This is a genomic window from Pseudomonas sp. 3MAES_34.3B, from assembly GCF_058145875.1.
Map to the genome: position 1 here is coordinate 4,829,244 of NZ_CM176960.1, position 56,063 is coordinate 4,885,306.

Genomic DNA, 56,063 nt, shown 5'->3' on the forward strand with positions numbered 1-56,063 from the left:
TACGAAGTTGGCCGTGCTCAGCTGGCCTTGGAAATCGCCCGCCAGGCGCACCTCGAAGAAATTGCCGTTGGCGTCCTTGTCCAGCGACCGCACGTAGGTAATGTCCGTGGCAGCGTCATAGCTGACGTCCAGATCGCCATTATGGCCGTTACCGATCCGCTCCAGACCAAGGGCCGTCAGGTCGAATACGTCGTATGCAGCGAAATCCGTAACCAGGTCGGAGTGAGAGCCTTGGGCATTGGTATAACTGTCGGTGAGCGACGTGAACACGAATTTCACTGGGTATCCGTCGGCTGCGCCGCCTGTGAGGGTATCGACCCCGGCACCACCTACCAATGTGTCGCTGCCGCCCTGGCCATTCAGGGTGTCGTTCCCGGCGCCGCCGATCAAATGATCAGGCCGCAAATTACCGGTAATTACATCATCGCCCGACGTGCCGGTGTAGGTACTCCAATAAAGTCCATTGCGAACGGTGACTTGCTCATCGAGCGCGGCTTGCAGGGCAGTTTTGGAAGCTTTAGGCACAGTATTTATCCTGAGTAGGTTGAATTGCTCGCTTTCGGGTCGGCAATTCACGCAGTAGCCCATCGGGCTAGACCAACACGACAGTTGCTGTCATGTACTAGACGAATTGCATAGGCTCGTCAACGCGCTTCATCTCCCCCAGACAGCTCATCAGCGCGGCCGATCACTAGGTCTGGCACCTTGGACGGTCAATGGCCGCTTCGGATCGGTAGCTGCCTACCGCGGCTGTTAGCAACCGACCCGTAGCGGCCCTTCGGAGGGGGGCAGCAGTCGGCCGACAGCCGCCCTCTTGTGACTGTCCGCTTCGGGTCAACGCCGGCCAATCGTGACCGTTTGCGTTTTTCGGCCCGGTAGACGGCTATAATGCGCCGAGCTTCAGTTTTTAGACAAAGCCAGACCTAACAAGGGAATGAATAATGCACATTGGTTTAATTGGCGGTATCGGACCTGCGTCGACTGAATTCTATTACCGTGCCCTAGTAAGGCTTTACGCAAAAGCGAACCGAAGGTTGGATCTGACCATTGCCAATGCAGACGCCAAGGAATTGGTGAATAACCTAGAAGCGGGCAATCAACAAGCTCAGGCTGTTGTTTTCGCCAAGTACATCGATCAGCTCAAAGGCGCTGGATGCGAAGCTGTTGCAGTGACATCAATGGGTGGGCATTTCTGTATGGACGCATTAGAACCTATGTCGAGCCTTCCGCTTATCAGCGCTATGTCCGCCCTCCAGGCTCATTTCCTCGCAGAAAAGATAACGAAAGTCGGGGTCTTGGGTACACGCGCCGTGATGGAGTCCAAAATATACGGTCTTGGAGGGGTAGACGTGCTTACGGTTCCAGAGGAAGAATTGGAGAGAGCACACCACAACTACGTATCCATGGGCATTAGCGGTAAAGCAACTGACGCGCAGCGAGTGTACTTTGAAGACGCGGCATCGCGACTCGTCAGTGAACAAGGCGCGCACGCAATTGTATTGGGCGGTACCGATCTGTTTCTTGCGTTCAATAAGCCTACCTACCCTTTTCCTGTCGTAGATTGTGCCTTGGTGCACGCAGCAGAAATTGCACGATTAGGTATGAGCTAAAGGCCCGGCGCTTTATTGCGGTTTTCTAGAACGGACAAGATTAACGTGCTACCTGCGCTGTTACGTCCAGCTGGGGCCGGATGCGGCCATTGCTCAGAGGCACTTTTGACACAATATGGCCACTGGGCAATAGCAGAGGGCGGCTGATGGCTGCCGATTCTGACAAGCCGTATTGGGTCGGTTGCAGCCGCAGGAGGATGGCCCCTTTCGACCCATAGCGGCCTGTCAGCGGCTAGCAGGTGGAATCCGCTGATAGGTAGCTAGAGAAGATCCGTGATCGGGCTATTTTCAATATGCCTCGCCTTCATCACCTTCAACACTGGCTCCGAGTGCTCTCGCAATTTCCTTGGCCTTTACGATTGCGGCATCACTGTAGACGAAGGAAATCATCCCCCTCCGATAATCAAAAAGATACTGTTGCTGTGTTAGTGGAGACGTCCACGCTGCTGAATTTTTCCCACTGGAAACAATGGTTTCACCTGTAAAGGAGTTTCGACCAGCCAACTCGTTTTCTAGTTTCAGTGACGGATCACTTGCGCAAAGTAATTGCCACTCTTCAAGAGCTATTCCCATCGATCTGACAATGTGGATTTCGTAGGCCATAGGTGTCCGTTTCCTGACTTTTGGATGTACGTGAGAAACCTGAATGTCGGTGACGGCCGAGGCTAGCTACTGACGGCAGAGGTGTCCAGTGACTACTTTTGGCCGGTTGCTGCCCGTCGGAACAGTCGCAATCGCCTATCTTGACCGGTAAAAACGACTCCAAGGAGATACTATCGTTGGGCCCATTCGGTCAAACACGACAGGCTGTTGGCCAATCAGTCACGGGGCGGGAGGTTTACAATTACGTAAACAGCGCAGTCGTGATATGCGCTGCTATGCAAGGGATTTCCGTTAAGTGAGAAAAGGGGGCGATGCCCCTAATGGATAGGAATGGGGCGTGTCCACACCAAGGAGCCAAATATTCGAAGGACCTAAGGGCAAGCCTAGAGATTGGTCGTATCGCGTCCCTGTAACGCTCTGGAACACTTGTCATTTGTGTGTGCTACGCTCCTTTGTGAAAGATCTGGTTAGAAGGAATTTAATATGGACTGGAAAGAGCATCCGGTTATCATCAGCGCGGCGTCATTTGCAGCGGCAACTGTTTTCTTTTATAGCGTTATTTTACCGCCTTACACTAAAGATCTTGATAACGAGATCAAAACATTAACAGAGGAGTCAGCCAAAAATTTGGTACGAACAGAGGATGCAGCTGATGAAATTCAATTTTACAAATCCATAATCGCTCCGTATAAAATGAAGTCTATATTCGCTAATACCTTTCCATATCCCGAAAATTTCGATCAAGTAAAAATAGGTGATCCTGCCTCAAAGATCTCAAAAGTCCATGCAATCAAATGGATATCAGAGGAGCCTAATGGCAAAATAGAGGTGGCTCTATTACGCAGCGTGATTTTTGACAAGGTAATCTATTCAGTTTCCGCCGATAGCACAGTTGAGAGCATTTCCTTTGTATTTACTAATGATGTCATAGGGGGAGTTGATACGATCCGGGATGATGTGGATTTCGCCCTGTCCGCCGCTATAAAGATTCATGAGTTGGAGAAAAAAGCAGGCTTCGATGAAAGTGCTCACAGATACCAAAGCATTGTAATACCGTATCCAAAAATCAAGTTGAGCCTTGGTCAGAACCATTACACTATACAAGCCGCTCAATGACTGCTTTTCATAGAATGTGAACAATTTTTTAATTTTTGAAATTTGACAAAATGATTGGGGTGCGCCGCCCCCATATTTCTATTGTCTGCTCTTGGCCGATTGCGGCCCTTCGTGAATGGCTGCTTAGGGTCGGTTGCGGCCGGTGGGAACTCTAGGTGAGTCCCCGTCCGCTTACGGTGTATTCGCCATTTGCGTAAACCACTTTAACTGATCGCTAATTTCCGGCGAATGGGAGCAAGGTAGTACCGCTGGCTCACCTACGTTCGGCGGGTCCCAGGTTTAAGCCCCGCTGCGGGAAGTCTCCCCTATTAGCACCTAACAGAACGCATGGTGAGACTGGTTCGACACGGAGATCTGGCTTGATGTGAAGCATTCTGGCGAGGGGCTGAAGCAAACACTACCCAAGTTATAGGCACCTTGCCAAAGCCGCACACCACAACATACATCGCCCTGATGGGATGCTTAATCTCGCAGGCGTGACTGTGAGCAGGTTGATTATTGCAGCCAAGACTCCACTGTCTCAGCGCCGTGCTCAGCCTTCCAGGCTTTCAAAGTCTTGTGATTGCCGCCTTTGGTCTCAACAACCTCACCGCTCTCCGGGTGTTTGTAGCGTTTTACCTGGCGAGCCCTGCGGGTGTTTTTTTCCGGAGCATGCCCCGCGCCACGGCCGGAACGTTGGGTAGGCTGGGCGCCCTGTGGATCAAGGATTGCAATGATGTGCTTAAGGCTAAAATTGTATTCACTCAGCAATCCTCGCAGTTTTTCCTCGAACTCGACTTCGCGCTTGAGACCCTCATCGTTTTTCATTGTTTCTAGCTCAGCGAGCTGTTCAGCTAGTTTCTGCTCAAGGGCACGGAACTCGGCAAGACGGGACATCGATAAATCTCCTAGGGGCTTTGGATGCTAAAGGTCTGACAGTATCACGAGCTTCAAGGTTGCAAGTACTGAAAATACGTTTGCACCCTTTACGACTATTCTCCGTAGACGTTCAAAGCGGAGGTGTAAGACAATGAATGAAGCATCCATGGCCGCTTGGTGCACACACTGGGAAATCCACGAAGGCTACCTGACCTGTAAGCATTGTGGAGCACACCAGCTTATTCAGAGCGCAAGACGTCCTTTCAAACATGATTCTGGCTGCAACAAGGGCCTGTTCGCGGTCGAAATGCCTTGGGTGGCGCTCGCCGCATCGTTGCGACGACTTCAGCAAAGCTCAGAGCACGTTGGGTAATGGCGTCCAGGTATGGCGTATATAATCCGGTCGGGGTGTTGCGCTGGGGCTGCGAGCGTACACGCGCTGGTAAACGGAGGCAGAATACATTGAGTGAGGGTGACCCCTAGGGCAAGCGCACCTTCAGCTGTTCATTCAACGCTTCCTGTCCCAGGCCACTCGCACTATGCGCAGGCTCAAAGGAGCACTGATCGATTTGTCGTCAATCGCTGTATGCCCAAGGCGAGCGAACCATGAGGTGGTGTTAACAGGCGCCGGCGCATCAGCTGAGAAGGAAATTCCCTCGTTTGGGATGCTCCAAATGCGCGTACGGGGGCGTTTCGGTGCGTTCAGCTCGCCACGTCATCCTGGCAGACAGACAGGTTAAGATTGGCCACGCAGGTAGCAAAGCTTTTATCAGACAATAGGACGTCAGATTCCCGTGTTCAAACCCCTCATTTGCCTCATGCTCGCCTACGCGTCGCCTTTGCTCGCTAACACTGCCGAACTGGCGGGTGTCTGGAAAGGCACCTTGGGTAGCTCCTCTGTCACGGCCTGTTTTAACGGGCCTACAGGCGAGCATGGCAGTTATTACTATCAGGACACCCTCATCCCTATCTGGCTGACCCAAGCCAGCGAAAACGCACCATGGGTAGAAGAAGGGAATACTGGTTTTTGGACACTGAACACCCCGCAGGACGATGTACTGTCAGGAGCCTGGTGCAAAACCGGGGCCGGTAAATCTTTGCCAATCACCTTACACCGTGTCGGCTTGCCAACCGACAACTGCGGGAGCGACGTCTATAACGCGCCCATGGAAGTAGAGCCTTTACCGTCGAAGATCGAAAAGAAAACCTTCGGCGATCATTCCTATGCACTCAAGATCCAAGGTGCCCAAGTCACGCTCAAGCTGGAAGGCGACAGTTCGGCGATTCAAAAGATTAACCGGCAGCTCGCCGCTCTTGCGGTGGACGACAATGATCAGGCCGATTACTTCCGCGAACGACGCGAAGACCTTGGTCAGAACGGTTCGGCCCACACCACCGAAATCACCGTCGAGCCGACGTATTGGTCGTCCCAATTTATCACGGTCAGTTTTTACCGCTGGTTTGCGGGCACTGGTAGAAAGGGTATCAGTTGGGGCCTGCATTCCTGGAACCTACAGACCGGTGAAAATGTCGATCCTTGGACGTGGGTCGGCGGGCATCAAGAGTGGTATGACGCTTACTCCGGTGAAGTGACGCTCCCAGTCAGATTCAGCACATGGCTGGCCAAGCAAACCACTGCCGACGAGGGTTGCCCGGTTATTACTAGCTACAGCGAGTTCGACTTGGAATTCAACACTCATGGTCTCCATCTCTCAACGCCGGCCTATGGGGACGGCTGCGAAAACGATTTGAATTTCACATGGGAGCAGTTGGAGCCGGTACTGACAGCGCAAGGAAAAGCCGCACTGCCCAGCTTGAGGTTGCCCTGAATGCTAGCTGGGCCAGTGCTGTAAATCTTCTGGACTTGCCCGCTGACCAATCGGGTTTACCTACAGTCAGCTCTGTACTCAGTCGTCGGGCGCGTTGAGAATGTATACGCCGCTGCGCGCAGCCCATCTGCGCGCCGCGTCCTCCAACTGCGGCGAGCTAGAGTAGAAATAGTATGTGCTATCCCAGTATTCCTGGAATATGCACCCATACTCTGGAAGAGCGACTTGAAAATGTCGATGCCGAAAGCCGTAGCGTCGAGGGTGCCCGAATAACGTACTGCCGCCCGGCCTACAATATCTCAACAGCATATCCTTCGATTTGAAACTGCGAAAGACTGGCCTGCACCTCCCATGCCTTCGCATAGCAAAAGATAAAACTTCGGTGTTCGCGATCATCTCCCCACAAAAACCTTCCAGAAGCATGTTGCGCCGGGACTCCTCTTCCGGAGGAATATCTTCTAATAGCGCATTCGCATCCTCCCGCGAGAGCCAATGGTCGAAGACGGAAACCCACAGCACTTGGGAACGATCAAACTCCTCCCCCTGAATGACGGCAGCCAACCATGAAAACCGCCCCTCTAAGTGCGACTGACGGGATTTCGAGACGTTTTCCAAACGGCGAAGTGACATGACTACTCCTGTTATCGATGAGCACAGGCGTCATGGTACAACTAGCGCTTAAGCGTTGCCCAGCATTTCCCCGTAGTTCTTGTTTGCGAAGGCAGTTAAACGGCCGGAAGCGGTCACTCCTTGGGGGAGGGTCTGAAAGACGCTAATGACATCGCACTGCTTTTGCAGCGTCTCGCCTTGCGGGTCAGTTACCGTGGCATGAAGCTCCATTAGCGTTGGAACGTGTTTGCATTGGGGCTGTGGGTGATTGCGATAGGCTGAAAGAACGCGCTGACCGTCATTCCCGCTTCATGTTGAAGAGTCCCAAGCCAGGCGGCATCCACGAAGAACATCACATACGACCAAGCCTCATCCGTTATCGGATTGCAGGCATGCACCTCGCCTAGGTTCATGACGACTACCGTACCTGCATCGACTCTGTGAGTGCTTTTACCATGAAGGTAATGACAAGCCCTAGCTATGATGACCCCGACCGAAAACGTCTCGTGGAAGTGCGGGGCGTAACAGACCTTGCGACCGTCGGCGATAGTCCGCGCTTCGATAAACGGCAGGACAGAATCCCGCCAGAAGATGGGCGTGTCGATCTTGGCTAATCTAGGCATCGAAAAATGTCCTGGCACTCCCATACGTGGATAGACCGAGGGTAGTGGCCAGTCTCAGAAGCCGCTAGATCCCAGCAGCGTCCAACGGAAAGCAGCTTGGTACGGCAGCCCGCTTACAGCCCATAGCGGACCTTCGCAAAGGGCTCATATCGGCCCATAGCGGCCATTGTGTGTCTACAAAATTAGGAGCGGTTCAGCGCTAATCACTCAAAAAATTCGATATTAGCGTTCGGGCGCTAGTAGCGGATTGAAGTTTACGGACTTGCTTAAAAAGTGTCTGTGGCGGCGTTCTAATACCCCAGGTCCTTCAACCCCTTTCTTACTTCTGGTGAAATGGTTACCCTGGAGTAAAGCAACCCTACAATAAATAATGCTACTATCACCGCTATCAGATAAGTACTGATCGGAGCAACAATTCTTGCGGCATCTCCAAACATTAAAAGCGCGCGGTAGTCAGTTTCGGCGTTGATGACGGCAAATAGCAAATACAATAACAGCAGGATGGCAGCGCACCCAAAAAAACAGCTCCACGCTCGCCCCTTTTTTACGCCTGCTGCTCGGGATTCATCATGTATTTCTGTGAACTCAAAATCGGTTACCTTTAAAACCACTCCTGATGTGACACAATTTGAATCCTGCCATTCAAGATCTCCCACCTGAGTAGTTATATACTGCCCAAGAAGCAGCTTCGCCCCCCAAATATTTGAAAGTGGGTGAAGAGTGAATTTTTCAAGGGCTTTGTCTGTAAAAATAATTGCGCTTTTCGCACGTATTCTCTTCGTGGACAATCTTAAAAAGCTATTATTTCTCATTCCGTAAACCCGTCCCTGGGTGACGACCTTAAATTTTTTCTCATTAAATCCTGAGATGTCACTCTCAGAATAATGAATAACTGCTGATTTTTTGTTAAGGCCTCTCACGCGGAATTCCTTTATACCTAAAATTATGTTGAAGCAGAGGCACTAGGTTAAAAAAAATTACCTGCATACCTATGTAGCCGCCGATATGCAAGCATGATAAATCTTTTTGCGAGGCATTGCCAGATTAGCATGTGTGCCCAATGCTGTAGTGTTGCCCGGCCATTAAAGATAACTGCAAGCGTCCATCACCCACCTAGGTAGCCTTGTGCTGGACTGGTCGGCAAAACTTAACCTTCTGGTCGATACAGGAAATCCATTGAGCTTGACTAGGCACACAGCCAGCTCTCCGAGGTGTTAACGCAAAACTTGCAGCTCGTGGAGCGTGTTAAAGACTTGAAGGAGTGGTTAGCTAAAAAGAGGGTAAAGGGATAGTGGTAAAACTATGATCAGGCCGCTGCGTTGCGGTTGGTTAGCCATGCTGGGAACAGAGCCGCTGCGGGAGTTGGCCAGCGGTTCTGCGTGCCATCGCCGAGTGATACGAGGGGAGAAAGGTTACACCCTCGGATCGCATGACTGCTACTCGTCCGAGCCATCTGTCTCGGGGAACAAGAATTTTCCGATGTACCAAACAGACCGCCCAACGTTGTGGATAAGCTGTTCTCCTTGCCGTAAGGGCGAGTTGTCTTCATCGATGCCCGCCAGCTTGATCGCGTCGGTGACCTTTGAGCCAGTCGGGTGTGCATCTCCGACTCGCATATCATAAGCACCGGCAATCTCAGCAAACACTCGCTTGGCTTTGGCGTCTCCAATTTTCTCCGCTAAAATACTTTGGAGTAACTTGTTTGAGCCGAGCTTGGCTTTTTCTTCGTGTGTAGAAAGCTTGCGTAGCTCGGTTATGTTGAGCCTGTCCGAGAATACGCGAATGATGTCCTTGGCTAGCCTGAGCAGGGACGCTCTGTCTTTGCTGGCAAACCTGGATATTTGCTGACCTGCTTCGAAGTCATCAATTTCGTGACTGAACAGAGATACATTATATTTATCTCTAAAGCTGTCTTCCAGAAGTCTCATGCTTCCAAAAAGCATTTCTTCAACAGCATGTGTAGATGCTGGTTGCGCTTTCATCTGTGCTTCAAGCAACTCACTTGATACTTTACCTTCAGGAGCTACATTATGCGCTGCCCAAACATGCTGTTCCCATGAGGCGAGGCGAGCGATGTCATAAGCATATACGGTGATCAAATCAGAGCTGTTGATTCCAAAATGAGTTTTATATCCTGACGTGGAATGAATAGCTCCAGTTTCAGCTGTGTACCATGCCAGCTTGAATCCTCGATTGTTCAGAAGCTCGGTAACAACGCTGGACCGAAACCACAGCCAGCGACCCACGTCCTCGTTATCAAGCTCTGCTGACCTCATTCGCGTTCCATCGGTTTCCACGATGAATTGCGGTAGATTTGAATCCGCATCTCCACGAACGCGCTGACTTTTGGATTGGTGGTCTATCCATTCCTCACGCCAAAACTCCCCCTCTACCCGTACACCTTCATAGCCTCCACGGTGCCCCTTTGAACTTTCATGGTCAGTATTCGAGTCATTCTCAGGCCCCATCACAGGGGCGTCTTCATCTTCATCTACGTCCGTTCGCCAGGCTCGAAACATCGCCCAGCTCCCCCCAAAGACGTCATCAAGCTTGCGAATGATTAGGGTAAATTTTCCATTATCTCTTTCCTCATCGTGAGGCTGAAGATTCGAATATGCGCTGTTTTCGAATACTGGGACGTTTTCTACCCTCTGTCGATAGTATGCAAGGCGAAGCGAAAGGTTCCTGGCTGCTAGATAATCAAGTAGAAACTCTCTTTTGATTTCTATCTGACGGTGTTCGCCATCTTCACTTACGGTCTCGCGGACCACTACAACGAAATTTTCTTCAGGTCTAACCCAATTGTCGCCTTCCTTGATCAGGCGCAGTGCAACGACTAGGTCAGGGCTCAAAATCCATTTACTACCGCCGACAACATGTTGCGGGTGCTCATAAATTAAGTTAATACCTATTGGTTCTTTATTGTTGTATTGATACTGATCTATGGACGCATAATACCCATCTTCGTATGCATATGGCGCGACAGTGTGCCCAATGCCTATGTCGCTCCATCCAAGACGTTCTTCAACCAGCTGGCGATGCTCTGGCGGGAATGCAACGGAGCCGCAGCCGAAATATTCACTGACATGACCTACGTCTTTTACATCCCTTTTTTTGCTCTCAACTGACGCTCTCAAAGGAACCCACGCCGCGTTAGAAAAGGTCCTACGAGTTTCTTTGGTTTGCAGAATCCACTTTTCACTCATGGTTGAATCTCCGTTTTTAGTGATAGCACATTGTGAGTAAAAAGCTGCCTTCGCGTTGGCCTCACGACAGGATGGTCTGCGCAGCCCCTCGCTCGCTTATCTTGGCTCGGTTTACCGACCGCTTTGAGTGGTTTTTCGAATGTCGCGAACGTCAGCTTTGGGTCGGTAGCGGCCCGTCGCAACCGGTAGCTTCCGACCCAAAGCGGCCCTTTATGAAGGGCAGGAACCAGCCAAAAGCATACATCGATAAGGGTGTGGATCAACTGCTGTAAGTTGTCGGTCACCAATGAGAAAATCGCAACCAATACTGGATTTGACCGCAGAGTCCCCTAAACCTTGTAGCGGAGAGCATTGACCATCAGTGCAAAGGCTGGCAAAGACTGCCTCCGGCTCGGGTAGTAAAGGTGATATCCGGGAAAAGTTGGCGACCAGTCTTCAAGAACACGGATCAACCGACCATCCTCGACATATGCCTGGACAAGATCCTCCGGTGCATATGCCAACCCGTATCCTTGCAGAGCGGCGGCCATTATTTGGGGTGAGTTGCTAAAGATCATCTGGCCAGACACCTGAACATGTAGCGCCTTGCCGGCCTTGGAAAACTCCCAGGCATACAAACCACCATGAGTCGGCAAACGCAGGTTCGCACAGTTATGAGTAGTCAGATCTTGGGGGATCTGTGGTTTTGCACGATGAGCAAAGTAACTCGGCGCTCCCACCACAGCCATTCGAAAGTCAGGGGAAATCCTGACTGCGATCATGTCCTTTGCCACTTGATCGCCTATACGCACTCCGGCGTCGAAGCGTTCAGCCACGATATCGATTAACCTGTAGCCGATGTTGATTTCTAGAGTCAGATCGGGATACTCCGGGAGCAACCTAGAGAGTTTCGGCCAGAGAATGGTAGATGCCGCATGGTCGGGCGAGGTGATCCGGATAGTTCCGGCCGGCTTGTCACGCAGCTCTCCTAACGCGGCAATTTCGGCTTCTATCCCCTCGTAGTAGGGCACAAGGCTCACAAGCAATCGCTCGCCGGCTTCGGTCGGCGACGCGCCGCGTGTGGTGCGGGCCAGCAAGCGGATACCAAGACGTTCCTCAAGACTGCGGATGCTATGGCTAATAGCGGATTGGGACACCCCCAAATGGGCCGCAGCCTTGGTGAAACTGCGCTCGCGCGCAACGGTGATGAACACCGCAAGGCTGTTGAAATCGCTCTGCGCTATCATGAATTAACCTCATACCGGTTATCGCAGTATGCCACTTCTTGAATGGGTGAGATGTTTATAAAGTCGCTGCATCCCCAATAACCAAACAATTTGTGGGTTGGTTTCCAACACCCACAGAGGAGATGGATGATGCATAAGCGCAAAATCGGCAGCAACGGCCTCGAAGTTTCAGCCATTGGCCTAGGCTGCATGGGCCTGACATTCGGCTATGGCACCGCCACTAACAAAGCGGACGCAATCAAACTCATCCGGGCGGCCTTTGAGCGTGGCGTCACCCACTTCGATTCGGCAGAAGCCTATGGGCAAGTCAACGAAGAAATGGTTGGCGAAGCCGTTCAACCATTTCGCGAGCAGATCATCATCGCGACGAAATTCGGTTTTAAGGACGGTAGTCCCGCCGCAGGGCTGGACAGTCGACCTGAGCGCATCCGCCAGGTGGCGGAAGAATCACTCAAGCGCCTGAAGACCGACTGCATTGACCTGTTTTACCAACATCGCGTCGATCCCAATGTTCCTATGGAAGATGTTGCCGGGGCCGTGCGCGACCTCATCACCGAAGGCAAGGTCAAATACTTTGGCATGTGTGAAGCCGGCGTAGACGCTATCCGTCGCGCCCATGCGGTGCAGCCGCTGTCGGCACTTCAAAGTGAGTATTCGATGTTCACCCGTGAGCCTGAACAGGAAATTATTCCAACCCTCGAAGCGCTCGGGATCGGCTTCATTCCCTTCAGTCCATTGGGCAAGGGTTTTTTGACCGGGAAAATCGATGCCGGCACGACCTTCTCCAACGGTGATGTCCGGAACAATCTGCCTCGTTTTGCTGACGGTGCCCGCGAGGCCAACCACCATCTCGTCACCCTGATCGGTGAAATCGCCCAACGCAAGCAAGCCACCCCCGCCCAGATTGCACTGGCCTGGCTGCTGGCACAAAAGCCGTGGATTGCGCCTATTCCAGGTACAACTAGGCTGCATCGCCTTGAAGAGAACGTAGGCGGAGCAACCCTGGAATTGACCGTAGAAGACCTTCGTGAACTCGGCGAGGTTCTGGCCAAGGTGCCTGTACAAGGTGAGCGTTACAACGCACAGATGATGAAAACCATCAACCGTTAAGCGTTCTTCAGCACCTGACGGTGTTTCTTCAGGGGCACCGTCACGCACTCGTTTCCCACGATTCACCAGCACGGGCCGAACGGCCGCTTTGGGTCGGATAGCGACAGCCGTACCTCCACTGTCGCTAGCGTGTCAGACCTCCGTCTGCTCTGCCATCTCCAAAGCATCATCGACCTCAATGCCTAGGTATCGCACGGTACTCTCAAGCTTCGTATGCCCGAGCAGGAGCTGAACCGCTCTCAGGTTCTTCGTCCTCCGATAGATCAACGATGCCTTCGTGCGTCTCATCGTGTGAGTACCATACAGGGCTGGATCAAGGCCAATAGCCTTTATCCACGCCTTGACGATCCTAGCGTATTGCCGGGTGGAGAGATGCTGGGAGGCGTGTAGCCGGCTTGGAAAAAGGCAGTCCTCTCTGTGGAGATAGGCTTGATGTATCCATGCCTCCAGAGCAATCCGTGTTTGCTCCGTAATCTCAAACCGCACAGGTCGCTGGGTTTTCTGCTGCATCACTATTGCCCGCGATGACACATGCTGCCCATGAACCACGTCTCGTACACGAAGCTTGGTCAGATCGCAGGCTCGTAGCTTGCTGTCGATGGCTAGATTGAAAAGAGCCAAACCACGAGCTTCCTCCGCGATTTGGAGCCTTACGCGAATGGCCCAGATATCTTTGAGTCGCAGCGGGGCTTTCTGGCCGACCAATTTTCCTTTGTTCCAAGGTTCCTGGACGTGGGTCGTAATCGTTTTCATAGCTTGTCCTCCTCTTTGGGAAGACAAGGATGGTCATCGCGAGCCATGGGCGCTAACCGACCCAAAGCTGCCATTGGTAATAGCAGCTTTGGGGGGCAGTAGAAGAAAGCAGCCTCCACCTAAGCGGCGTGAATATCACTAGGCGCAACCCCTACTAATTCAATAGGCGCATCAAGAGCGTGCTCGGCTGTTGAAACAGTGTTCGCAACGACCAGGTTATCTGCGGAGAATGTCCTGGTGTAGCCGCCTTCCAAAGCGATCTCGAAGCGCTGACCCTCGGCATTCAGGTCGTAGTCCTTAAGATAGGTGCGGTGCAGGTCTGTGTCGTAGACCAGCTTCAACGTACCGTTGGTGCCATCGCCCAGGCCCGTATAGCCGAGGGCCGCCACGTCGATCTTGTCCTGGGTCACATCGAAGTCTGTGATCAGGTCAGCGGCACCATGAACGCTGTCGCTGCTGTCCAGATAGCGGAAGGTATCTACCCCAGTACTACCCGTCAGCGCATCGCTGGCACTGCCGCCAATTAGAATACCCCCGTCATATCCCGTATGAAGTTCATCCCAAGTCGGCTTCCCGGTGAGGGTCTGCTCGGCATCGTTATGGTTGTTATCCCCGGCGAAGATAAAACCATCGGCATCTTGGTAAGCAATGCCACTGTGGCGGTAGTCCTGGTCGATATACACTTCGAAGCGGTTGCCCTGGGCGTCGGCGTCGAACGACTGCGCCACAAAATGTCCTACGGTTTTGTCATAGGTATAATTCAGCGTGCCGTTATAGCCATCGCCCAGGCCAGTGAAGCCCAGCGCGGAAACGTCCAACACGTCGCCGCCGAACAGGTTGAAATTGTTGATAAGGTCAACGCTGGACACACCCGAGGCGTCGTTGACGAAACTGTCGCTGAGCTGGTGATAGAAAAAAGTGTCGTCGCCGCTATTGCCGATCAGGTGATCAGCACCCGAGCCGCCATCCAGTACGTTGGCTTTTTTCCCGCCGGTCAGCGTATCGTCGCCGTCCAGCCCATTGAGCACGTACTGCTTGGTGCTGAAGCTGTAGTCCAGGGTATCGTTGCCGGCTGTGCCGTCGTGGAGCAGTACGAAGTTGGCCGTGCTTAGCTTGCCTTGGTAATCGCCCGCCAGGCGCACCTCGAAGAAATTGCCGCTGGCGTCTTTGTCCAGCGACCGTAAGTAGGTGATATCTGTGGCGGCATCATAGCTTACAGCCAGATCGCCATTGTGGCCGTTACCGATCCGCTCTAGGCCAAGGGCGGTCAGGTCTAATACGTCAAAGGGGGCGAAATTGGTAATCAAGTCGGAATGAGAGCCCTCGGCATCACCGTAACTGTCGGTGAGCGACGTGAACACGGATTTCACCCCGTATCCGTAGACGTCGCCGCCTGTGAGGGTATCGACTCCAGCACCGCCTACCAATGTGTCGCTGCCGCTCTTGCCATCCAGGGTGTCGTTCCCGGCGCCGCCGAATAAATGATCAGCCAACCAGGTACCGTTTATTACGTCATCGCCCGCCGTCCCGGTAGACGTATTGAAAGAAGGCCTAGTGTGAACGGTGACTTGCTCATCTATCGTGGCCAGCGGAGCGGTTTTAGAACCTGTAGGCATGCTATGGATCCTGGTTGGGTTGATCGCTGGGTTAGGGCAATTCAGGCAGTGGTCACCCGCTAGCCCGACGTGACTGACGCTTCAATGGACTAGGTAGATCGAAAAAGTTCGTCCACACGCTGTGCACCCTGCATGCGATAAACCTCCAGCGTAGCTGCATTACCGCAGCCAATGCCTGAACAGCGAATGACCGCAATGGGTCGGGTCTCGCCGGTCGCTACAGACGGCAGTCGCCCCATAGCGGCCCTTGAAAGCAAATCTGGTTTACCGCTCCGTAGAAATAGGTAGACAAGTCTACCCATTCCGGAGGTTGCCACTTGCCATCTTTAAAAACGAAGGCCGCAAAGCGCGCCTGCTTGAGGCCGCAGCGACGCTTTTTTACAACGACGGCATTACCGCGACGGGCATCGACGCCATTACCGCCAAAGCTGGCGTGGCGAAGATGAGTCTGTACAACAATTTCAAATCGAAGGCTGACCTGGTGGCGGCCTTTATCGAAGCACGGCATGCCGAGTGGCTCGCACTGTATGAAACCCGCTTGGCTGAAGCCGGCACGCCTAAGGAACGCGTTCTGGCCATTTTTGATGCCTACGCCGACCATGCAAACTCTGCCTATGAACGCGGGTTCAGAGGTTGTGGTTTGCTAAATGCAGCTGCTGAATTGCCCGCAGGCGACGTAGGACGTGAGGCAGTTCGACGCCATAAAGAGCATGTTGAACAGCTCTTGGTGCAACACCTGGCCGAGTTATCGCCGCTTAGTCCTGAAGCCGCTAATCAAACAGCAACGCATCTATCCTTTCTTCTGGAGGGTTCAATGTCCCGCGCAGGCCTGGAGGGCAACGATGCACGGGTACAGCAAGCTCGGCTTATCGCGGCCTCGCTATTGGAGGCAGTAGCATGAGCACAGGGACCTTACCTGTTAGCCGCGGTTTCGGCGTGTTCTGCGTTTTGGCTGCCTCTGTACTGTGGGGAACCACAGGCACCGCTGCGACCTTCGCTCCTGACGTAAGTCCATTAGCCATTGGCGCCGCTGCTATGGGAATTGGCGGGCTGTTGCAGATGCTTTTGGCGTTTCGACAGATCAAAGGGAACAGAAGCCTTCTGCACAGTCACTGGGCCTTCGTGCTGATCGGGGCTATCGCAGTCGCCATTTACCCTTTGGCGTTCTACACCTCAATGCACCTGGCTGGAGTCACCATCGGTACGGTAGTTACCATAGGCTCAGCTCCACTCTTAAGCGCGGTCATCGAACGGGTGTTCGATGGCAAACAGCTCACCGCAAAGTGGCTTGTCGGCGCATGCATCGGGCTACTCGGAACGGTGCTGCTGTGCATTGCCAAAGCTCAAGGACATGCTAGTTCAGCTGTTCACGTGTCACTGTCAGCAAGCGTCTTCGGCGTTGTGCTTGGCCTGCTTGCAGGCGCTACGTATGCCCTATATTCCTGGACGGCCCATCGACTCATGAGAAAAGGTGTGTCTTCCAGCGCCGCCATGGGTGCTACGTTCGGACTGGGCGGCCTCATGCTTCTTCCGGTTTTGTTATTGACGGGAGCCAGCTTGGTGGAGAGCTGGAGCAATGCGGCAGTAGGGCTCTACATGATCCTGGTACCAATGTTTCTGGGATACATCCTGTTCGGCCTTGGGCTTTCGAAGGTCGCGGCAAGCACTGCGACTACGCTATCGCTGATTGAGCCCGTGGTAGCTGCGGTATTGGCAGTCATCATCGTAGGCGAGCGCCTCCCTTTCCTTGGTTGGGTTGGTGCAGCTCTGATTGTGGGATGTTTGTATGTTTTGGTAGCTCAGTCGGAGGTGCAGCACGAAGGTACTCAAGCGCAGCGGGTGTAACACTTCATAAGGGTTGCAACCTGAGACGAAGGGCAGCTATGGGTCGAAGCGGCCATTCAGCAGAGTTGAAGAACCTCAGGGTCAAGCCCGAAGCTCCTTCACCGCCTACTTCATAAAGGCTGCGCAATGGAGCATGGCGGCGAGACTGATCGAGGCGCGCAGCCCCTGAGCTAGAGCCCTTGCGGTCCGGATATTATTTCGAGAGGACCCTATCCAAAAGCGAATACCCCGTGCGCTCTCGTTCAGCAGTCGCCCTCTGAACCTTGGCATTAGCCGAGTTGGCTAAGTTGGCTTCAGTAACACACATGTCATCCTCCAGACTCGATTTATAGCTAGCTAAATCAAGATAAGCAGGTTACAGAATCTGGCGGATCATCACCAACTGCGACCCTGGAGATCGGGTCGCTCAGCGGAATAGTCCTAGACACGCAAAATTAATGTCAATGAGGCGCTGCTTAGCTAATTTAAGTCGTATTCATCTCCGTCAGACGGCAGTTCAGCATCAGCCATCAAATCTCTTCTGTCCTATGAAGTGCACACTGGGGTGTCAACGTCATCACGATAGTCGAGGTATACCGTAAGCGTCTGCCGCACACATCTTGCACCAGCCCGTCTGAGTGCGGAGTAAGCATACGAGCGAAGGTTAATGCGCTGTGAACCAGCTGGGGTGTAGCACAGGAAAATGTTCCTTCAGCCAATCCACAAATGCGTCGACCTGAGGCGCAAGATGCGTTCTGCTTGGATAAAGCACGGATACCAGACGAGGCTTTGGACGAAATGCGCTGAGCACTTCAACCAGTTCTCCGCCTGCGAGGAATGTCTCAACGGCAATTCCAGGAGCTTGAACAATGCCGAAGCCTGCAACACCGCACTGAACGTAGGCATTCGACTCATTAACAGTGATTCCACCATGAGGCGTGTGTGGACGATCTTCGCCGTCTACCGAGAAGTGCCAAGGCAGCGGTCTGTTATTTTGACCGGAAAGGAAGCTTACACATTGGTGGTCTGCTAGATCTTGTAGGGTTATGAGTGCGCTGCGGGCTTGGAGATAACTTGGAGACGCACAGGTCACCATGGTGGCGGTGCCAATTTCTCTGGCCACCATGCTTGAATCCGGGAGGTCACCAATTCGCAATACACAGTCGATGCCCTCGGCGACGAGATCTACCGTACGGTCGGTCACGCCTAGCGCAAGCTCGATTTCGGGAAATGCCTCTGTAAATCTCCTAAGGTTTTCCATGAAGCTGCGCTGGGAAAATGCAGTGGGGATGTCAATGCGAAGCCGGCCTCGCAGCGTCGATCCACTACGGTCGAACATGGAAGTGGTTTCTGCGATGGTTGCTAAAATCTCTTTGACGCGTTCATAAAACCGCTCGCCCTCAGCCGTCAGTTTTACTTTACGCGTAGTACGCTGGAACAGACGGACACCCAGCGAGGCTTCCAAATCCTGAATGGTGCGTGTGACGTGCGGGCGTCCGGCCTGCATTGCCTCTGCGACTTTGGTGAAGCTCCCCAACTCCGCTAGCTTGGCGAATACTTGCATCGACTGTAGAAGCTCCATAAGTCTCTTCTCGGGAACCTGTTAACTGGGTGATTGTTGCTGATCAGGATAACAATCCTGTTCGTTTCTGCACATTTATCTATAGCCGGGAAATCTCAACAATGTCCTCAGCGTAAGGGAGGAGCTTTCCTCGCCTGCACATTCAAAATTGTTGGAGACAAAAAATGAAAGCGTGGCTTCTGAAAGATTTCGGCTTGGATAATCTGGTACAGGGCGAAACGGAAACCCCCGTGCCCCAAGCTGGTGAACTGCTGGTTAAAGTAGGCGCTGTATCACTCAATTTCCGGGACAAGGCCATCGTTGACGGCATCTATGAACCTCACATGGTGCCCAAGCCACTGATCCCCGTCAGCGATGCGGCGGGGACTGTCGTGGCAGTTGGCGATGGTGTCAGCCGCTTCGCTATCGGAGACCGGGTCAACTCACACCTCTACTCACGTTGGTTGGACGGCATGCCTGGGCCAGATGAGCCTAACTACTGCTTTGGATCGCCATTGCCTGGTGGTCTGGCGGAATACATGATCATCCATGAAGACAGCGCGGTAGGTGCCCCCGACAACATGTCAGATGAGGAAGCAGCGACCCTTCCAATTGCTGCTCTGACGGCGTGGTATGCGCTCGTCGATTATGGCCAGATCGAGACCGGCCAAACCGTTTTGGTTCAGGGATCTGGAGGTGTTTCTGTTTTTGCAGCACAGATTGCTACGGCTTTGGGAGCCAAGGTTATCGTCACGTCCAGCCGTGATGACAATCTGGAAGCTGTAAAAAAACTGGGCGCTGTTGCAGGTGTGAATTATCGCACCACCCCTGAATGGGCAGAGGAAGTTCTGAAGCTCACTGACGGTAAGGGAGTAGATCTTCTGCTGGATGTGGCAGGCGGTGACGGCATCAATCAATCGATTGCTGCAACAAAGGTAGGTGGACGTATCGCACAGATCGGCTTTCTGACAGGCCAAGCCTCTACCCTGAACCTGATGCCTATGATTTTCCGACAAACAACGATTCGCGGCATAGCCGTTGCTCCACGCTCGTCATTTGACCGAATGAACGAATTCTTGAATGAGCACAAGATTCGCCCGGTAATCGATCACGTGTATCCATTCGATCAAGCACGCGAAGCGTACGAACATTTGGCCAGAGGCGCCTTTGGTAAGGTAGTAATCAAAATCGCGTAGGATTAGGCTACTTGGAGTTACGCCGCAAATTTCCGCATGGAAATATGCGCGGTCAGATGGCCACCCAATTATGTGGCAGCAGATCGGCAATCTCACTCGCCCGCTGCGACGGCAGGCGCGTGAGCACGTCCTTCAAATAAGCGTACGGATCATGCCCGTTGAGCCGCGCCGATTGGATCAAACTCATGATCGCCGCCGCACGTTTACCGCTACGTAGCGAGCCAGCGAACAGCCAGTTCGAGCGCCCAAGAGCCCACGGTCGGATTTGATTCTCGCACCAGTTGTTATCAATGGGTACAGCACCGTCATCGAGATAGCGCGTCAGCGCTATCCAGCGTTTTAAGCTGTAATCCAACGCCTTGGCGATGGCCGATCCCTCTGGCACAAGCTGCCTCTGGGCGATCATCCAGGTATGAAGTGCGTCGATGAGCGGCGCTGCCTTTTCCTGGCGTATTCGCTGCCGGACACTCGGTTCCAGCTCGCGTGCCTCTCGTTCAACTTCATACAAGGCCGCGATGTAGTGCAGCGCTTTTTCGGCGATCTGGCTCTTGTTGGTCGCGTGCAAGTCGAAGAACTTTCGGCGTGCATGGGCCAGGCAGCCGATTTCTGTAACGCCCAGTTCAAAGCCTGCCTTGTAGCCAGCGAAGTCATCACAGACCAGCTTCCCGTTCCAGGGGCCGAGGAAATTTCGAGCATGTTCGCCGGCACGGCTCGGGCTGAAGTCGGTATACCAAGCTAGGGTTTCGGCCAGCCTCATCTAGCGAACGAGGCTTCTAGGCGGCAACCGTCCATCCGTCGAGCCAACCGCCTGAAGCTGTAAGTGCTGGGCGATCAAACGTAGATAACCACTGTAGTTTATCGTTATCGACGGCCAATTACCGCTCTGCTGTAAAAGGTCAACATGGCCGACTTCCGCGCAGCGGGTCGTTTTGCTCAAGCCGCTTCGCGAGAGACCGCCAGCGGTTCAGTGCTCAGCCTTCCCCCAAGGGGATCCGGGACTACCGAATTTGAAGGGTTGTAAATCTGAACAAGACCGCTGGCTCAATTCTGCGTCGCCAGTCCAATCTCTTGCCGATACGCGGAACGAGCCCTGCGGAGTACCCCAATACAACAGAGTCATAGACTCGGGCTTGCACTCGCAGCAGTCAGGCGCCAAAGCCCTCAACGACCAAAAAATTAGCTTTAGCAGCCTCTAGGGCTGCACCTGGTGTCAATCTACTACTGGTCATGATCATCCCTCGGCTTCGACTAGTCCCATCACGATCTGCCTTCCAAATAGCCCCTACTAATTCTCTGATCACGCCCGGCCCGACAGGCCGATGAAGAGACCAACATTTACACTGTACGACCCAGGACTGGCCGTCCTGATCCGCTGCAAAGAGGTCAACTCCGCCATCACCATCGCGGCTTGCAGACTGATGAATTACTGACTTCCCTTGCTCCTGTAGATATCGAGCACAGGCCTTCTCGAAATCGAACCACACTGGTCTGCTACCAACGGGGGCGGTACTCATCTCATCAAAGATCATCCGCGACGCAGACCGACTTCTGTAGACCTTTAACCGCTCGGCCAGGCCGCCAACACCCCGCTCATGTGGCCGAACAAATGTGAATCCTTCTGGCAGCGACAAACCATAACGTTGAGCCAAAAACCGTTGAGTCGCCGATGCGTTGTCTGCACGCCGGATGTGTGAGCTGACTTTATGCTTTCCTCTGGTTTGTATCGGCTCGCTATCAACCGGTGGCATATCACTTCTCAGACGGCCATAACGCACTCTGGGTAGGTAAATGATTGTCCGTTCCTTCCTTTGTTTTCCAGATGACCGCGTGCGATATGCTTTTGCGCGAAATAAGCTTTCGCGGTCCTCAACCACCAAAAAGTCGCGAACAATAGCCGCTGCGATGAGCTGCAAGCTGACCTCCGCATCGTCATTCCATTCGGCCTCATCGCCGGAATGACGTATCAATTGTATGTCGCTGATACGCGGAACGTCGTGACCCAACCCAATCGCAACGTGAAAATATCGGTCATTGCTATCGAGGAAATGACACGAGAATTCACCGTCCTTTTCGAAAACTCGAAGGGCAACGAAAGGTCCGAATTGGATTTCTACCCTAGCTCCCCACGGAATCGACCACTGGCGCGCTTCCTGAGCTTCATGCAGAAGCTGTAGGGCTCTCTGATAGGCTTCCTCAACCGATCCCTCGACGCGAACCGACTCTAGCGCTTGATTCACGACACTCAGAGGTGCAGGCATGTCAGTGGGTCCATACCATTCTCCAGCATCCAACAGATCTACAAACTCCAATCCGCTTTGCCAGAGATTCTCTAGATCTTCTCTTGGACACGACACATCCAGCGTGATGGTCCGCAGGCCCAATTCAGAATTTCCTAGATTCTTTAGCCACGGTCTCTTTGTTCCTAGATCTGTGATCTTGGGGTCTAAAAACGCGGCTTCCAAACTGTGCTGCAACGCTGCGGCTATGAGCAAATCATTAGTCTTGTGCAGATACCCTATAAGCTTTGCGGTGAATGCGAAAATATCTGCTGGGGTATTCAGCAGAGTGACAGCAGCCTCGTGCGCCAGCCTCGCATCGAAGCCAGAGCCCAACACTGCATGAAGCCAGGACGTTAGTGACGGATGCTGTTGGAGCAACACACTAATAGCGTTATCGACAACACCGCCATAGCTCCATGCGCCCTGGGTATTAAAAACACAGGGCTGCTCACCAGCTTCCGCACGCTGTCGGATCGCGAGGACAAACCCTGCTGCGCGAGAACGTTTATGATGAAAACTTTCTGCCCAATCAGCAGTTTTCCTATCAGCTTCCTCTAGGTCACTGGTCCAAGGGCCGTTGCCTTGAAGCGTCGCCCATGCATCACTGATCGAGTCAGCCCACAATGGCACCTCGTTGTCCCAGTCACGTTCTTTCCTCTCCATAGGGTCGAATCGAGCGCCTAATCTCGAATAGGGTATTCCAGGGATAGGGAATGTCCATTGGCGCCGAAGCGCTTGCGTAGACGGAATGCGAGGACCTTTGGGCTCTCCCACTGAAAAAACTGCATCAAACCAACCGCTGTAGGTGCCGGTTGGGTGTGCCATACACACTCTGAATCGCCCACTTGTTCTGAAAGCGCGAACTACGACGTCTTCGGAGGGAGCCATCCAGCGAACATGAGGAGTAGGTTCCTTCAAGCCCATGGCCGTAAGGCTGAAAATGCAAGATGGGGACGTATTCCATCTCCAGCCCAGCAAGCCTATGCGACCAGCCTGGCGGTAAAGACCCGGTCTTTTTATGTCACGTGTGACCAGCACGATCCAAGGTACGCCATCATCGGAGACTCCGGATGGCCCGAAGTAAAGCTTACCGATGGACGCATGAAGGAAAGGAGCAACCGCCTTGAGAAGCGATTCTCTTGAAATGGGCTGATTAGGTGTAGGGCTACCAAAAGCGACTGGCAGCTCTTTCTTAAGATCTTCATCATTTTCCATGCGCATACCATGCAAACTGTTGCAACCGGCCCGGGTGTACCTTCAAGTCCACAAGTGCTCTTACGACCCTGCCGAGCTTGCTGGGCGCGGCGGTAAGCAAGCGGCCTACTACCAATCAGCGAAATCCAGAACATTTGGTTCTCGAACGAGATCGAAGTGCTCGGTACGCAGGACCGCCTGCCAGAAGCGCTCACGTGCAGCTTGAGTACCAGCACCGTCCCACTCCACCACCCTAATTGCAGCGGTTCTGGCATAGGCAGCCAGCACCTCATTCAGGTGGGTGTCACCTCCGGAATATCCAAACACGATAATCTCTTCGGCTTCGTGGCAGCAGAGTTGAAGATACTCCCAGTAAGTGGAAAGCACATCTGATGCGTCAATCACGGACCGCTTGTGGGCCACATGCGTCAGGACGATATGATTAGAGATTTCATTTGAATTCATGGTGAGCATTGCCCGAGTCATCTTGCGGGCTGCGCCCCACCTGTCGTCATAAAAAAGCGGCGAGCCATGCAGGTGCAGGTAGTAGCCAAAGCTATTGCCATAACGACGCACCAAAGTGTCGGCGCCAAAACCACCATCTGTCATTCCATCAACAAGATCACCCCGATAACCGTTCATGAAACCATTGTCGATAAACGCCCCGTACAACAACCGGTCATAGTTCAATGTGGCAATGTTGGATCTGGTTTCACGAACGAAATCAAACAGCGGAGTTAGAAATGCCTGAGGTAAAGGCTCGTCATACAGATGTAAATCTGAAGCGACTCTATGGATATATTTGGCCACAGCAGCAGGGAATTCCTGCCCCTCATCTGATAGCCAATGGACTTCTTCGTCGCCAATTTTGTTGAGCATGTTGCATGCCGCGACCACGACGTGAAGCGTGTCTAGCTGATGTTCGCCATGAGGAGCTTGGCCTTCATCCCCCACACAACGAGCGACCAAATCCCTCTGCTCGCCTGGAAGGTGACGAGGGTTATCCCACACATCACCGAGGGCACGATCCAACGAGAAGTGTCGGGGGTCCAGCGCCATTCCTAGGCCGTTCCCAAAAATCAGTGTTTTCCTTGGCATGCTATCTCCCTGATCTCAGCATTTGCTGTTTCAAGGATCCTAAATCAAAACGCCATCATTGCACAGGTCACCGGATACCACAGCGTCTGCTCAGATCTCTAGAACGGGCCATGCCCTGCAAATGCAACCGGGATCGCAAGAAGGCCGGTCGTTCGGTAACACCGCCACCAAAAGCGGCTACGCCGAAATACTCCAAAGGAACATGGCCTACGGCTGCGGACCCAACGCCCTATACACCGTCGAACGATGAACCTGAAAAGACCAGCGACGTGGCTGACGCTCTGTCCTTGATTCAACAACTCTCTCGCATGTGCAATCTGGCCTGCGGTGACCGACGGCTTTGGTCCGAATCGGATTCCCTTTGCTTTGGCTGCTATACGCCCGGCACTGGTCCGTTCATTGATGAGCGCTCTCGAAATCAGCGACGCCCGCAAACACAGTCAGGACCATGCGTCCCGCTGACGTGGTTGTATCGGCCCACGGCTCAGCCAATGAACGTAAACCTGCATCAAGCGCCTTGATCCTCTCAGCGATTTGCAGCAAGTCACCGGTCGACCTCGCCAGGCGATCTAATCGAGTAATTACGACGACATCGCCAGCCCGGAGATGATCAAGGAGGCAATGGAGTTGCGGGCGCTCTCGATTCGCTCCACTCATCTTCTCTTCGAAAATGCGCTGGCAGCCAAGGGAGGAAAGACGGTCTATTTGCTGGTCGAGACTCTCGACCGTGAGTTGATACGCGCGCATGGCAAATCAGGTGAGGTTCAGTCATAACATTCCTTGTTGCAGGTTATGTCTTAAGCATAGCACAACTTGCAACAGACTTATGCGACAGCAGAGCCCCTTAGATTCCCCGAAATATTCACATGTTGCATATCATAGAAAATTTACGACAAAGACTTATCAGACATGGCACGGCTACCCCTATCGAGCATGCACGAACAGCAGACTACTTTTTTTAGGGGTGTATCTCGCATTGTAGGGAGCTGCGAAAAATGGGAAACAACGCTATCCAAGCCCGAGCCAATTTGACCACAGCTCGGCCGGAAAGCATCCATTTGAGTATATAATTTCAAACAACCTAATAGGTGACGGAGGGTGGGCGCTTTACAATCACTACTAATCCTAGATGGTCACAGCTGGAGTTAGGCATGCCATCGGGGAAAAACTTTGTAAAGCTGCCTACCTTAATGTTCCCCGTTTCAGCCAGTCACTGCGGTTAATTCCATGCAGAACCACTACACATAGGTGTAAAGCAACTATTCGATTTTTGTCATTACCCCGTTGATGACATTCCAAAACCGTGCATAAGATCAGTCATCGAGTTCACGACTGATCACATCAATGAACGTGGCAATGGTAATGCACCCATGCGGTCAAAAAATTCCTCTGGTGCTGGACGAGCATGGCCTTCCCGTCAGTATGGCAAGTGAGTTTTTGTTGACCCTTCACGGGCTTGCAGACTTGACCAAGCAGAGAAACGCACAAGAACTTACCTGCATATTTCATTGGGCGAAAGGTCTGGGTATAGATCTCTACGCCATGACCCGCTGCGCACCTCAAGTTCCGCTCAGAATCCTCAAAAGCTCACTCATACCCCACCTGCGAAAAAAGAAGAAACCACCACAGGACAAAGTCGGAAACTTGCTTTACATCAGCAAGCGCGATGAACGGATAGTCGCTGTAAGCGATGCCGTGTTCAACAACCGGCTTGACACCACTTCAAAATTTTTCAGGCATTGGTTTGATGATGCTCTTAATGCCAGCGACCCAGTTAGTGCTCGATACAAAGCTATTACTGAATACAAGGAGACTGTCATGGCATACCTTGCTTCGAAAAGAGTAACCGTGCGATCTAATAAACGGCAGAGCAAAGCACTGTGTGAGATCGAGATGCAGTCACTGGCCGAAATTGTGAGTGCAGGCCCCACATCGGCAAGTTCGGAATTCGTCAGATTGAGGAATAAGGTCGTCGTGGGCTTGCAAACGGTTACCCCAGCACGGGCTGGTGAGGTACTCTCATTGCATGTCGACGACATTTTATTCGGTCATATCTCACAAGTTAATTTTGTTCGGCGCTCACCCGACCCAGACGACGTTCGGAATCCTCGCCCTGCACTCAAGACGAATGGGCGTCCGGTAGAGATCAGTAGTGCCGGGCTGCTCAAGGATCTGGATGATTACCTCATGATGCGTGAAACCGTCATGGAGACGGCAGATTTAGACCATCCGTACCTGATTATCGCTGCGCACGGACAACCGTTGTCGTACTGGTCACTGCGCAAAATCTACTCAGATATCCGCGCCAAGCACCCTCACTTGTTCAGGGCACAACTGAACGCGAAAGCCCTGCGCCATACCTTCACGACCAACCTGGAAAACGCACTACGTGAATTAGGCATTGGCGAAGAGCGTCGGCGCAAACACCTCGCGGCCATCAGAGGCGATAGCAGCCGCTCCTCACAGGATGCATACCTGGATGCTGCGTTCGATCAGGAATATCGCAAGGCGATGAGCAAAGTCCAGGATGCCTACTCGGACTGCCTGCCATGATTCAGCCCGACTTCGCGCTAGACGACGGCCTGGCCCCAGTGCCCGAATCCGTCATTGGAATGCAAGGGTTCGAAATTCGTACCAGTGGGCTCAAGTGGTATATCCCTGACGCGGGCACCCATAGCGCGACCATCGACTTCACCATCGTCGCCAACGTCGCGGCACGACGCATTGCCATGGCCTACTTTGCGGACCGCCTTGAGTCTGTCTCGGGCCGGACGGTCTTGTCGGATGCAGCGGAAATCCTGCCTTTGCTGCGGATAGCACGTTGGCAAGTCATCGGTGACGAACTGCGCGCGGATCTGAAGACGATTTTTTCTAAACGCATCTGCCATCTGAGAGATAACCAGAAGTTGTATCGAGCGGTCAGGGCTCGCGACTTTTATGTCTGGGGTTCGGCTTTCTTTCCGGACAGTTTCGATACCGAATGGGGATACCACCTTGAAAATCTCACCATTCCTGGGGGGCCTAAGGGAGAGGCCGTCCGTTCCGAATCCCCAACTGAAGGCCCGCTGCATCCCGTACTCGAAGTTAGACCGTTACTGCAATCGCTTGAAGCCGATACCGGGATGCTCATGGAGCATTACCAACAGCGTGCCGCACTGGCTATATCGATTCATTTTGGCCTGAATCCACGCTGCCTGGTTTACATGAACAGGGATGACCTGATTGATCTGACGCCTGAAGCGCCAGAAAGAACTTACATTGTCCGTCTTCCCCGGATGAAGAAGGGGCTGCGGCATCCTCGTGATGACATGCGGACCGAGCCGTGTCCGGACCACGTTGCGAAGCATATTTTGGCCTTGACCAATCAGCCAACGCGACGAGGGCTCACTTGGACTCACAAGGGCACCACCTACCTTTTAGAGCCTCGGTTGTTCACGAGCGTCGAACCGAATCCGTCAGCGGTAAACAGTGGGCTTGGAACCGAGGCATACAGCATGACCGCGCTTGGCATTTTGCACTCATTCCGTGCCTTCGTTCGCCGAAAGAGATTGATGTCCAAGGTCACACATGAACTGCTTAACATCACGCCCAGACGACTTCGTTATACCTTTGCCACAGCACTCGTGCGCCAAGGGCTCAGCAAGCGAGCATTGGCACGCGCGCTGGACCATACCGACACCCAACACGTCCAAGTCTACTTCGAACTTGGAGAAAGCATGGTCGACGAATTGGACAAGGCCATGGATGGGGGCTATGCAAGCCTGACTGACTATTTCCACGGCGAAATCATAGCCACTGAATCAGATTGGTACGGGTCCGAACACGCCAACAAAATAGATCTGAATGATTTAGGCCACTCAGTGGATCTCGGTTGCTGTGGAAGTCGAAAGCTTTGTCACCTGCATCCTCCGTTCAGCTGTTACCTCTGTCCGAAATTTAGGCCCTACAAATATGCCCAACACCAGGCGATCCTCAATCATTTCCGCACACTCAAAGCCGACGATAAAAAACGGTACGGAGGAAATCCGGCTCAATACGACGAAATAATCATCGCTATCCAAGAAGTCATCTACAAGTGCAAGGCCGCCTGATATGAAGAGAAAGCGAAAGCTGCTGCTCAGAAAGCAACTCTCCGCATCCCGCAAAGAAAATTACGACGCCTTCTTCACCGGAGTTAATGCCTCGCTAACTGAAGGTATGTCGTGGGTAACATGGGGAGCAGATGAATGGATGGTGACCAACGGCTCTCTTACTCAGAGTTCGTCCAAACGAATCGGTGATGCCAAAATCAATTTCAATCATGTGATCGACGATACAATTGCTGTTCCACTTGAATGGAAAATACTCATTCAGTCCTTCATGGTCAATCGCTACCTGATGGGTAAGCAGGCGATGAGCAATCAACGTGCTTACGTGCATTCAGCCTGCGCGGTAGCGGTTGAAGCAGCATCCAAAGGGCTTAACGTATTGAACGTTACAGCCGCTTGTGCCAACGCGGCGTGCATGAATATTACAGCGCATTACTCAGAAACCTCCGCCTATGGTCGGCACAAATTTGTCATGGAGTTCTTGAACCAAGGTGCAGCCCGAGGCATATTTCCAACTGTGCTGAACCACTATTATTATTCTGCACTGCGCCGCCCACCCACCGTCTCAGGAGTCGGCTATGAACGGTTAGACGAACAAAGCGACGACTACTTTTCCGAAAAGATCGTCGACCCTGAAACCATCGCACTTATAGGGGCGCTTTATCGTCAGGTCCCGAAGGACCACAGAAATCGCATTTACATTATTATGCTGGCCTTGATGGCCTTACTAGGTCGACGTTTCAACGAACTTGCGTTACTGCCTCTTCAAAGGGTGCACATCAGAGAATCCGGGCGAGCTTCACTATACTACTTTCCAAAAAAACAGTCCAAAGGTCGAAACCATACCCCTCGAAAAAAAATCTGGCTGCCAAGTAAAATTTTAGCGACGATACAAGACATCATGGAAGAGCTTATCGATCTAACCAATACAGCAAGGGTAGTCGCCGAGCACATGCATATCAACCACTGCGCCGACACACGAAATGTCGAAAATTACCAATTCGACCACCTTTATGCAAAGGACTTGGAAGCACTCGACATACCAGCCTCCATATTACAGAGCAAGAAATTTCTCGACCAGAAGGGTATGGTACATAGAGATAGAAAAACGCTTGCGAACGGACGACCGCTGAATTATGTCTATAAAAAAGACTTGATTTGGTTTTGCAATCAGTCACCCCACCCGGGCTCTTTCGATAAAAAAATGGTTGATCAGCATGGGACCGTTTATTACCTAAAGGACTTGATGCTGATCAAGCCCCTTGCCACGTCAAGTGGTGCGCAGGCACCGTGGTGGAGCACGGAGATCACCCATGCCATGTTCACCACCTTCCTAAGGTATCTGTCCGAACTTGCCTCGGTGTATGCGGACAAGCAGATCACCGTTGACTTCACATCTCATCATTTTCGTCACACGATCAACACGTTGCTTCATCAGGGCGGGCTCAGCGAGGTTGTGCAGGCCGAATGGTTTGCTAGGGGCCTCATCGGTGAGAACGGCTACTACCAGCATCAGACGCCGGAATCCAAGGCCAAACAACTCAGGAAGGATCTGATGAGCGGTCGCCTTAGAGGCGAGGTGCAGGAGCGAGTCACTAACGCCCCTGTGGAGCATCAAGAAGCCATCGCCCAAGGGTTAATACACGGTGTGCTCGATGTAGGACCTGGGTGGTGCGTACATCCCATATCCCGAACTCCCTGCCCGAAGGCTGCACAATGCCATGGCGGTTGCCCGAAGCTAATTTGGGACCCGGAAAGCATTTCGCAAAGAGACGAATGCATACGCAGACTGCAAACGGTGTGGATAAACCTTCACACCGCCTTGAAGGTGATGAACTCAGACCGCCCACGCGCCAGTGCGGCATGGGTGGATGCGCAGTCTCGGACAGTGGATTTTCTAACTGGCCGCTTGACTGAGTATGGCCTCAGCCCTCAAGAAATCGAAACTATCAAACAGGACGCCTTTCGCATGGCAGAACAATTGGAACGCGAATGCACAGACGAATAGAACCCGGTGACATCAGTTATATCGTGTATGACCTCGGCCAATGGGCCAATGGGAAATACGGAGCGAAACTGACTTGGGCTGCCATTGTCGAGAAACACGGTTTCACACGCCAATCACTTCAGTCCAAAGCGGAAATAAAGGTTGCTTATGACCGAGCACGTGAACGGCTCGCCGGAGGAATAAATAAGCAGATCAGTGACAATGCAGCGTTGCAAAATGAAAATGAAGCGTTGAAGCGTAAACTGGCGAAAGCGGAAAAAACCATAGAACTTTACCATTTGAGGTGGCAGCGTGTGGCCCATTACATCGCCGAAAAAAACATGTCTGTCACCGAGGCAGAACAGATCATTCCTACCGGGCTGGTTTTGCCGTCGCTAAAAGAGGCCACCCGCATTCTCAAACCATTTATGAAGGACATACCACCGACCCGAGGTTAAGGTTCTTTAACATCACAGCAACCTACAACCATCAATGTATGGCGCAATCTTCAAGGGTGTATAAATGCACGCATATTCAGAATTACTCACCTTGATTTATGAAACGCATCATCCTTACACCGACTGGGTTGAAGATCGCGAGCCTTGCGTCAGCATCTTCAGTACAGTGCAGTGGAAAGGCGAACGGCTGGAGCCATTGAAACAGGCCATGATTCAGCGGTTTGCCGTCATTTGGGACCTCGATCATGACGACCGCATCATTCTGGCGTTGAACCGGGCCTACGTGATGGGCTTGTTATCGCCGGTGGCCGCAATAGGAAAGAGCAAGGGCAGGCTCGCAATTATACTTCATGAGTTTGCCCCACGGCACTTACCGGAGCATTTCTACGAGAGCTGGAAGGTAGTGGCTTCTTGCGTTGATGGTGATGAGTGGGACGTCATGTTTGGAGAAATCGGGCGCACCGCCTGCTGTATCATCTTTGATGATGACGAAGCCGCGACCTTTTACATCGACACCCTTAGAGATAAATTCAACTTGGGTATCTACCCTTTTGTGAACAGCCATTCCGAACAAACGCTCGACCCTGACCGCGTGTGCAAACCACCGTCCAGTGGAGACGAAAAACCGTCCAGGGAGCATACGCAGGAAAATGAAAACTACGATCTGTTCGACGACGACGTGGATTGTTAATACCTTGCGGGCAGGAGCATATCTAGACGGCCCCAGACGGCTGTTCACACCGAGCGAAACTGAAGAAGAGGGGACCTCACGGGCCTGTCTATTACAGCATTCAAAGCAGCGTCCAGGGCCCTGTCAACTCATGGCTCATCGTAGTCGGGTCTATGGGCTTGCCCACAGCGCCTCAAGATTTACGTCGTCACTCGCAGGCCTGTGACCCTCCAGCAATGGCTCGACCTTCAGGATCATCGGCAAGTCGAAGGCTGTGCCCGTAAGGACGCAGCACCCTTTCGCCAGCGTGGGTATCAGCGATTTGGACGAAGTATCCAGTGTGCTGATCGTGTTATCCAGCAGCATCAGATCGCGCTCGTTGACTAGGCGATGAATAAAGAAATTGTGGATTTGAGAGACGATGGTGGGTGAAATGTCCGCAGGCCGTTGGCTGGAGAGCGTCAGGTACACACCATATTTTCGTCCTTCCTTGATGATTTCCTCGAACAGCTCCAACCGATAATCCTTCCAGATCTCATGCTCTCGCGTCGATTGTTCGGAGAGAATGTTATGTGCCTCATCAATGATCAGGTGCAGGGTTTTCGTCGGAGGGCTGTTCAGCCCTTCCGCTTCCTTGTGGTTCACATAAAAATTCTTGGCAATAAGCATCGGTAGAATTTTCTTCACATCGTTCTTGCATTTTTTAAGCGAAATGACATGCAACAGAGCAGGTGGCGGTGCGTCATCGACGATGTGCAGCACATTACGCAATCCCGATAGAGAAGATCTCGCCCTGGCCAACACGGGCTGGATATGCTCGTATTGCGCGTAGCCCATCACGACATCGTTGCAGAGCTGTAGATAACACCGCAAAAGCAGCTCATCGAATTGATCCAGCGCCTCCAACTTCACATGCTCGGCTAGGAACGGCTGCAAAAAGGCAGCAAAGGCCTGCCCATCAGAATCGTAGTAATGGCCTTCCAACGCTCTAAAATACTTATACTGTACATGGTATTTGACCCCGGCCAAATGGTGTTGAAGCGCTTCCGAGTCAACAATTCGGGCGACCTCGCGCGTCAGCTCCAGCGCTTCCGGTTTAGGCTCTGCGGCAGCAAATGCCCGCTCAAAGGTTTTGACCAAGAAATGCGCGAGCGGAATGTCTTTAAACTTCTCCCGCCCCGATAGGACCCGCCGCAGAAACGGTGCCTGCGTGTTGGTGGTGGCCTGGAACAGCAGGCTGAGGGTTTCCGCGTCCCAGAAGTGAGCGCTTTCCAACGTGAATCTCTGCGCTCCCTTCTTGGAATCTAGAATGGTCACCTTTTTATCTGCGGTCGCCAGGATCTGGCTACCCGTGTACTCGCCATTGAAATCAATGATGACAAACTGACTCTTGCCCTTTAACCCCTCAAGCTTTTCCCGAAACAACGTAGTATAGAGCTTGGCTAGGGTGTTCGACTTCCCACTGCCCGTGTTCCCAAAAATGCCCAGATGGCTGTTAAACAGGCGCGTCCAGGGGAGGCTGATAGGGACGTTTTCCTTGAGCATCGCACCGATGGTAAAGCTGGTCCCATCATTCACACCGTAGATCTTTCCGACCATTTCCTCACTGAGCAGGGAGGCACGGTCCCGGATCATCGGCATGTACTTCACGCCCTCATAGAACTGATGATTGGCGACGTAACCGATAGGCCTGACATCCACCTTCCTGACGTACACGGTGTTTTCGGCGGTTTCGTCCAGCTTTCGCTCATCCAGGTATTCGCCTTCGACCAGACAGACGATATCGATAAATCCACGCTGGATCAGCAAGTGCTCCCGGATGGAGACCCCTCGGTACTTCACCCCATCGTGAAACAGGGTCTCCTGGTTGGAGTCCTCGAATATCCTGAGGGTAATCCTGACGCCGCTGACCGCTATGACCTCACCGACCGAGATAGCCATCAGAGGGCCTCCCCAGGCTCGTAGGGCTGCGGGCTGAGCGAAAGGACATGCTTGTTGAAATGGGCAAAATTCAGGTTCGCCCCTTCGGGCGGGCCTATGACCTTGACGTTTCTCCAGGCGCCAAATTCGTTGCGCATTTTCCGCGCGCCCCCTTGGCTATAGGCACAGACAAACGTCTGGAGCTTGGGGTTTGACAGCGAGCGCTGAACAAGCTTGAGGATGTGCTCGTCCGCAAAGGAGAACCCGAAAGTGATCAGGATCGAGTTAGGTCGCTCCAGCTCGTAGCTGAGGAGCCTGAGCATTTGATAGTAGTGCTCTTCAAAAACCGTCTCGTGAAACTTCCATTTGGTAGGGTTAACGATGGGCAGCTTGTTATATTCGTACCAGAATTTTTCCATCTGATTATGAGTAAGCTTCACCAACGGGACCTCGTCAGTGACACCCCCTTTGGTAACTAAGTACTTTGAAAACTCCGAAATCTTATTTTCGACGTGCGGGGTGAGCAATTTTTTTAAATAATTCGTGTAGTTCACCTCAATCTTGTCACCGCTCTTCGCCCAGTAGACCGAGCCATGCAGGTGAATGATATTCAGCTGCGGGACGCCGTAGGCAGCGCGCTCGAACACTCCGGTATGGCATTGAAAAGTGTTGAAATTCCTAGCGTGCAAATGCTTCTTGTAAAACCCTGAAGTCCCATCGTTCACAACAAATTCGTGAGCCCCTTTCACCAGCAAGCGATCAGCCGCGTGCGTCAGGCAGCCATCATAATTGGTGGTGAAGATGTTAATTTTGCGATTGGCATCCTTTCTTCGGTCTAGGAACCCCAATAACGTACGCAAAAGCACTTCGTAGTGTTGAAGATTCTCCAGCCCCTCAGGCGTGGTAATTGCGGCCGGAGTAAAAGTCTGTACCGGGTGGATGCACGTGTTGTAGTAGTGCATGAACAGCGCCGCGTTTTTCTCGGGGCGAAGTGCGTACTTGGTCGACAGGGTTTCAATCGTCTCCCAGTTGCCTTGCGCATCTCGAATCTGCAACCCCAAGGTAGGAAACAAATCCGCCGACGCACCCGAGCCGATCAGGATATTGACGTTCTTGTTGTAGATATCCAGTGCTTCTATGGGCTCAAACATTCAACCTCCTGTCTCTCGGCCTATCGCCTTGTCCTGTACGGCGCCTTCCACGAAAGGTTTTCGATACGCCTGCGCAGCAAGCTACTGTTTTGCCGCCATGGTGTCTACCTAAGGTCTGACGGCTTTGTAATCGCACAGCCGACAGTGGGCATGCCACCGTGACCAACAACCAAGACCTTCTGGCCACTGCGAGGCGCGTCTGGCCTATCAGGCATGATGACTTGTAGTTGCTTTATTATTGGAGGGGCATTTCAGGGCATCCCCCATCTCCAGGAACGCGGTATTCGTACTGTTCAACCGCACCCGTCAACAACACCGTTGAAATGACCTAAAGCGACCCTGGGGCGAACACAAGATGGTGCCAGTCATGAAAGCATGGGCAGGCTGTGCTTCTGGTCCGTGCCCACTGAAGGTATGTGTTGTTTGAAAGATCATGCCAGTCGCAGGCACTGACCTTGAGAGGGCTTGCACTTCAATTTTTGATCGCCAAGCAGGCCAGCGCCTTTTGGGCGTTGGCAGAGGCAACCTACCTAGAAGCGAAGAGCACCCTTCAAATGAGTGTAAAGCAAAAGCCCCGCGCTTCTTTACAAAAACGCGGGGCTTTTCTGGGTCTTTTCAGGGGCCAACGCTTTGTAAACACTGGGGTTATCCCATTGGGTTTACTTTACAAATGGCCCCAGGTCCCGATTAGAACGGAATATCATCATCAAAGCTGTCGAAGTCATTCGACGGCTGTGGTGCCGGCTGCTGCTGCGGCGCCGGGCGGGACTGCTGAGGCTGGGACTGCGGGCGCGGGGCCTGTTGGCGAGGCGCCGGGGCCTGGTTGTAGTCGCCGCCGCCTTGTTGGTCACCCTGCGGGCGGCCACCCAGCAGCTGCATGGTGCCTTGCATGTCCACGATGATTTCGGTGGTGTAACGCTTGATGCCGTCTTTTTCCCACTCGCGGGTTTGCAGCTTGCCTTCGATGTATACCTGCGAGCCTTTACGCAGGTAGTTACCGGCGATTTCGGCAACCTTGCCGAACAGGGACACGCGGTGCCATTCGGTACGCTCGACCTTCTGGCCGCTCTGCTTGTCGGTCCACTGCTCGCTGGTGGCCAAGCTCACGTTGGTCACCGCGTTGCCATTGGGCAGGTAGCGTACTTCAGGATCCTGGCCGCAAGTGCCGACCAATATAACTTTGTTAACCCCGCGGGCCATAACGTTCTCCTAGGCGCCGCACGTGCTCTGGCGCGGGTTTACCAGCGCGTCCAGGGCGGTGCGATCCAAAATTTTCGTATCAAATTTGATGTAGATGGCAGCCTCATCGGCCACCACCACGGCGTCTGTCACCCCGGGGGCGGCCATCAACCGCTCGCTCAACCCGGCATCCTTCACCGACTCGGGCGATAGCGGCAGGCGCAGGCTGGTGACATAGGGTGGTTCGCGCATAGTACCAGCAATGGCCACCCACAGCATGAGCAATACGGCGCAGCCGAGGAACACCCCGCCCAGCCCGCCATGCTGGAACATCCAGCCGCCGAGTATCCCGCCCAGCGCCGCGCCGAGGAACTGGCTGGTGGAGTAAACACCCATGGCAGTGCCCTTTCCACCGGCTGGCGACACCTTGCTCACCAACGACGGCAGGGAGGCCTCCAGCAGGTTGAACGCGGTGAAGAACACCACGGTACCGATCACCAGCGCGGTCAGGCCTTGCGCGAACGCCCAGAAGTACAGCTCAGTCAGCGCCAGCACCACGATCGCCCCCACGAGGACACGCTTCATCTTGCGCTTTTTTTCGCCGTAGATAATGAACGGAACCATTGCAAAGAATGAGATGAACAACGCGGTAAGGTACACCCACCAGTGTTGTTCCTTCGGCAGCCCGGCGCGCTCTACGTAAGCCAGCGGCAACGCGACAAAACTGGACATCAAGATGGCGTGCAGGATGAAGATCCCGGCGTCCAGGCGCAGCAGGTCCGGGTGGCGCAAGGTAGGGCCCAGCGCCTGGCGGGCCACGCCGGATTCCCGGTGCTGCAGCACCCGGGTGGAGCGCGGCACCACGAACGCGATGATCAACATGCCCACCAGCGCCAATATGGCGGTAGCGATGAACAGGCCCTTGAGGCCGAACGCGCGGGTAAGCAGGGGGCCTACCACCATGGCGACGGCGAACGACAGGCCAATGCTCATGCCGATCATGGCCATGGCCTTGGTGCGGTGCTGCTCACGGGTGAGGTCCGATAGCAGGGCCATCACGGCGGCCGAGATCGCGCCAGCGCCTTGCAGCACCCGCCCGAAGATCACGCCCCAGATGGTGTCTGCCTGGGAAGCGACCACGCTGCCGATGGCGAAGATCACCAGCCCCACGTAGATGACCGGCAGCCGGCCGATACGGTCGGATACCATCCCGAAGGGGATCTGCAATACCGCCTGGGTAAGGCCATAGGCGCCGATGGCCAGGCCAATCAGCGGCAGCGTGGCACCGGGCAGGTCCATCCCGTAGGTGGCCAGTACCGGCAGCACCATGAACATGCCCAGCATGCGAAAGGCGAACACCAGCGCCAGGCCGGCGGCAGCGCGGGTTTCGCCGCCACTCATGCGTTCGCTGTGGAGATCTTGCATGGAATTACCTCGTGTGAACCGGCCGAGATTCTACCAGTCCGATCGTGTAACGGCACATTGAGTGACGCTATGCCACATGAACGGATCTTCATGGCTAGCGCCCCCGACCAGCCCCTGGGCTTATAAGCCGCAGGGAAGTACTGCTTCCCTGCCCTGCCCCGTATACTTCCGTGTTTATGCCCGCCGAGCGAGGCCGCCTTGGACAAGATCCTGATTCGTGGGGCACGTACCCACAACCTGAAAAACATTGACCTTACGCTTCCCCGCGACAAACTGATCGTCATCACTGGCCTCTCTGGCTCCGGCAAGTCGTCACTGGCGTTCGATACGTTGTACGCCGAGGGTCAGCGCCGATATGTGGAATCGCTGTCCGCCTACGCCCGCCAATTCCTCTCGATGATGGAAAAGCCGGACGTGGACACCATCGAAGGGCTTTCCCCGGCCATTTCCATCGAGCAAAAGTCCACATCCCACAACCCGCGCTCGACTGTGGGTACCATCACCGAGATCTACGACTACCTGCGTTTGCTGTATGCCCGTGTGGGCACGCCGCGCTGCCCGGACCATGACATCCCGCTTGAGGCGCAAACCGTGTCGCAGATGGTCGACCTGGTGCTGGCCGAGCCGGAGGGCCGGCGGTTGATGCTGCTGGCGCCGGTGATCCGCGAGCGCAAGGGCGAGCACCTCAGCGTACTGGAAGAGCTGCGCGCTCAGGGCTTTGTGCGCGCGCGTATCAACGGCAAGCTGCATGAGCTCGATGAAGCACCCAAGCTGGACAAGCAGAAGAAGCACACCATCGATGTGGTGGTGGATCGCTTCAAGGTGCGTAACGACCTGCAACAGCGCCTGGCTGAGTCGTTCGAAACCGCGCTGAAGCTGGCGGACGGTATCGCGCTGGTTGCGCCGATGGACGAAGACGACAAGGGCGAGGAGATTATTTTCTCCGCCCGCTTCGCCTGCCCGGTGTGCGGCCACGCCATCAGCGAACTCGAGCCCAAGCTGTTCTCCTTCAACAACCCTGCCGGCGCCTGCCCTACGTGCGACGGCCTGGGCGTGAAGCAATTCTTCGACCCCAAACGCCTGGTGAACGGCGAGCTTACGCTCGGCGAGGGTGCCATTCGTGGCTGGGACAGGCGTAACGTCTATTACTTCCAGATGCTTGGCTCGCTGGCGGCTCACTACAAGTTCAGCCTGGAGAAGCCCTTCGGGGAGTTGCCAGCCGAGAAGCAGAAGCTGCTGTTGTACGGCAGCGGGCGCGATAATGTGGACTTCCGCTACCTCAACGACCGCGGGGATATCGTCAAACGCTCGCACCCGTTCGAAGGCATTGTGCCGAACCTGGAGCGGCGCTACCGGGAAACGGAATCCGCCAGCGTACGCGAGGACTTGGCCAAGTACCTTAGCACCCAGCCTTGCCCGGAGTGCCGCGGCACCCGGCTGCGCAGGGAATCACGCCATGTGTGGGTGGGCGAGAAAACGCTGCCGGCGGTGACCGGTTTGCCCATCGGCGAAGCCTGGGACTATTTCGGCGGCTTGCAGCTGACCGGCCGTAAAGGCGAAATCGCAGACAAGATTCTGAAAGAGATCCGCGAACGCCTGCAGTTCCTGGTGAACGTGGGCCTGGACTACCTGACGCTGGACCGCAGCGCCGATACCCTGTCCGGCGGCGAGGCCCAGCGCATTCGGCTAGCCAGCCAGATCGGCGCCGGCCTGGTGGGGGTGATGTACATTCTGGACGAACCGTCCATTGGTCTGCACCAGCGCGACAACGACCGCCTGCTTGCCACGCTCAATCACCTGCGGGATATCGGCAACACGGTGATCGTGGTGGAGCATGACGAAGACGCCATTCGCCTTGCCGACTACGTAGTGGATATCGGCCCGGGCGCGGGCGTACATGGAGGCTCTATCGTCGCCGAAGGCACGCCCGAGGAAGTGATGGCGCATCCGGACTCCCTGACAGGCGCTTACCTGTCGGGCCGCAAAAAGATCATCTATCCGGAAAAACGCACCCCTCGTGACAAGAAGCTCTCCCTGACGATCAAGGGCGCGCGCGGCAATAACCTGCGCAATGTGGACCTGGAAATCCCTATTGGGCTTCTCACCTGTATAACCGGTGTGTCTGGCTCGGGTAAGTCCACGCTGATCAACAACACCCTGTTCCCGCTCAGCGCCACTGCACTCAATGGCGCCACTACGCTGGAAGCGGCCCCGCACGACAGCATTGATGGGCTGCAGCACCTGGACAAGGTGGTGGACATCGACCAAAGCCCGATCGGCCGCACGCCACGCTCCAACCCTGCGACCTATACCGGTCTGTTCACGCCCATCCGCGAGCTGTTTGCCGGCGTGCCCGAAGCGCGTGCGCGGGGCTATGGCCCTGGGCGGTTCTCGTTCAACGTGAAAGGCGGCCGCTGCGAAGCGTGCCAGGGCGACGGCCTGATCAAGGTGGAAATGCACTTCCTCCCGGACATCTACGTGCCTTGCGATGTGTGCAAGAGCAAGCGCTATAACCGCGAAACTCTCGAGATCCGCTACAAGGGCAAGAGCATCGACGAGGTGCTCGAGATGACTATCGAGGAAGCGCGTACATTCTTCGATGCCGTACCAGCGCTCGCACGCAAGCTGCAAACGCTGATGGATGTGGGGTTGTCGTACATCAAGCTAGGGCAATCGGCGACGACGCTGTCTGGTGGTGAGGCCCAGCGGGTCAAGCTGTCGCGGGAACTGTCCAAGCGCGACACGGGCAAAACCCTCTACATCCTCGACGAACCGACCACGGGCCTGCACTTCGCGGACATTCAACAGCTACTGGACGTGCTTCACCGCCTGCGCGACCACGGCAACACGGTTGTGGTGATCGAGCACAACCTCGATGTGATCAAGACAGCGGATTGGCTGGTGGACCTGGGGCCAGAGGGCGGTTCGCGTGGCGGGCAGATCATTGCCTGTGGCACGCCGGAACAGGTCACGAAGATGTCGCAGTCCTATACCGGCAAGTACCTCAAGCCGCTGCTGGAGCGGGACAAGGCATAACGGGATCGCCCGCTCCTGCGCACCGCGCGTAGGAGCAGGCGAAGCCTGCGAACGGGGTACGAAACGGTATTGGTGGTGATCAGTTACCCATCTGTGATTGCAGGTAGTTCTGCAATCCGATGCTCTTGATCAGGCCAAGCTGCTTTTCGAGCCAGTAGGTATGGTCTTCCTCGGTATCCGAGAGCTGAACCTTGAGGATGTCGCGGCTGACGTAGTCGCGGTGTTGCTCACACAAGGCAATACCTTTGCACAGCGCGGCCCTCACCTTGTACTCCAGGCGCAGGTCGCTTTCGAGCATCTCCGGCACGGTAGTGCCCACGTCGAGATCGTCCGGGCGCATGCGTGGCGTGCCTTCGAGCATGAGGATGCGGCGCATCAAAGCGTCCGCATGGCCAGCCTCTTCCTCCATCTCGTGACTGATACGCTCGTAGAGCTTGGCAAAGCCCCAGTCTTCGTACATGCGCGAGTGAATGAAGTACTGATCGCGGGCAGCGAGTTCGCCGGTCAGCAGCGTATTGAGGTAGTCGATTACATCTGGATGACCTTGCATGGCCCACATCTCGTCACGTTTGAAAGAAGTATAGTTTGAACCAATGCCGGGCCCGGGTCGATCCGCAGGCGACTAAAAATCGCGATTTTCTGCAATTAAGTAGCATACAGATGCGAAAACCGCCCAAATGAGGGCGGTTCCTGTTCGCGTTTCGACTTACTTCAGCGATACGCCCAAGGCGCTTGCGATACCTTCGCCGTAGGCCGGATCAACCTGATAGAAGTGTTGCAGCTGACGCTGTACCACATCTTCGGTGACCCCACGCATGGCCCCGGCGATGTTGCTGATCAGCAGCGCTTTCTGATCCTCACTCATCAGCTGGAACAAGGCGCGTGCCTGGCTGTAGTAGTCACCGTCGGTGCGGTGGTCGTAGCGGTCCGCGCTACCACTCAATGGCAATGCTGGCTCGGCATAGGCCGGTACCTGCTTGGGCGCAGAGCTGTAGCTGTTAGGCTCGTAGTTAGGCAGCGGGCCGCCGTTGCTTCCGAACCGCATGGCCCCATCGCGCTGGTAGTTGTTCACCGGGCTCAGCGGAGCGTTGACCGGCAGTTGCTGGAAGTTGGTGCCTACGCGGTAGCGGTGTGCGTCGGCATAGGCGAACACCCGGCCTTGCAGCATCCGGTCAGGCGAAAGCCCTACGCCCGGGATCATGTTGCTTGGGCCAAAGGCAGCCTGCTCGACTTCAGCAAAATAGTTGAGCGGGTTGCGGTTGAGCTCCAAGGTACCTACTTCGATCAGCGGGAACTCCTTCTGGGACCACACCTTGGTGACGTCGAAGGGGTTTTCGACGCGCTGGCTGGCCTGCTCTTCCGTCATTACCTGGATGGACACGGTCCAGCGAGGAAAGTCCCCACGGTCGATCGCGTTGAACAGGTCGCGCTGTGCGTAATCCGGGTCAGTGCCGGCGATACGTGCAGCGTCAGCCGGAGCCAGGTTCTTGATGCCCTGCTGCGTCTTGTAGTGCCACTTCACCCACACCCGCTCACCACGGGCATTGATCAGGCTGTAGGTGTGGCTACCAAAGCCGTGCATGTGCCTGTAGCCGTCCGGGATGCCCCGGTCGCTGAACAGGATCGTGACCTGGTGCAGTGCTTCAGGAGAGTGAGACCAGAAATCCCACATCATTTGCGCGCTCTTCAGGTTGCTTTGCGGCAGGCGCTTCTGAGTGTGGATAAAGTCGGGAAACTTGAGCGGATCGCGGATGAAGAACACGGGGGTGTTGTTACCCACGATGTCCCAGTTGCCTTCTTCGGTATAGAACTTCACCGCGAACCCGCGCGGGTCACGTTCGGTATCCGCCGAACCACGCTCGCCACCCACGGTAGAGAAGCGCAGGAAGATAGGCGTTTGCTTACCGATGTCGCTGAACAATTTAGCGGAAGAGTAACGGGTGATGTCCCGGGTTACGGTAAAGGTACCGTACGCTCCCGAGCCCTTGGCATGTACACGGCGCTCAGGAATGTTCTCGCGGTTGAAATGAGCGAGCTTCTCGACCAGGTGAAAGTCGTCGAGCAGCAGCGGGCCACGGGGGCCAGCGGATCGGGAATTCTGGTTATCGGCAACAGGCGCACCACTGGCGGTGGTGAGGGTTTTTGTATCGCTCATTTCGTACTTCTCCATCTAACGTGCGTTCCGGTGTAGGCCGGTTGCAGCAAGTATCCGGAGTTGCAGCGAAGCGGGCCAATTTATTAACCCGAGCTAGCTGATAGAATTTTACTAACCTGCAGAAAACAAAAAACCGAGCCTAAGCTCGGTTTTCTGTGAGTCGAAGCGTGCCTTATTCGGCTGCTTCAACAACGCCGCCGACCGGACGGTCAACCAGCTCAACATAGGCCATAGGCGCATTGTCCCCAGCGCGGAAACCGCACTTGAGGATGCGCAGGTAGCCGCCCGGACGAGTAGCGTAGCGCTTGCCCAGGTCGTTGAACAGCTTGCCTACGGCGGACTTCGACCGGGTACGGTCGAAAGCCAGACGACGATTGGCAACGCTGTCTTCCTTGGCCAGGGTGATCAGCGGCTCGGCAACCCGGCGCAGTTCCTTGGCTTTCGGAAGGGTGGTTTTGATCAGTTCGTGTTCGAACAGCGACACCGCCATGTTTTGGAACATGGCCTTGCGGTGCGCGCTGGTGCGGCTCAGATGACGACCACTTTTACGATGACGCATGGTTCATTCCTTACCGAAACTCTACGTTCGGTGATTACGACGATCAGGCCGTAGCCTTATCGTCCTTCTTAAGACTTGCCGGCGGCCAGTTATCGAGGCGCATGCCGAGGGAAAGACCGCGGGAGGCCAAGACGTCCTTGATTTCGGTCAGGGACTTCTTGCCCAGGTTCGGAGTCTTCAACAGTTCTACTTCAGTGCGCTGAATCAGGTCACCGATGTAGTAAATGTTTTCCGCCTTAAGGCAGTTAGCCGAACGTACAGTCAACTCCAGATCGTCAACCGGGCGAAGAAGGATCGGATCGATCTCGTCTTCCTGCTCGATAACGACTGGCTCGCTGTCACCCTTCAGATCCACGAACGCGGCCAGCTGCTGTTGCAGGATGGTCGCGGCACGACGGATAGCTTCTTCCGGGTCCAGGGTACCGTTGGTTTCCAGGTCGATGACCAGCTTGTCCAGGTTGGTGCGCTGCTCGACACGGGCGTTTTCCACCACGTAAGCGATACGGCGAACCGGGCTGAACGAAGCATCCAGCTGCAAGCGACCAATGCTGCGGCTTTCGTCATCGTCGCTCTGACGCGAGTCAGCCGGCTCGTAACCGCGACCACGAGCTACTACTAGCTTCATGTTCAAGGCGCCGTTAGACGCCAGGTTCGCGATCACGTGCTCGGGATTCACGATCTCGACATCATGATCCAGCTGAATATCGGCAGCGGTAACCACCCCCGAACCTTTTTTGGACAAGGTCAGCGTAACTTCGTCACGACCGTGCAGCTTGATGGCCAGACCTTTCAGGTTGAGCAGGATTTCAATGACGTCTTCCTGAACACCTTCAATGGCGCTGTACTCATGAAGTACACCGTCGATCTCGGCTTCTACAACTGCACAGCCAGGCATGGAGGACAACAGGATGCGACGCAGCGCGTTGCCCAGGGTGTGGCCGAAACCGCGCTCGAGAGGTTCGAGCGTGATCTTGGCGCGGGTTGGGCTGACGACCTGCACATCAATATGGCGGGGCGTCAGAAACTCATTTACCGAAATCTGCATGGATGCACCTACTTTCTAGCCCTTACTTGGAGTAGAGCTCGACGATCAGGTTTTCGTTGATGTCGGCGGACAGATCACTGCGAGCCGGAACACTTTTGAAAGTGCCGGATTTCTTCTCGGTGTCTACTTCAACCCACTCAACGCGGCCACGCTGGGAACACAGCTCAAGGGCTTGAGCGATGCGCAGCTGGTTTTTTGCCTTCTCACGAACTGCAACCACGTCACCTGCGCGAACCTGGTAGGACGGTACGTTTACAGTCTGGCCATTGACCGAGATCGCTTTGTGCGAAACCAGTTGGCGGGACTCGGCACGGGTAGCGCCAAAGCCCATACGGTAAACGACGTTGTCCAGACGGCACTCGAGCAGCTGCAGAAGGTTTTCGCCGGTGGCGCCCTTCTGGCTGGCGGCTTGCTTGTAGTAGCCGCTGAACTGACGCTCGAGTACGCCGTAGATACGACGAACCTTTTGTTTCTCACGCAGCTGGGTGCCGTAGTCGGACTGACGGCCACGGCGCTGGCCGTGGATACCTGGGGCTGCTTCGATATTGCACTTGGATTCCAGAGCGCGGACGCCGCTTTTCAGGAACAGGTCAGTGCCTTCACGACGAGCCAGCTTGCATTTTGGACCAATGTAACGAGCCATTATCTATCGTCTCCTGAATTACACGCGGCGCTTCTTCGGCGGACGGCACCCGTTATGCGGGATTGGCGTCACGTCGGTGATGCTGGCGATCTTGTAGCCACAGCCGTTCAAAGCACGGACAGCGGACTCACGACCTGGACCTGGACCCTTGACGTTTACGTCGAGGTTTTTCAGGCCATATTCCAGCGCAGCTTGCCCAGCACGTTCAGCAGCTACCTGAGCAGCGAACGGAGTGGACTTGCGTGAACCGCGGAAACCCGAACCACCGGAGGTAGCCCAGGACAGGGCGTTACCTTGACGGTCGGTAATGGTCACGATGGTGTTGTTGAAAGACGCGTGGATGTGGGCGATGCCATCAACCACTGTCTTTTTGACTTTTTTACGAGGACGAGCAGCAGGTTTTGCCATGACTATATTCCTGTCGATTCGCTGGCGCGATTACTTGCGGATCGGCTTGCGCGGGCCCTTACGGGTACGGGCGTTGGTCTTGGTACGCTGACCGCGAACCGGCAGACCGCGGCGATGACGCAGGCCACGGTAGCAACCCAGGTCCATCAAGCGCTTGATCTTCATGTTGATGTCGCGACGCAGGTCACCTTCGGTGGTGAACTTCGCAACTTCGCCACGCAGCAGTTCGATTTGCTCGTCGCTCAGATCCTTGATCTTCGCAGCCGGGTTTACACCGGCGTCCGCGCAGATTTTTTGCGCGGTGGTGCGACCAACACCATAGATGTAGGTCAGCGAGATAACAGCATGCTTGTTATCTGGAATGTTAACGCCTGCAATACGGGCCATTCAGTGGGACTCCAATTGACAGCTACCTGCGCCCCGGAAGCCAAGAAATAGGGCGCGAGATGATATCGCTGTAGAAACAATTAATCAACCCGGCAGCACACTAGCTGCCGGGCTTAAACACAGCTCACAATCAGCCTTGGCGCTGCTTGTGACGTGGTTCCGCGCTGCAGATCACCCGCACGACGCCTTCGCGGCGGATAATCTTGCAGTTGCGGCACAGCTTTTTCACCGATGCACGAACTTTCATCACCAACTCCTCGAACCTTATGGGCGACTCAGCGCAGCAGGTTGCTGCCGCCGTAGCCCTTCAGGTTGGCTTTCTTCATCAGGGATTCGTACTGGTGCGAAACGAGGTGGGATTGTACTTGGGCCATAAAGTCCATCACAACCACTACCACAATCAGCAACGAGGTCCCGCCAAGGTAGAACGGAACGTTTGCCGCAACCACCAGGAACTGGGGAAGCAGGCACACGGCCGTCATGTATAGAGCACCGAACATGGTCAAGCGGGTCAGAACGCCATCAATGTAGCGTGCCGACTGCTCGCCTGGACGGATGCCCGGAATAAAGGCACCGGACTTCTTCAGGTTTTCCGCTACGTCTTTCGGATTGAACATCAACGCTGTATAGAAGAAGCAGAAGAAAATGATCCCTGCGGTAAACAGCAAGATGTTCAACGGCTGACCAGGAGCGATCGACTGCGAGACGTCCTGCAGCCAGCCCATACCTTCAGACTGACCGAACCAGGCACCCAGCGAAGCCGGGAACAGCAGGATGCTGCTCGCGAAAATGGCCGGGATTACCCCCGCCATGTTCACCTTCAACGGCAGGTGGCTGGTCTGCGCAGCGAAGACCTTGCGGCCCTGCTGACGCTTGGCGTAGTGCACCGCAATACGGCGCTGACCACGCTCGATGAACACCACGAAACCGATGATCGCTACTGCCAGCAAACCGATCGCAATCAGAGCGAAGATATTGATATCGCCCATGCGTGCAGACTCGAAAGACTGCCCGATCGCTCTCGGAAGACCGGCCACGATACCCGAGAAAATCAACATCGAGATACCGTTGCCGACACCGCGTTCGGTGATCTGCTCGCCCAGCCACATCATGAACAGCGCGCCCGCCACGAAGGTGGAAACTGCCACGAAGTAGAAACCGAAGCCTGCAGAAAACGCGACACCCTGGTTGGCCAGGCCAATGGACATGCCAATGGCTTGAACCAGCGCCAGGGCGACAGTGCCGTAGCGGGTGTACTGGCTGATCTTGCGACGGCCAGATTCACCTTCCTTCTTCAACTGCTCCAGCTGCGGGCTGATCGCGGTCATCAACTGCATGATGATCGAAGCCGAGATGTACGGCATGATCCCCAATGCAAAGATGCTCATGCGTTCAAGCGCGCCGCCGGAAAACATGTTGAACAGGCTAAGAATGGTCCCCTCATTCTGTCGGAACAGGTCCGCCAGCCGGTCAGGGTTGATGCCTGGCACCGGGATGTGTGCGCCGACCCTGTAGACGATGATCGCCAGGAACAGGAAACGCAAACGAGCCCAGAGTTCGGACAAACCCCCACCTTTGCTGAGCGCTGAGAGAGCACCTTGCTTAGCCATTTATTCCTCGAACTTGCCGCCAGCTGCTTCGATAGCCGCGCGCGCACCTTTGGTGGCGGCGATGCCCTTGAGGGTGACCGCACGAGTAACCTCGCCCGACAGCATGATTTTCACACGCTGTACGTTCTGGTTGATCACGTTGGCATCCTTGAGGGATTGCAGAGTGACGACATCGCCTTCCACCTTGGCCAGCTCGGACGTGCGCACTTCTGCGCGGTCCATGGCTTTCAGCGAAACAAAGCCGAACTTCGGCAGACGACGGTGCAGCGGCTGTTGGCCGCCTTCAAAGCCAGGAGCAATGGTGCCACCGGAGCGGGAGGTCTGACCCTTGTGGCCGCGGCCACCGGTTTTGCCCAGACCGCTACCGATACCACGACCCGGACGATGCTTCTCGCGACGGGAACCCGGCGCTGGACTCAGATCATTGAGTTTCATCGATTAACCCTCGACGCGCAGCATGTAGTAAGCCTTGTTGATCATCCCGCGGTTCTCGGGAGTATCCAGGACTTCCACGGTATGACCGATGCGACGCAGACCCAGGCCTTTAACACACAGTTTGTGGTTAGGCAGGCGGCCGGCGGTGCTCTTGATCAAGGTAACTTTCAAGGTTGCAGACATTACAGAATCTCCTCGACGCTCTTGCCGCGCTTGGCGGCGATCGAATCAGGGGACTGCATGGCTTTCAGACCATTGAAAGTGGCGTGCACCACGTTGACCGGGTTGGTCGAACCGTAGCACTTGGCCAGAACGTTCTGAACACCAGCAACTTCCAGGACGGCACGCATTGCGCCACCGGCGATGATGCCGGTACCTTCGGAAGCAGGCTGCATGTACACCTTGGACGCGCCGTGGGCGGACTTGGTGGCGTACTGCAGGGTGGTGCCGTTCAGATCTACCTGAATCATGTTGCGGCGAGCGGCTTCCATAGCTTTCTGGATAGCTGCAGGCACTTCGCGGGACTTGCCACGGCCGAAGCCGACGCGGCCCTTGCCATCACCTACCACGGTCAACGCGGTGAAGGTGAAGATACGACCGCCTTTTACGGTCTTGGCAACGCGGTTAACCTGAACCAGCTTCTCGATGTAGCCTTCGTCGCGCTTTTGATCGTTATTTGCCATAACTTAGAACTCCAGCCCGCCTTCACGAGCAGCATCAGCCAGCGCCTTGACGCGGCCGTGGTACTTGAAGCCAGAACGGTCGAAAGCCACTTGGGAAACGCCGGCGGCTTTCGCACGCTCAGCAACCAGCTGGCCAACCTTAGTGGCGGCGTCGATGTTGCCGGTGGCGCCATCACGCAGTTCTTTGTCCAAGGTCGAAGCGCTTGCCAGGACCTTGCTGCCGTCGGCCGAAATGACCTGGGCATAAATGTGCTGCGAAGAGCGATACACGCACAGACGCACGGCTTCGAGCTCGTGCATTTTCAGGCGTGCCTTGCGAGCGCGACGCAGACGAGTAACTTTTTTGTCGGTCATTTGCTAGGCCCTACTTCTTCTTGGCTTCTTTACGGCGGACGACTTCATCCGCGTAACGGACACCCTTGCCTTTGTACGGCTCTGGACGACGGAAGTCGCGGATTTCCGCGGCGACCTGGCCAACGAGCTGCTTGTCGATACCCTTGATCACGATATCGGTCTGGCTTGGAGTTTCAGCGGTAACGCCTTGCGGCAGCTGATATTCAACCGGGTGCGAGAAACCAAGTGCCAGGGACAGAACTTCACCCTTGGCCTGAGCCTTGTAACCTACGCCAACCAGCTGGAGCTTGCGCTCGAAGCCTTGGCTTACGCCCTGCACCATGTTGTTGACCAGTGCACGAGTGGTGCCGGCCATTGCGCGAGTCTGCTGGTCGCCGTTGCGAGCGGAGAAACGCAGTTCGCCACCCTCTTCGACTACTTCAACAGAAGCGTGAACGTTCAGCTCGAGAGTACCCTTGGCACCCTTGATCGACAGTTGCTGACCAGCGAATTGAACTTCAACGCCGGCTGGCAGCCTGACGGGGTTCTTAGCGACGCGAGACATGCTTATCCCCCCTTAGAACACAGTGCAAAGGACTTCGCCGCCGACACCGGCAGCGCGCGCAGCACGATCCGTCATCACACCTTTGTTGGTGGAGACGATGGATACGCCGAGACCGCCACGAACTTTCGGCAGATCATCAACGGATTTGTACTGACGCAGGCCAGGACGGCTGACGCGCTTGACTTCCTCGATGACCGGACGGCCTTCGAAGTACTTCAGCTCGATGGACAGCGAAGGCTTGGCTTCACCGGTGACCTGATAACCCGCGATGTAACCTTCGTCCTTCAGAACTTTGGCTACCGCAACCTTCAACGTGGAGGAAGGCATGCTGACGACGGACTTTTCAGCCATCTGGGCATTACGGATGCGAGTTAGCATGTCCGCTAACGGGTCCTGCATACTCATGGGCTAGACGCTCCTGATACAAAAAAAACGAGCCTTTCGGCTGCAAAAATCGCCTGCTCAATCGCCCAGGAAAATACCCGGGCTCAGGCGAGCCGGTCATTCTAGTCACACCCCGGAAACGAATCAAGCCCCATAAGGGGCTTGATCGTGTTGCGTGACCAGCGGCGGATGACTCCGCCGCGGTTGCGACTTACCAGCTGGCCTTGACCAGGCCTGGTACGTCACCACGCATTGCAGCTTGGCGCAGCATGTTACGCGCCAGGCCGAACTTACGGTAAACACCGTGAGGACGACCGGTCAGGCGGCAACGGTTGCGCAGGCGCGATGCGCTGGCGTCACGTGGCTGCTTCTGCAGAGCGACGCTGGCTGCCCAGCGCTCTTCCGGAGTTGCATTCAGGTTGACGATGGTCGCCTTCAGCTCGGCACGCTTTTTGGCGTACTTGGCTACCGTTTGCTGACGCTTCAGCTCACGGTTTTTCATGCTCGTCTTAGCCATGGTCCGACTCCTATCAGTTACGGAACGGGAACTTGAATGCACGCAGCAGAGCGCGGCCTTCGTCGTCCGAACGGGCGGTAGTGGTCAGGGTGATGTCCAGACCGCGAAGAGCATCGATCTTGTCGTAATCGATTTCCGGGAAGATGATCTGCTCTTTGACACCCATGCTGTAGTTGCCACGACCATCGAAGGACTTGGCATTCAGGCCGCGGAAGTCGCGAACCCGAGGCAGGGAGATCGACAGCAGACGATCCAGGAATTCATACATACGATCGCGACGCAGGGTTACCTTGACGCCGATCGGCCAGCCCTCACGCACCTTGAAGCCTGCAATGGACTTGCGGGCGTAGGTAACGACAGGCTTCTGGCCAGTGATCTTTTCCAGGTCGGCAACAGCATGCTCGATGACTTTCTTGTCGCCGATCGCTTCGCCCAGACCCATGTTCAAGGTGATCTTGGTAACGCGCGGAACTTCCATCACGTTGCCCAGCTTAAGTTCTTCCTTAAGCTTGGGAGCGATTTCCTTCCGGTAAATCTCTTTCAGTCGTGCCATTGTCTTCTACCTAGCAGTGTTCAAGCATCAACCGCTTTCTGGGTCGACTTGAAGACACGAATTTTCTTGCCGTCTTCTACTTTGAAGCCAACGCGGTCAGCCTTGTTGGTTTCACCATTGAAAATGGCAACGTTGGAAGCGTGCAGAGGCGCTTCTTTCTCGACGATACCGCCTTGAATGCCAGCCATCGGATTCGGCTTGGTATGGCGCTTGACCAGGTTCAGACCGCTGATGACCAGGCGGTCGTCAGCGAGAACCTTCAGCACCTTACCGCGCTTGCCCTTGTCTTTGCCGGCGATCACGATGATCTCGTCGTCACGACGAATCTTTTGCATGTCGGATCTCCTTACAGCACTTCTGGGGCGAGCGAGACGATCTTCATGAACTTCTCGGAACGAAGCTCACGGGTCACTGGCCCAAAGATACGGGTGCCGATCGGCTCTTGCTTGTTGTTCAGAAGAACAGCAGCGTTGCCATCGAAGCGGATGATGGAACCATCAGCGCGGCGCACACCGTGACGGGTACGAACGACAACAGCGGTCATCACCTGGCCTTTTTTGACCTTGCCGCGCGGAATCGCTTCCTTCACGGTCACTTTGATGATGTCGCCAATGCCGGCGTAACGACGGTGCGAACCGCCGAGAACCTTGATGCACATTACGCGACGAGCGCCGCTGTTATCGGCCACATCGAGCATGGATTGAGTCTGAATCATAAAATATCTCCGACCCCTAGCCCTTAGACTTCAACAGCGCGTTCAACGATTTCAACCAGGGCCCAGTTCTTGGTCTTAGCGACCGGACGGGTTTCACGAATGGTGACTTTGTCACCAATGTGGCACTGGTTGTTCTCGTCGTGAGCGTGCAGCTTAGTCGAACGCTTGACGTACTTGCCGTAGATCGGGTGCTTTACGCGACGCTCGATCAATACGGTGATGGTTTTGTCCATCTTGTCGCTGACGACACGGCCAGTCAGCGTGCGGACGGTTTTTTCGGCTTCAGCCATGATTACTTACCTGCCTGCTGGTTGAGCACAGTTTTCACGCGAGCGATGTCACGCTTCACTTGCGAGAGCAGGTGAGACTGCCCCAACTGGCCAGTTGCTTTCTGCATACGCAGATTGAACTGGTCGCGCAGCAAGCCGAGCAGTTGCTCGTTCAGTTGCTGTGCTGATTTCTCACGAAGTTCGTTCGCTTGCATCACATCACCGTCCGCTTAACAAAGGAGGTGGCGAGAGGCAGCTTTGCAGCCGCCAGGGCGAATGCCTCACGCGCCAGCTCTTCGGAAACACCTTCGATCTCGTACAGGACTTTGCCTGGCTGGATCTGGGCTACCCAATATTCGACGCTACCCTTACCTTTACCCATCCGCACTTCGAGAGGCTTCTTGGTGACCGGCTTGTCCGGGAACACGCGAATCCAGATCTTGCCGCCACGTTTTACGTGACGAGTCAGGGCACGACGTGCCGATTCGATCTGGCGGGCGGTGAGGCGGCCGCGAGCAACAGCTTTCAAGGCGAATTCGCCGAAGCTGACTTTGCTACCGCGCAGTGCCAGACCACGGTTGTGGCCGGTCATCTGCTTGCGGAATTTTGTACGCTTTGGTTGCAACATTTGGCGTACCCCTTACTTGGCAGCTTTTTTACGAGGCGCAGGTGCTTGAGGTTTCAGCTCTTCCTGGCGACCACCAATTACTTCGCCTTTGAAGATCCAAACCTTGACACCAATCACACCGTAGGTGGTGTGAGCTTCGTAGGTGGCATAGTCGATATCGGCACGCAGGGTGTGCAGGGGCACACGACCTTCGCGATACCATTCAGTACGTGCGATTTCAGCACCGCCCAGACGACCGCTCACCTGGATCTTGATGCCCTTGGCACCAATACGCATTGCGTTCTGTACGGCGCGCTTCATGGCGCGACGGAACATTACGCGGCGTTCCAGCTGCTGAGCTACGCTCTGTGCAACCAACATACCGTCGAGCTCCGGCTTGCGGATCTCTTCGATATTGATGTGCACGGGCACACCCATTTGCTTGGTCAGGTCCTGACGCAGCTTCTCAACATCTTCACCTTTCTTGCCGATCACGATGCCGGGACGAGCGGTGTGGATGGTGATGCGTGCAGTCTGAGCCGGCCGATGGATATCGATACGGCTTACGGACGCGCTTTTTAGTTTGTCTTGCAGGAACTCACGCGTTTTCAGATCCGCCAGCAGATAATCTGCGTAGGTCCGACCGTCTGCGTACCAGACGGAGGTGTGCTCCTTGACGATTCCCAGGCGAATGCCAACGGGATGTACTTTCTGACCCATCTGATCGACTCCGTTACTTGTCCGCAACCTTGACAGTGATATGGCAAGACCGCTTGACGATGCGATCAGCGCGGCCTTTGGCACGCGGCATGATGCGCTTCAGCGAACGCCCTTCGTTGACGAAAACAGTCGACACTTTCAGGTCGTCGACGTCTGCGCCTTCGTTGTGTTCGGCGTTGGCAACGGCCGACTCGAGGACTTTCTTCATGACTTCAGCGGCCTTCTTGCTGCTGAAGGCCAACAGGTTGAGCGCTTCGCCCACCTTCTTCCCGCGAATCTGGTCGGCGACCAAGCGGGCTTTCTGGGCGGAGATGCGAGCGCCCGACAACTTAGCGGCTACTTCCATTTCCTTACCCCTTAACGCTTGGCTTTCTTGTCAGCCACGTGCCCGCGATAAGTGCGGGTACCGGCGAACTCGCCCAGTTTATGGCCAACCATGTCTTCGCTCACGAGAACCGGAACGTGTTGACGCCCGTTGTGTACAGCGATGGTCAAACCTACCATTTGCGGCAGAATCATCGAACGGCGCGACCAGGTCTTAACTGGTTTGCGATCGTTCTTTTCCGCCGCCACTTCGACCTTCTTCAACAGGTGAAGATCGATGAAAGGACCTTTTTTCAGAGAACGTGGCACTGTCGTATCCTCAGATTACTTGCGACGACGGACGATCATGTTGTCGGTACGCTTATTACCACGGGTTTTCGCACCCTTGGTCGGGAAGCCCCATGGCGATACCGGATGACGACCACCGGAGGTACGACCTTCACCACCACCATGTGGGTGGTCAACCGGGTTCATGGCAACACCACGAACGGTTGGGCGAACGCCACGCCAGCGTTTGGCACCGGCTTTACCCAGCGAACGCAGGCTATGCTCGGAGTTCGACACTTCACCCAGGGTCGCACGGCACTCGGAGAGCACTTTACGCATCTCACCGGAACGCAGACGCAGGGTCACGTAGGCGCCTTCACGGGCAACCAGCTGAGCGGAAGCACCGGCGGAACGGGCGATTTGAGCACCCTTGCCTGGCTTGAGCTCGATACCGTGAACGGTGCTACCAACAGGGATGTTGCGCAGCTGCAGGCTGTTGCCCGGCTTGATAGGAGCCAGAGCGCCAGAGATCAGCTGGTCGCCAGCACTCACACCTTTCGGCGCGATGATGTAGCGACGTTCGCCATCGGCGTAACGCAGCAGAGCCAGGTGAGCAGTACGGTTCGGATCGTATTCGATACGCTCGACAATGGCGGCGATGCCGTCCTTGTCGTTGCGACGGAAGTCGACCAGACGATAATGCTGCTTGTGGCCACCGCCAACGTGACGGGTGGTGATACGGCCATTGTTGTTACGACCGCCAGACTTCGATTTCTTCTCGAGCAGCGGAGCGTAAGGAGCGCCTTTATGCAGCTCCTGGTTGACCACCTTGACCACGAAACGGCGGCCAGGGGAAGTCGGTTTGCATTTAACGATTGCCATGATGCACCCCTTCCTTACTCAGCACTGCTGCTGAAATCGAGATCTTGGCCTGGCTGAAGGGCGACAACGGCCTTCTTCCAGTCATTACGCTTGCCCAGACCCCGAGCGGTACGCTTGGTCTTACCCAAAACGTTCAGGGTAGTCACGCGCTCCACTTTAACGTCGAACAACGTTTCGACGGCCTTCTTGATTTCCAGCTTGGTAGCGTCGGTCGCAACCTTGAAGACGAACTGGCCTTTCTTCTCAGCCAGGCCGGTGGCCTTCTCGGATACGTGCGGGCCAAGCAGAACTTTAAATACGCGTTCCTGGTTCATCCCAGCAGCTCCTCGAATTTCTTCACGGCCGACACGGTGATCAACACCTTGTCGTAGGCGATCAGACTGACCGGATCGGAACCTTGAACGTCACGTACATCGACGTGCGGCAGGTTGCGAGCAGCCAGGTACAGGTTCTGATCAACGGCTTCGGAAACGATCAGCACGTCAGTCAGGCCCATGCCATTCAGCTTGCCCAGCAGTTCTTTGGTTTTTGGCGCTTCAACAGCGAAGTCCTGAACCACGACCAGACGATCAGTGCGTACCAGCTCAGCGAGGATGGAGCGCAGTGCTGCGCGATACATCTTCTTGTTGAGCTTCTGCGAGTGATCCTGAGGACGAGCAGCGAAGGTAGTACCACCGCCGCGCCACAGCGGGCTACGGATAGTACCGGCACGAGCACGACCAGTGCCCTTCTGGCGCCATGGGCGCTTGCCGCCGCCGGACACGTCCGAACGGGTCTTCTGCTGCTTGCTGCCTTGTCGGCCACCGGCCATGTAGGCAACAACTGCCTGGTGAACCAGGGTCTCGTTGAACTCGCCACCAAAGGTCAGTTCGGAAACTTCGATCGCTTGCGCGTCATTTACATTCAATTGCATGTCAGCTTCCCCTTAACCGCGAGCCTTAACAGCCGGACGCACAACCACGTCGCCGCCAGTAGCACCAGGAACGGCACCCTTGACCAGCAGCAGGTTGCGTTCAGCGTCAACGCGGACCACTTCCAGGGACTGCACGGTCACGCGCTCGGCGCCCATGTGACCGGACATTTTCTTGCCCTTGAAAACACGACCAGGAGTCTGGCACTGGCCGATGGAGCCTGGAACGCGGTGGGAAACGGAGTTACCGTGGGTGTTGTCCTGACCACGGAAGTTCCAGCGCTTGATGGTACCGGCAAAGCCTTTACCCTTCGACTGACCGGTAACGTCTACCAGTTGGCCTGCTGCGAACAGTTCCGAGTTGATCAGGTCGCCTGCCTGGTACTCGCCTTCTTCAAGGCGGAATTCCCAGACACCACGGCCAGCGGCTACGTTCGCCTTGGCGAAGTGACCAGCTTGTGCAGCGGTTACGCGCGAAGCGCGACGCTCACCCACAGTGACTTGCACTGCACGGTAGCCATCGGAATCTTCGGTTTTGAACTGAGTGACGCGATTCGGTTCGATCTCGATGACCGTAACCGGAATAGAGACACCATCTTCGGTGAAGATGCGGGTCATACCGCACTTACGACCGACTACACCAATAGTCATGTTGTAAACCTCATGAGTGTACGGGGCTTTCACCCGCTATGGCCGCCCATTTCAGAGCGTTACACGACCAAGACACGGGTCTTAGCCGAGGCTGATCTGTACTTCCACGCCTGCCGCGAGGTCGAGCTTCATCAGCGCATCAACGGTTTTGTCCGTTGGCTGGACAATGTCCAGGACACGCTTATGAGTGCGGATTTCGTACTGATCGCGCGCGTC

Annotated in this window: 60 protein-coding genes and 2 pseudogenes (2 of these 62 cut by a window edge); 13 read left to right on the top strand and 49 right to left on the bottom strand. The window is 54.8% G+C overall.

Annotated elements, in window-relative coordinates; genetic code table 11:
* Positions 1-525: the beginning of a calcium-binding protein gene (locus tag AC3Z8Y_RS21620; protein WP_490087522.1), read on the bottom strand. Its footprint begins 978 nt before the window's first position; 525 of the gene's 1,503 nt are visible here — the first part of the coding sequence; its start codon is at positions 523-525; its stop codon lies off the left edge, out of view.
* A gap of 416 nt (positions 526-941) precedes the next feature.
* On the opposite strand from AC3Z8Y_RS21620, the gene AC3Z8Y_RS21625 reads away from it, so the two are divergent.
* On the top strand, positions 942-1,610 hold the full coding sequence (locus AC3Z8Y_RS21625) for an aspartate/glutamate racemase family protein (RefSeq protein WP_490087523.1): 669 nt from the start codon (positions 942-944) through the stop codon (positions 1,608-1,610).
* Between the two features lie 288 nt (positions 1,611-1,898).
* On the opposite strand, the gene AC3Z8Y_RS21630 is transcribed toward AC3Z8Y_RS21625, so the two are convergent.
* Positions 1,899-2,213, bottom strand: a complete 315-nt coding sequence (locus AC3Z8Y_RS21630; protein WP_490087524.1) for a hypothetical protein — start codon at positions 2,211-2,213, stop codon at positions 1,899-1,901.
* A gap of 483 nt (positions 2,214-2,696) precedes the next feature.
* Between AC3Z8Y_RS21630 and AC3Z8Y_RS21635 the strand changes: the two genes are divergently transcribed.
* A complete protein-coding gene (locus AC3Z8Y_RS21635; RefSeq protein ID WP_490087525.1) occupies positions 2,697-3,329 on the top strand; it encodes a hypothetical protein in 633 nt (210 codons plus the stop codon).
* A 495-nt stretch (positions 3,330-3,824) separates the two neighbouring features.
* Here the strand turns inward: AC3Z8Y_RS21635 and AC3Z8Y_RS21640 are convergent, their stop codons facing one another.
* On the bottom strand, positions 3,825-4,205 hold the full coding sequence (locus AC3Z8Y_RS21640; RefSeq protein ID WP_490087526.1) for a histone-like nucleoid-structuring protein, MvaT/MvaU family: 381 nt from the start codon (positions 4,203-4,205) through the stop codon (positions 3,825-3,827).
* Positions 4,206-5,005: 800 nt separating this feature from the next.
* Between AC3Z8Y_RS21640 and AC3Z8Y_RS21645 the strand changes: the two genes are divergently transcribed.
* On the top strand, positions 5,006-6,016 hold the full coding sequence (locus AC3Z8Y_RS21645; RefSeq protein WP_490090064.1) for a hypothetical protein: 1,011 nt from the start codon (positions 5,006-5,008) through the stop codon (positions 6,014-6,016).
* Positions 6,017-6,094: 78 nt separating this feature from the next.
* On the opposite strand, the gene AC3Z8Y_RS21650 is transcribed toward AC3Z8Y_RS21645, so the two are convergent.
* The 5 genes from AC3Z8Y_RS21650 to AC3Z8Y_RS21670 all read right to left on the bottom strand — a co-directional run bounded on the left by AC3Z8Y_RS21650 (position 6,095) and on the right by AC3Z8Y_RS21670 (position 11,677).
* Complete coding sequence (locus AC3Z8Y_RS21650) at positions 6,095-6,646, bottom strand: hypothetical protein (RefSeq protein ID WP_490087527.1); 552 nt, start codon at positions 6,644-6,646, stop codon at positions 6,095-6,097.
* Between the two features lie 209 nt (positions 6,647-6,855).
* Complete coding sequence (locus AC3Z8Y_RS21655; RefSeq protein ID WP_490087528.1) at positions 6,856-7,248, bottom strand: AraC family ligand binding domain-containing protein; 393 nt, start codon at positions 7,246-7,248, stop codon at positions 6,856-6,858.
* 290 nt (positions 7,249-7,538) lie between these two features.
* Entirely contained in the window at positions 7,539-8,168 is a 630-nt protein-coding gene (locus tag AC3Z8Y_RS21660; protein ID WP_490087529.1) for a hypothetical protein, read from the bottom strand.
* A 516-nt stretch (positions 8,169-8,684) separates the two neighbouring features.
* Complete coding sequence (locus AC3Z8Y_RS21665; protein ID WP_490087530.1) at positions 8,685-10,454, bottom strand: hypothetical protein; 1,770 nt, start codon at positions 10,452-10,454, stop codon at positions 8,685-8,687.
* A 329-nt stretch (positions 10,455-10,783) separates the two neighbouring features.
* Positions 10,784-11,677, bottom strand: a complete 894-nt coding sequence (locus tag AC3Z8Y_RS21670; RefSeq protein WP_490090065.1) for a LysR family transcriptional regulator — start codon at positions 11,675-11,677, stop codon at positions 10,784-10,786.
* A 132-nt stretch (positions 11,678-11,809) separates the two neighbouring features.
* Here AC3Z8Y_RS21670 and AC3Z8Y_RS21675 point away from each other — a divergent pair, with 132 nt between their 5' ends.
* Positions 11,810-12,790, top strand: a complete 981-nt coding sequence (locus AC3Z8Y_RS21675) for an aldo/keto reductase (RefSeq protein ID WP_490087531.1) — start codon at positions 11,810-11,812, stop codon at positions 12,788-12,790.
* Between the two features lie 132 nt (positions 12,791-12,922).
* On the opposite strand, the gene AC3Z8Y_RS21680 is transcribed toward AC3Z8Y_RS21675, so the two are convergent.
* Positions 12,923-13,543, bottom strand: a complete 621-nt coding sequence (locus AC3Z8Y_RS21680; RefSeq protein WP_490087532.1) for a tyrosine-type recombinase/integrase — start codon at positions 13,541-13,543, stop codon at positions 12,923-12,925.
* Positions 13,544-13,662: 119 nt separating this feature from the next.
* The gene (locus AC3Z8Y_RS21685; RefSeq protein WP_490087533.1) at positions 13,663-15,159 is read right to left on the bottom strand and encodes a M10 family metallopeptidase C-terminal domain-containing protein; all 1,497 of its coding nucleotides are present in this window, start codon (positions 15,157-15,159) and stop codon (positions 13,663-13,665) included.
* Between the two features lie 310 nt (positions 15,160-15,469).
* On the opposite strand from AC3Z8Y_RS21685, the gene AC3Z8Y_RS21690 reads away from it, so the two are divergent.
* Together AC3Z8Y_RS21690 and AC3Z8Y_RS21695 are read left to right on the top strand one after the other, a co-directional pair.
* Entirely contained in the window at positions 15,470-16,060 is a 591-nt protein-coding gene (locus tag AC3Z8Y_RS21690) for a TetR/AcrR family transcriptional regulator (protein ID WP_490087534.1), read from the top strand.
* Positions 16,057-17,004: a DMT family transporter gene (locus AC3Z8Y_RS21695; RefSeq protein ID WP_490087535.1), complete on the top strand. Its 948-nt coding sequence runs from the start codon at positions 16,057-16,059 to the stop codon at positions 17,002-17,004. The genes AC3Z8Y_RS21690 and AC3Z8Y_RS21695 overlap by 4 nt, the downstream gene beginning before the upstream one ends.
* A gap of 643 nt (positions 17,005-17,647) precedes the next feature.
* Here the strand turns inward: AC3Z8Y_RS21695 and AC3Z8Y_RS21700 are convergent.
* Positions 17,648-18,547, bottom strand: a complete 900-nt coding sequence (locus AC3Z8Y_RS21700) for a LysR family transcriptional regulator (RefSeq protein WP_490087536.1) — start codon at positions 18,545-18,547, stop codon at positions 17,648-17,650.
* 182 nt (positions 18,548-18,729) lie between these two features.
* On the opposite strand from AC3Z8Y_RS21700, the gene AC3Z8Y_RS21705 reads away from it, so the two are divergent.
* Entirely contained in the window at positions 18,730-19,740 is a 1,011-nt protein-coding gene (locus AC3Z8Y_RS21705; RefSeq protein WP_458373357.1) for a zinc-dependent alcohol dehydrogenase family protein, read from the top strand.
* A 52-nt stretch (positions 19,741-19,792) separates the two neighbouring features.
* Here AC3Z8Y_RS21705 and tnpC read toward each other — a convergent pair.
* The 4 genes and pseudogenes from tnpC to AC3Z8Y_RS21725 form a co-directional block, all read right to left on the bottom strand.
* Positions 19,793-20,464: pseudogene (tnpC, locus tag AC3Z8Y_RS21710) on the bottom strand (IS66 family transposase); the annotation flags it as partial.
* A gap of 421 nt (positions 20,465-20,885) precedes the next feature.
* Complete coding sequence (locus tag AC3Z8Y_RS21715) at positions 20,886-23,234, bottom strand: restriction endonuclease (RefSeq protein WP_490087537.1); 2,349 nt, start codon at positions 23,232-23,234, stop codon at positions 20,886-20,888.
* Between the two features lie 108 nt (positions 23,235-23,342).
* The gene (locus AC3Z8Y_RS21720; RefSeq protein WP_490087538.1) at positions 23,343-24,311 is read right to left on the bottom strand and encodes a hypothetical protein; all 969 of its coding nucleotides are present in this window, start codon (positions 24,309-24,311) and stop codon (positions 23,343-23,345) included.
* A 207-nt stretch (positions 24,312-24,518) separates the two neighbouring features.
* Positions 24,519-25,083, bottom strand: a pseudogene (locus AC3Z8Y_RS21725) (recombinase family protein).
* A gap of 572 nt (positions 25,084-25,655) precedes the next feature.
* Between AC3Z8Y_RS21725 and AC3Z8Y_RS21730 the strand changes: the two are divergent.
* From AC3Z8Y_RS21730 to AC3Z8Y_RS21750, 5 genes are all read left to right on the top strand, one after another.
* Positions 25,656-26,864, top strand: coding sequence for a hypothetical protein (locus tag AC3Z8Y_RS21730; RefSeq protein ID WP_490087539.1), 1,209 nt, complete (start codon positions 25,656-25,658; stop codon positions 26,862-26,864).
* Positions 26,861-28,402 (top strand): tyrosine-type recombinase/integrase, encoded by a 1,542-nt coding sequence (locus tag AC3Z8Y_RS21735; RefSeq protein WP_490087540.1) that lies wholly within the window; start codon positions 26,861-26,863, stop codon positions 28,400-28,402. Before AC3Z8Y_RS21730 ends, AC3Z8Y_RS21735 begins: the two co-directional genes overlap by 4 nt.
* A 1-nt stretch (position 28,403) precedes the next feature.
* Entirely contained in the window at positions 28,404-30,407 is a 2,004-nt protein-coding gene (locus AC3Z8Y_RS21740) for a hypothetical protein (protein WP_490087541.1), read from the top strand.
* Complete coding sequence (locus AC3Z8Y_RS21745) at positions 30,392-30,844, top strand: hypothetical protein (protein WP_490087542.1); 453 nt, start codon at positions 30,392-30,394, stop codon at positions 30,842-30,844. The genes AC3Z8Y_RS21740 and AC3Z8Y_RS21745 overlap by 16 nt, the downstream gene beginning before the upstream one ends.
* A 64-nt stretch (positions 30,845-30,908) precedes the next feature.
* Complete coding sequence (locus AC3Z8Y_RS21750; protein WP_490087543.1) at positions 30,909-31,535, top strand: hypothetical protein; 627 nt, start codon at positions 30,909-30,911, stop codon at positions 31,533-31,535.
* Positions 31,536-31,685: 150 nt separating this feature from the next.
* Here AC3Z8Y_RS21750 and AC3Z8Y_RS21755 read toward each other — a convergent pair whose 3' ends face one another.
* From AC3Z8Y_RS21755 to AC3Z8Y_RS21770, 4 genes are all read right to left on the bottom strand, one after another.
* The gene (locus tag AC3Z8Y_RS21755; RefSeq protein WP_490087544.1) at positions 31,686-33,455 is read right to left on the bottom strand and encodes an ATP-binding protein; all 1,770 of its coding nucleotides are present in this window, start codon (positions 33,453-33,455) and stop codon (positions 31,686-31,688) included.
* Positions 33,455-34,585: a hypothetical protein gene (locus AC3Z8Y_RS21760; RefSeq protein WP_490087545.1), complete on the bottom strand. Its 1,131-nt coding sequence runs from the start codon at positions 34,583-34,585 to the stop codon at positions 33,455-33,457. The genes AC3Z8Y_RS21755 and AC3Z8Y_RS21760 overlap by 1 nt, the downstream gene beginning before the upstream one ends.
* Positions 34,586-35,272: 687 nt before the next feature.
* Positions 35,273-35,785 (bottom strand): single-stranded DNA-binding protein, encoded by a 513-nt coding sequence (locus AC3Z8Y_RS21765; RefSeq protein WP_225776119.1) that lies wholly within the window; start codon positions 35,783-35,785, stop codon positions 35,273-35,275.
* Between the two features lie 9 nt (positions 35,786-35,794).
* Complete coding sequence (locus tag AC3Z8Y_RS21770; RefSeq protein WP_490087546.1) at positions 35,795-37,189, bottom strand: MFS transporter; 1,395 nt, start codon at positions 37,187-37,189, stop codon at positions 35,795-35,797.
* Positions 37,190-37,387: 198 nt separating this feature from the next.
* Between AC3Z8Y_RS21770 and uvrA the strand changes: the two genes are divergently transcribed.
* Positions 37,388-40,225, top strand: a complete 2,838-nt coding sequence (uvrA, locus tag AC3Z8Y_RS21775) for an excinuclease ABC subunit UvrA (RefSeq protein WP_490087547.1) — start codon at positions 37,388-37,390, stop codon at positions 40,223-40,225.
* A 79-nt stretch (positions 40,226-40,304) separates the two neighbouring features.
* Here uvrA and bfr read toward each other — a convergent pair whose 3' ends face one another.
* From bfr to rpsJ, 30 genes are all read right to left on the bottom strand, one after another.
* A complete protein-coding gene (gene bfr, locus AC3Z8Y_RS21780; RefSeq protein ID WP_490087548.1) occupies positions 40,305-40,775 on the bottom strand; it encodes a bacterioferritin in 471 nt (156 codons plus the stop codon).
* Between the two features lie 156 nt (positions 40,776-40,931).
* Complete coding sequence (locus AC3Z8Y_RS21785) at positions 40,932-42,380, bottom strand: catalase (protein WP_490087549.1); 1,449 nt, start codon at positions 42,378-42,380, stop codon at positions 40,932-40,934.
* 172 nt (positions 42,381-42,552) lie between these two features.
* On the bottom strand, positions 42,553-42,939 hold the full coding sequence (rplQ, locus tag AC3Z8Y_RS21790) for a 50S ribosomal protein L17 (RefSeq protein WP_181117528.1): 387 nt from the start codon (positions 42,937-42,939) through the stop codon (positions 42,553-42,555).
* 43 nt (positions 42,940-42,982) lie between these two features.
* Complete coding sequence (locus AC3Z8Y_RS21795; RefSeq protein WP_040261517.1) at positions 42,983-43,984, bottom strand: DNA-directed RNA polymerase subunit alpha; 1,002 nt, start codon at positions 43,982-43,984, stop codon at positions 42,983-42,985.
* Positions 43,985-44,006: 22 nt separating this feature from the next.
* On the bottom strand, positions 44,007-44,627 hold the full coding sequence (gene rpsD / locus AC3Z8Y_RS21800; RefSeq protein WP_490087550.1) for a 30S ribosomal protein S4: 621 nt from the start codon (positions 44,625-44,627) through the stop codon (positions 44,007-44,009).
* A gap of 18 nt (positions 44,628-44,645) precedes the next feature.
* On the bottom strand, positions 44,646-45,035 hold the full coding sequence (gene rpsK, locus AC3Z8Y_RS21805; RefSeq protein ID WP_002555466.1) for a 30S ribosomal protein S11: 390 nt from the start codon (positions 45,033-45,035) through the stop codon (positions 44,646-44,648).
* Between the two features lie 30 nt (positions 45,036-45,065).
* Positions 45,066-45,422, bottom strand: a complete 357-nt coding sequence (gene rpsM, locus AC3Z8Y_RS21810) for a 30S ribosomal protein S13 (RefSeq protein ID WP_181117530.1) — start codon at positions 45,420-45,422, stop codon at positions 45,066-45,068.
* 130 nt (positions 45,423-45,552) lie between these two features.
* Positions 45,553-45,669 (bottom strand): 50S ribosomal protein L36, encoded by a 117-nt coding sequence (rpmJ, locus tag AC3Z8Y_RS21815; protein WP_002555468.1) that lies wholly within the window; start codon positions 45,667-45,669, stop codon positions 45,553-45,555.
* A 28-nt stretch (positions 45,670-45,697) separates the two neighbouring features.
* Positions 45,698-47,032: a preprotein translocase subunit SecY gene (secY, locus tag AC3Z8Y_RS21820; protein ID WP_490087551.1), complete on the bottom strand. Its 1,335-nt coding sequence runs from the start codon at positions 47,030-47,032 to the stop codon at positions 45,698-45,700.
* The gene (rplO, locus tag AC3Z8Y_RS21825) at positions 47,033-47,467 is read right to left on the bottom strand and encodes a 50S ribosomal protein L15 (protein WP_040261513.1); all 435 of its coding nucleotides are present in this window, start codon (positions 47,465-47,467) and stop codon (positions 47,033-47,035) included. It lies immediately after the preceding gene.
* A gap of 3 nt (positions 47,468-47,470) precedes the next feature.
* Positions 47,471-47,650, bottom strand: a complete 180-nt coding sequence (rpmD, locus tag AC3Z8Y_RS21830) for a 50S ribosomal protein L30 (protein WP_181117532.1) — start codon at positions 47,648-47,650, stop codon at positions 47,471-47,473.
* Complete coding sequence (rpsE, locus tag AC3Z8Y_RS21835) at positions 47,650-48,150, bottom strand: 30S ribosomal protein S5 (RefSeq protein ID WP_225776114.1); 501 nt, start codon at positions 48,148-48,150, stop codon at positions 47,650-47,652. Before rpsE ends, rpmD begins: the two co-directional genes overlap by 1 nt.
* Positions 48,151-48,153: 3 nt before the next feature.
* Positions 48,154-48,504, bottom strand: a complete 351-nt coding sequence (gene rplR / locus AC3Z8Y_RS21840) for a 50S ribosomal protein L18 (protein ID WP_040261511.1) — start codon at positions 48,502-48,504, stop codon at positions 48,154-48,156.
* Between the two features lie 10 nt (positions 48,505-48,514).
* On the bottom strand, positions 48,515-49,048 hold the full coding sequence (gene rplF, locus AC3Z8Y_RS21845) for a 50S ribosomal protein L6 (RefSeq protein ID WP_490087552.1): 534 nt from the start codon (positions 49,046-49,048) through the stop codon (positions 48,515-48,517).
* 12 nt (positions 49,049-49,060) lie between these two features.
* On the bottom strand, positions 49,061-49,453 hold the full coding sequence (gene rpsH, locus AC3Z8Y_RS21850) for a 30S ribosomal protein S8 (RefSeq protein ID WP_181117535.1): 393 nt from the start codon (positions 49,451-49,453) through the stop codon (positions 49,061-49,063).
* A gap of 190 nt (positions 49,454-49,643) precedes the next feature.
* Positions 49,644-49,949 (bottom strand): 30S ribosomal protein S14, encoded by a 306-nt coding sequence (gene rpsN, locus AC3Z8Y_RS21855; protein ID WP_181117536.1) that lies wholly within the window; start codon positions 49,947-49,949, stop codon positions 49,644-49,646.
* A 13-nt stretch (positions 49,950-49,962) separates the two neighbouring features.
* Positions 49,963-50,502: a 50S ribosomal protein L5 gene (gene rplE, locus AC3Z8Y_RS21860; RefSeq protein WP_181117537.1), complete on the bottom strand. Its 540-nt coding sequence runs from the start codon at positions 50,500-50,502 to the stop codon at positions 49,963-49,965.
* A gap of 20 nt (positions 50,503-50,522) precedes the next feature.
* Positions 50,523-50,837 carry a 50S ribosomal protein L24 gene (gene rplX / locus AC3Z8Y_RS21865; RefSeq protein WP_490087553.1) on the bottom strand — a complete coding sequence of 105 codons (315 nt, stop codon included), beginning with the start codon at positions 50,835-50,837 and terminating at the stop codon, positions 50,523-50,525.
* 11 nt (positions 50,838-50,848) lie between these two features.
* Positions 50,849-51,217 (bottom strand): 50S ribosomal protein L14, encoded by a 369-nt coding sequence (rplN, locus tag AC3Z8Y_RS21870; protein ID WP_003243907.1) that lies wholly within the window; start codon positions 51,215-51,217, stop codon positions 50,849-50,851.
* 23 nt (positions 51,218-51,240) lie between these two features.
* Positions 51,241-51,507, bottom strand: a complete 267-nt coding sequence (gene rpsQ, locus AC3Z8Y_RS21875; protein WP_181117538.1) for a 30S ribosomal protein S17 — start codon at positions 51,505-51,507, stop codon at positions 51,241-51,243.
* Positions 51,508-51,509: 2 nt separating this feature from the next.
* Positions 51,510-51,701 carry a 50S ribosomal protein L29 gene (rpmC, locus tag AC3Z8Y_RS21880; protein WP_181117539.1) on the bottom strand — a complete coding sequence of 64 codons (192 nt, stop codon included), beginning with the start codon at positions 51,699-51,701 and terminating at the stop codon, positions 51,510-51,512.
* Complete coding sequence (gene rplP, locus AC3Z8Y_RS21885; RefSeq protein ID WP_009397508.1) at positions 51,701-52,114, bottom strand: 50S ribosomal protein L16; 414 nt, start codon at positions 52,112-52,114, stop codon at positions 51,701-51,703. Before rplP ends, rpmC begins: the two co-directional genes overlap by 1 nt.
* A 12-nt stretch (positions 52,115-52,126) precedes the next feature.
* Entirely contained in the window at positions 52,127-52,813 is a 687-nt protein-coding gene (gene rpsC / locus AC3Z8Y_RS21890; RefSeq protein ID WP_168085194.1) for a 30S ribosomal protein S3, read from the bottom strand.
* Between the two features lie 13 nt (positions 52,814-52,826).
* Positions 52,827-53,159, bottom strand: coding sequence for a 50S ribosomal protein L22 (gene rplV, locus AC3Z8Y_RS21895; RefSeq protein WP_168085195.1), 333 nt, complete (start codon positions 53,157-53,159; stop codon positions 52,827-52,829).
* Between the two features lie 11 nt (positions 53,160-53,170).
* Positions 53,171-53,446: a 30S ribosomal protein S19 gene (rpsS, locus tag AC3Z8Y_RS21900; RefSeq protein ID WP_040261498.1), complete on the bottom strand. Its 276-nt coding sequence runs from the start codon at positions 53,444-53,446 to the stop codon at positions 53,171-53,173.
* A gap of 15 nt (positions 53,447-53,461) precedes the next feature.
* Complete coding sequence (gene rplB / locus AC3Z8Y_RS21905; protein WP_490087554.1) at positions 53,462-54,286, bottom strand: 50S ribosomal protein L2; 825 nt, start codon at positions 54,284-54,286, stop codon at positions 53,462-53,464.
* Positions 54,287-54,300: 14 nt separating this feature from the next.
* Positions 54,301-54,600: a 50S ribosomal protein L23 gene (gene rplW, locus AC3Z8Y_RS21910; RefSeq protein ID WP_168085197.1), complete on the bottom strand. Its 300-nt coding sequence runs from the start codon at positions 54,598-54,600 to the stop codon at positions 54,301-54,303.
* A complete protein-coding gene (gene rplD / locus AC3Z8Y_RS21915) occupies positions 54,597-55,199 on the bottom strand; it encodes a 50S ribosomal protein L4 (RefSeq protein ID WP_181117541.1) in 603 nt (200 codons plus the stop codon). The genes rplW and rplD overlap by 4 nt, the downstream gene beginning before the upstream one ends.
* A gap of 12 nt (positions 55,200-55,211) precedes the next feature.
* Positions 55,212-55,847, bottom strand: a complete 636-nt coding sequence (gene rplC, locus AC3Z8Y_RS21920) for a 50S ribosomal protein L3 (protein ID WP_181122422.1) — start codon at positions 55,845-55,847, stop codon at positions 55,212-55,214.
* 81 nt (positions 55,848-55,928) lie between these two features.
* Positions 55,929-56,063, bottom strand: the 3' end of a protein-coding gene (rpsJ, locus tag AC3Z8Y_RS21925) for a 30S ribosomal protein S10 (RefSeq protein ID WP_003186070.1). It continues 177 nt past the right edge of the window; the window shows 135 of its 312 coding nt (coding positions 178-312); its start codon lies off the right edge, out of view; the stop codon is at positions 55,929-55,931.

Bases quoted from the DNA above. Each gene is read 5' to 3' on its own strand.
- rpsK (WP_002555466.1), bottom strand. From the start codon at position 45,035: ATGGCAAAACCTGCTGCTCGTCCTCGTAAAAAAGTCAAAAAGACAGTG.
- AC3Z8Y_RS21745 (WP_490087542.1), top strand. From the start codon at position 30,392: ATGCACAGACGAATAGAACCCGGTGACATCAGTTATATCGTGTATGAC.
- AC3Z8Y_RS21650 (WP_490087527.1), bottom strand. From the start codon at position 6,646: ATGTCACTTCGCCGTTTGGAAAACGTCTCGAAATCCCGTCAGTCGCAC.
- rplV (WP_168085195.1), bottom strand. From the start codon at position 53,159: ATGGAAGTAGCCGCTAAGTTGTCGGGCGCTCGCATCTCCGCCCAGAAA.
- AC3Z8Y_RS21680 (WP_490087532.1), bottom strand. From the start codon at position 13,543: ATGAAAACGATTACGACCCACGTCCAGGAACCTTGGAACAAAGGAAAA.
- rplQ (WP_181117528.1), bottom strand. From the start codon at position 42,939: ATGCGTCATCGTAAAAGTGGTCGTCATCTGAGCCGCACCAGCGCGCAC.
- AC3Z8Y_RS21750 (WP_490087543.1), top strand. From the start codon at position 30,909: ATGCACGCATATTCAGAATTACTCACCTTGATTTATGAAACGCATCAT.
- rpsN (WP_181117536.1), bottom strand. From the start codon at position 49,949: ATGGCTAAGACGAGCATGAAAAACCGTGAGCTGAAGCGTCAGCAAACG.
- AC3Z8Y_RS21675 (WP_490087531.1), top strand. From the start codon at position 11,810: ATGCATAAGCGCAAAATCGGCAGCAACGGCCTCGAAGTTTCAGCCATT.
- bfr (WP_490087548.1), bottom strand. From the start codon at position 40,775: ATGCAAGGTCATCCAGATGTAATCGACTACCTCAATACGCTGCTGACC.
- AC3Z8Y_RS21695 (WP_490087535.1), top strand. From the start codon at position 16,057: ATGAGCACAGGGACCTTACCTGTTAGCCGCGGTTTCGGCGTGTTCTGC.
- AC3Z8Y_RS21765 (WP_225776119.1), bottom strand. From the start codon at position 35,785: ATGGCCCGCGGGGTTAACAAAGTTATATTGGTCGGCACTTGCGGCCAG.
- rpsC (WP_168085194.1), bottom strand. From the start codon at position 52,813: ATGGGTCAGAAAGTACATCCCGTTGGCATTCGCCTGGGAATCGTCAAG.
- AC3Z8Y_RS21770 (WP_490087546.1), bottom strand. From the start codon at position 37,189: ATGCAAGATCTCCACAGCGAACGCATGAGTGGCGGCGAAACCCGCGCT.
- AC3Z8Y_RS21705 (WP_458373357.1), top strand. From the start codon at position 18,730: ATGAAAGCGTGGCTTCTGAAAGATTTCGGCTTGGATAATCTGGTACAG.
- AC3Z8Y_RS21685 (WP_490087533.1), bottom strand. From the start codon at position 15,159: ATGCCTACAGGTTCTAAAACCGCTCCGCTGGCCACGATAGATGAGCAA.
- rplN (WP_003243907.1), bottom strand. From the start codon at position 51,217: ATGATTCAGACTCAATCCATGCTCGATGTGGCCGATAACAGCGGCGCT.
- AC3Z8Y_RS21655 (WP_490087528.1), bottom strand. From the start codon at position 7,248: ATGCCTAGATTAGCCAAGATCGACACGCCCATCTTCTGGCGGGATTCT.
- rpsQ (WP_181117538.1), bottom strand. From the start codon at position 51,507: ATGGCTGAAGCCGAAAAAACCGTCCGCACGCTGACTGGCCGTGTCGTC.
- AC3Z8Y_RS21640 (WP_490087526.1), bottom strand. From the start codon at position 4,205: ATGTCCCGTCTTGCCGAGTTCCGTGCCCTTGAGCAGAAACTAGCTGAA.
- rplP (WP_009397508.1), bottom strand. From the start codon at position 52,114: ATGTTGCAACCAAAGCGTACAAAATTCCGCAAGCAGATGACCGGCCAC.
- rpsE (WP_225776114.1), bottom strand. From the start codon at position 48,150: ATGGCAAATAACGATCAAAAGCGCGACGAAGGCTACATCGAGAAGCTG.
- AC3Z8Y_RS21625 (WP_490087523.1), top strand. From the start codon at position 942: ATGCACATTGGTTTAATTGGCGGTATCGGACCTGCGTCGACTGAATTC.
- rplE (WP_181117537.1), bottom strand. From the start codon at position 50,502: ATGGCACGACTGAAAGAGATTTACCGGAAGGAAATCGCTCCCAAGCTT.
- rpmC (WP_181117539.1), bottom strand. From the start codon at position 51,701: ATGCAAGCGAACGAACTTCGTGAGAAATCAGCACAGCAACTGAACGAG.
- rpsM (WP_181117530.1), bottom strand. From the start codon at position 45,422: ATGGCCCGTATTGCAGGCGTTAACATTCCAGATAACAAGCATGCTGTT.
- AC3Z8Y_RS21760 (WP_490087545.1), bottom strand. From the start codon at position 34,585: ATGTTTGAGCCCATAGAAGCACTGGATATCTACAACAAGAACGTCAAT.
- AC3Z8Y_RS21730 (WP_490087539.1), top strand. From the start codon at position 25,656: ATGAACGTGGCAATGGTAATGCACCCATGCGGTCAAAAAATTCCTCTG.
- rplR (WP_040261511.1), bottom strand. From the start codon at position 48,504: ATGACCGACAAAAAAGTTACTCGTCTGCGTCGCGCTCGCAAGGCACGC.
- rpsD (WP_490087550.1), bottom strand. From the start codon at position 44,627: ATGGCTCGTTACATTGGTCCAAAATGCAAGCTGGCTCGTCGTGAAGGC.
- rplB (WP_490087554.1), bottom strand. From the start codon at position 54,286: ATGGCAATCGTTAAATGCAAACCGACTTCCCCTGGCCGCCGTTTCGTG.
- AC3Z8Y_RS21645 (WP_490090064.1), top strand. From the start codon at position 5,006: ATGCTCGCCTACGCGTCGCCTTTGCTCGCTAACACTGCCGAACTGGCG.
- rpmD (WP_181117532.1), bottom strand. From the start codon at position 47,650: ATGTCTGCAACCTTGAAAGTTACCTTGATCAAGAGCACCGCCGGCCGC.
- AC3Z8Y_RS21785 (WP_490087549.1), bottom strand. From the start codon at position 42,380: ATGAGCGATACAAAAACCCTCACCACCGCCAGTGGTGCGCCTGTTGCC.
- AC3Z8Y_RS21665 (WP_490087530.1), bottom strand. From the start codon at position 10,454: ATGAGTGAAAAGTGGATTCTGCAAACCAAAGAAACTCGTAGGACCTTT.
- rplD (WP_181117541.1), bottom strand. From the start codon at position 55,199: ATGCAATTGAATGTAAATGACGCGCAAGCGATCGAAGTTTCCGAACTG.
- AC3Z8Y_RS21630 (WP_490087524.1), bottom strand. From the start codon at position 2,213: ATGGCCTACGAAATCCACATTGTCAGATCGATGGGAATAGCTCTTGAA.
- AC3Z8Y_RS21735 (WP_490087540.1), top strand. From the start codon at position 26,861: ATGATTCAGCCCGACTTCGCGCTAGACGACGGCCTGGCCCCAGTGCCC.
- rpmJ (WP_002555468.1), bottom strand. From the start codon at position 45,669: ATGAAAGTTCGTGCATCGGTGAAAAAGCTGTGCCGCAACTGCAAGATT.
- AC3Z8Y_RS21715 (WP_490087537.1), bottom strand. From the start codon at position 23,234: ATGGAAAATGATGAAGATCTTAAGAAAGAGCTGCCAGTCGCTTTTGGT.
- rplX (WP_490087553.1), bottom strand. From the start codon at position 50,837: ATGCAAAAGATTCGTCGTGACGACGAGATCATCGTGATCGCCGGCAAA.
- AC3Z8Y_RS21795 (WP_040261517.1), bottom strand. From the start codon at position 43,984: ATGCAGATTTCGGTAAATGAGTTTCTGACGCCCCGCCATATTGATGTG.
- AC3Z8Y_RS21755 (WP_490087544.1), bottom strand. From the start codon at position 33,455: ATGGCTATCTCGGTCGGTGAGGTCATAGCGGTCAGCGGCGTCAGGATT.
- rpsH (WP_181117535.1), bottom strand. From the start codon at position 49,453: ATGAGTATGCAGGACCCGTTAGCGGACATGCTAACTCGCATCCGTAAT.
- AC3Z8Y_RS21740 (WP_490087541.1), top strand. From the start codon at position 28,404: ATGAAGAGAAAGCGAAAGCTGCTGCTCAGAAAGCAACTCTCCGCATCC.
- rplW (WP_168085197.1), bottom strand. From the start codon at position 54,600: ATGAACCAGGAACGCGTATTTAAAGTTCTGCTTGGCCCGCACGTATCC.
- rplC (WP_181122422.1), bottom strand. From the start codon at position 55,847: ATGACTATTGGTGTAGTCGGTCGTAAGTGCGGTATGACCCGCATCTTC.
- rplF (WP_490087552.1), bottom strand. From the start codon at position 49,048: ATGTCTCGCGTCGCTAAGAACCCCGTCAGGCTGCCAGCCGGCGTTGAA.
- AC3Z8Y_RS21635 (WP_490087525.1), top strand. From the start codon at position 2,697: ATGGACTGGAAAGAGCATCCGGTTATCATCAGCGCGGCGTCATTTGCA.
- secY (WP_490087551.1), bottom strand. From the start codon at position 47,032: ATGGCTAAGCAAGGTGCTCTCTCAGCGCTCAGCAAAGGTGGGGGTTTG.
- AC3Z8Y_RS21720 (WP_490087538.1), bottom strand. From the start codon at position 24,311: ATGCCAAGGAAAACACTGATTTTTGGGAACGGCCTAGGAATGGCGCTG.
- AC3Z8Y_RS21700 (WP_490087536.1), bottom strand. From the start codon at position 18,547: ATGCAAGTATTCGCCAAGCTAGCGGAGTTGGGGAGCTTCACCAAAGTC.
- rplO (WP_040261513.1), bottom strand. From the start codon at position 47,467: ATGAAACTCAATGATCTGAGTCCAGCGCCGGGTTCCCGTCGCGAGAAG.